This window comes from Acetivibrio ethanolgignens (assembly GCF_001461035.1).
GTDB classification, from domain to species: Bacteria; Bacillota; Clostridia; order Lachnospirales; family Lachnospiraceae; genus Velocimicrobium; species Velocimicrobium ethanolgignens.
On the sequence record NZ_LNAM01000113.1, the window covers coordinates 1 to 50,888 of the forward strand.

The window sequence follows — 50,888 nt, forward strand, 5'->3', positions numbered from 1 at the left end:
TATATCAAAAATCTGGACGGGGGTGTTCATAATTTATTCATTCATGCGTTTGTCGTGGAAAAGTCAACAAAGATAACGCGGAAGCGTCCCAAATTGGGTACACTTCCGCGTTGATTGCCAGATATAAATATCTAATAAATCATCAGCTGCCGGAAAATAGTCTTAAAATCAAAAGAATTTAATCATTTCCATATCCTCTCTCTTTTAATAACATTGCACATGCTATTTTTTCTTCTCCACTTGAATGTCTATATTTTTCCATTAATTTTTGATCATCATACTTATTATTGCGATCCTTATACTTTAAGATACGCTTATTTCTTTTTTCAGCATCTTCAATTATATGTTTGCCACATGCTACAGCAACCTTACCCATACTGTTAAAAAAACTCATTTTTCATCCTCCCATATAACATTTAAAATTTTCAATTTTTATCAGTTTTACCAAGATGCCTTTATTTCTACACTATACAATTCTCTATCCTGTTTATATACTTTTTTAAGGGGGCTACCTCCTAATAACGTATCTATTCCATCTAAAAAAGTAGTCTTTTCTACATATTCGACTTTAAAAAAACAACCCGCTTTCACCACTCTAACTGAATAATTTTTAAAGCCATCATTCTTTAAATACATTTCTATTTTTTCTCTAATATATTCTGCATCTTCTTTTAACAATCGATACCAATATGTATCTTCTCTTTTACCAGCAATAAGCATATATTTACTAAGTGCTTCAGTAAAATCATCCTTAATCTTACCATCAAAATTGCAAATATAATCATTAGGTATTACTACACGTACCGACTCATTCCCATTTTTTGCTTCATATTGACAACTATTTCTGAAATCTTCATAGTAATAATTAATAGCTTCATCAAAACACTTTTTTTTAATATTTTCCTTATTCAAGCCATCTGCAAAACTCATTTTCTCTTCTCCTTATTTAATATTTCTTATATTTTTTTCTAATAATGACGTAACAGAAATAATTTTATTAAGAGTCTCTCCATCTATTCCAGATACATTATTTAACAAATTATCTCTTTCATCAACTAAAGCTGCTCCCATAGCCTTCCAATCCACAGAAAGAATATCTTCAGATAATTCCCCTCCATTCTTTTCATAATCTAAAGCAGATTGTGCTACTATTTTCACAATATTCCAATTTACTACCCGTAATGGAGTAAAATTAATTGCAATTCCAGCAAAAGTACTTGCCAGCCTTAACATTGCCGCCCACTCATCTTCAGATGTTCCTCTATAAATATCATATAAATCTATAGCATTATTAACTACCTTATCTCGTGCATCATACATTTTTTCTTCAACATGATCTAAAACACTATCCATAGCTTTTTCTACTAAAGACGCATTGGGATTAGTAATTTTTATACTAGGTCGTGTTGTATACAATTCCCTTGCATAATCAGGACCAAATATTTCTACATCTTCTTTTATTTCTTTTATTTCGTCTATCAGCTCTCTCATTGCATCAAAAAGTCCCATAATTATCTCCTTTTAAGTTATTATTGTAATTTTAAAGTTTGCGATTTACAACCCAGCGATGTGGTTGATCTCCACTTCGTCTTGGGCATTTTCCAGGTAATGGTCTTCCTGCACCTTCCTTTTTACAGCTTCTTCTTCCACAATAAGTACACATATACTCTATGGTAATTGTTTTCTTTTGCATAATCGTATTTCTCCCTTCATAAAATAATTATTTCTTTTATTATAAAACATTTTGTTTTAAAACGCAATGTTTTATTCAAAAATATGAAATAATAAAAAAGGAGGTAAACGACAATGTACGAACGCATAAGAAATCTTCGAGAAGATTATGACTTGAAACAAAAAGATTTGGCAGAATATTTGAACTGTACTCAAGTTTCTTACTCTTACTATGAAATTGGAAAACGTGATATTCCAAGCTCTGTTTTAATTCAACTAGCTAAATATTACGGATGCAGTGTTGATTATCTCCTTGGACTAACTGATACTAAAATTCCTTATCCCAGAAAAGATTTCCCTACCAACCAAGACACTTAAATAGCCATTATAAACCTTTATAACAAAAAGAGCTTTTGAAAAATAGATGATTTTCTACTTTTCAAAAGCCCTTTTTTAATAAAAACTACTCCAATATTTTCCGTATATTTTCCTGCACAAACTTCTCCAAACGCTCCAAACGCCACTCCGGGAGATTTAATTTACTATCCCTCTCAAACTGAAAATCCTTCAATTCAATCAGTGCCTTTCTGGTATCCGCAGTCAGGCAGTACTTTGCAGTCTTATAAAAATTCTCTCCAATCCGAGGGCCCTTCAGGGAAAGATACTCCTCCAGCTTTGCAAAATCCTCTTCCTCTGCATAAGGCAGTAAAGACACATTATGATCAAATAAGGGTGCCATATCTACAATTTCCTGTTTCTCATTGTCTACAATGAAACCAAAATTATTTTTATGCCGGTCCTCATTGTAGATAACCGCGTCTACAACGAACATCGTTTTTGCCTGCCCCTCCAATCCCAGACCTTTCATATTTTCAAGGACAGTTAGTACATCCGTATTTCCTGGAAATACGGCATCATAAGGTAGAAAACCATAGCTTTCATTCGTAAAACAATCACATACGGTGCAGAGCTTTCCATTATGAGTTCGTATTCCATAAGGAACAAAATGCTTTGTTATTCTACCTACTAGCTGACTGGCATAAAATTCTGAGTATGGCTCCAGTCCTGCGTTTCTTGTCCCAGAGCTTCCACGCTTTAACATCTTAATCGTATCATTTTCCCGAATCCAACACTTGGCAAAGCTACCATCCGTTCCATATTCCGGTGATGTTGTGCTTAACTGTCTGCCATGAAGTCCACCCTCAAAGGCAGTTTTTGCAATCACCTCATTAAAAGGATGCGTATATAAAGATACTTTCTTCCATTCCAGTGTACTTTCTGCCGGCTTTACCCAAAAGGTGTCAATTAAAGAAAGGGCATGAGTAATATCCAGATATCCTTCCAGTGTATCACAGCCACTTTCCTTTAGCAAAAGCTTCATGTTTTCTCTATGCTTTGGAGCACGCCTATTTGCAATAAATAATGGCAGATTTCGTATCCAAGCTGGCAGTTCCCTCATTTTTTTATCAATTACCGCATTGTCCAAATCTCCAATATGAAATTGTGCAATCTCAACATCTTTATTTAATAGTACATACCTTTTTTTCAATCTCTCCGCTCCTCTCCTGCTAAAATTCTCCCATACCGAATCAATATGTATAGTATACAGGAAAAAAAGGGATTTTACAAGGTAGTCCAATTAGCAAACTTGCACAATGGTTATGCAAAGAATTAAACTGTCTTAAAAAAGACCTGTTAAAAGGGCTGAATCTTGAAAACTCAAGGTTTAGCCCTTCCTTTATCAATATGCCAGCTTCTCCAGCTTTTTTCTATCTAAAAGTGTTACACTTCCTCTGGACACTTCCACCAGTCCTTCATCAGCAAAGTACTTTAGCATTCTGGAAACGACCTCTCTTGCAGAGCCTAAATGCCGTGCCATCATTTCCTGAGTCATCTTAAAGGTATCCTTTCCTTCAATCGCCGACTGTTCTAAAAGAAAGATAGCCAGCCGCTTGTCAAAGCTCATAAAAAGAACCTGCTCCATAACCCACATCAAATCTGACATCCGGGAAGAAAGAAGCTCATTGGTATACTCCGATACCGCCAGAGATTCCTTTTGTACCTCAGAATAAATACTGCTTGGTATCAGATACACCTGGGTATCCTTTTCTGCCTCTACAAAAATATCAAAGCTTATGTTTTTCATAATGCAGGAGGCAGAAAAAATGCAGATATCACGCTCAAAAAGGCGGTAAAGAGTAATCTCTTTTCCACCTTCTGATATGATATAGCTGCGAAGCTGCCCACCTCTTACCACAAAGAGGCCTGAACAGTCATTGGAGCCTGCATGCAGCACATCACCTTTTTTATAATTAACCTCCCGGCAAGAAGCAAGCAGCTTATTTTTCTGCTCCTTTGTTAAGCTCTTCCAGAATGGAAGCATATCCTGAAGCCTCATCTGAATTCTCCTCTTCCTTTCCGGCCCTTAACTGACAGATACACTGGGTCATGGTACCCATTGGGCAATAAGTACACCAGGAACGCGGCCGAAACAAAACCATGGTAATAATTCCAAGCAGAGTAGATGTCAGCATCATACTGTAAAATCCAAAGGCAAACTGAGCCTGCCACACCGGTGCTCCTGAATACGTCCATTCCCATGGAACCTTAAAGGTCCAAAACAGGGTAATAATTTTCTTCATACCTCTGACTCCTGAAAATACCAGCCAGGTTGTATGGAGCATATTAAAAAACATGGTCATAAAAAAGATGAAAAAGCCATAACGAAAGGCTTTACTGTACATCCACGCCGGTGTCTCTTTTCTTCTTGACAGCTTAAGCCTTGTACCAAAAAGCTCCAAAAGCTGACCTCTTCCGCAATACTTATTACAGTATACCTTATTACCACCTATAATTGCAATCCCCAGTGGTACTAAAAAGCAAATCAGTCCCAGCCAGGCAAACATTATATTAAAAAATCCCAAAAATAAATACAAAGCAGATGCTATGTACAGATAATCATTCCAATGCTTCTTTTTCTTCATGTATAACCTCCAGAGAGACTGCGGATGCCGGACAGGTTCTGGTACACAGCCCACAGCCCACACACATTTCACTTATTTGGGCATAAATCCCCTTATAAATCGTAATCGCCTGCTTGGGGCATACATTAGAGCACGCCCCACAGGCCACACATCTTTTCTTGTTTATAATAGCACGTTTTTTCATTGAAACCTCTTATTTTCCAAGCATAGCCATAATTTTGTTCTTAGACTGTACACCAACACTCTTTTCTACGATTTCACCCTTATCAAATACCAGAAGGGTTGGGATACTCATAACGCGGAACTTCGCTGCCAGCTCCTGCTGCTCATCTACATTAATCTTTCCAACCTTGTAGCTTCCATCAGACTCATCTGCAATCTCATCCACTACCGGAGACAGCATCTTACATGGCATACACCAGGATGCCCAAAAATCAATTAATACTGGTACCTCAGATTTTAAAACCTCATTTTCAAAATTCTCTAATGTTATTTCCATAGCCATTTTTCATTCCTCCTAAATACTATTTTCTCAAGTTATGTGTCTATTATAAAACGAAATGCTAACAGTTACCGTAACTAAGTCACACTCTATAACTTTTTTTACGATATAATTATGGTTTACATTTTTGAAGAAATCATTTATGATATGTATGATTAAATTATATACTAAAATTCCCATTGGGTAAATAGAAAGGAAGTAATATTATGTCACAAAATCCAGTAGTAACCATTCAGATAAAGGATGGTGGCTCCATTAAGGTTGAGCTTTATCCTGAAATCGCACCAAATACCGTAAACAACTTTATCTCTCTTGTAAAGAAGGGCTTCTATAATGGTCTTATCTTCCACCGCGTTATCAATGGCTTTATGATTCAGGGAGGCTGTCCTGATGGTAATGGTATGGGCGGCCCTGGCTATTCCATCAAGGGTGAGTTCGCGATGAACCGTTTTGAAAACAACTTAAAGCATACGGCCGGTGTTATCTCTATGGCCCGCTCCCAGATGCCAAACTCCGCAGGCTCCCAGTTCTTCATTATGCATAGGGACGCACCACATCTGGACGGTGCTTATGCCGCTTTTGGCAAGGTTATCGAGGGCATGGAGGTTGTAAATGAAATCGCTGAAACTAAGACCGATTACATGGACAGACCATCCTTTGACCAGGTAATGGAAAGCGTAACGGTAGATACCTTTGGTGTAGAATATCCGGAACCAGAAAAGATGTAAGCAAAAGAAAAACAGTCCTACCCTTCGGTAAGACTGTTTTTTAATTTAGAAATATTTCCGGTTTCCCCAGAGATTACTTTTTTTCAAATCGACATATTCATTATAAGCTTTTTCCAAAATCTGCTTTTCGTTGGAAAATTTCAAAAGATGATATGCTTCATGAAACTTATAGTAACCGGAATCTACAAAATATTCCTCACGTTGTGGTTTACTATAATAACTGTCTGCCATCATTAAATACCAGTGAACATCTTTTATTACTGCATCCAGAGGTGTATTGAAGGTATACTGGCTTTTCCCGATGTATTTGATAATTGCTGCAGACACACCGGTTTCTTCCTTTACCTCACGAAGAGCTGTCTCCTTATACTCTTCTCCTTCTTCTACCGTGCCCTTAGGTAGAACCCAGCCCTCGTACTTATTTCTGTAGTTCTTATACAGTAGCAAAATCTTCCCTCTGAAAATAACCACACCGCCACAGCTCGTTGCTTCAATCATCGCAATGCCTCCTGTTAGTGTGTTATAAAACAAAACCTGAAAATAGTATACACTGTAAAGAGACATTTTTCAACTATTTTAAGTAACTATCAAAAATTTTCCTTGCAATCGGCACGGCATACTCACTTCCTGTACCTGCCCCTTCTACAATAATGCTGACAGCAAGCTGCTTCTCCTTTGTTTTAGCATAACCAATAAACCATGAATGGGAAGCCTTTGTTGAATCAAACTCAGCAGAGCCTGTTTTACCGGCGGCAGTATAACTTCCAGTATTTAAGGCAGTAGCCGTTCCCTCTTCTACTACAGCCTCCATCATATTTTGAAGCTTCTTTGCCTCTGCTTTGGTCATTGGTTCACCAATCAGTGCCGGTTGATACTGCTTTACCACATTTCCTGTGTAGCTTTCAATCCGATCTACCATATACGGCTTCATCATTTTTCCATCATTTGCAATCCCAGCTACAATCATTACATTATGCAGAGGAGTAATCTGGGTATCTCCCTGTCCAATCATCGTCTGTGGAATCTCACTTTTGGAAGACGAACTATTTAATACAAAGCTGCTATGGTTATAAGCAAAATCTACTGGAAGCTTTTTGTTGAATAGAAAGCTCTCGCATAAGCTTTTAAAGGCCTTAACATCCAGCCCCATACCAATATTGGCAAAGGATGCATTACAGGATTTTGCAAAGGATTTCTTTAAATCCTCTTCTCCATGCTTTTTATTTCCATAGCAGTTAATCTTCACATCCTCAAAGGTATCACTTCCATCACAGGTATAGCTGTATTTTACACCACCATTTTCACGAATGTACTCAATGGCTACCAGCGTCTTAAAGGTAGATCCCGGTGGATACAGCCCCTGGGTTGCACGATTTAAAAGAGCTGAATTGTTCTCTGAATCCTCTACCAGGTATTCCCAGTTGGAAACTACTTTGTTTGGGTTATAATCTGGCTTGGATACCATGGCCAGAATCTTTCCTGTGTCTGGTTCCATGACAACAATTGCCCCTTTACGGCTTCCCAATGCCTGATAGGCCACCTTCTGTAGGGAAACATCCAGAGTTGTCACCACATTATCGCCAATATTTTTTTCTCCCTTAAGCTCCTTAAAAAAGGCTGTCAGAGGATTCTCATGGGAGGTTAAAAGCCTTATGTTCTGGGAAAGCTCAACACCTGTTTTTCCCTTATCTGCCCGTCCTACTGCATGGCAGAAAATAGCATCATAAGGATAGGAGCGGTACTCCTCTCCTTTACTATTCGTTTTGGTTTCTGCCAGCACGGTACCATCGGAAGCTTGAATTTCACCGCGGATAACACGCTCTGCCAAAAGCTCCTGCCGCTTATTATATGGATTATTTATGACATTCTGGCTGTCTATTACCATAAAATACACAAAATAACCGATAAGCCCGACAAACAGGAAAGCAAACAGATAGGCTACTATCGCTATTTCATGATTTTTATTGTTTCTATCTTTCTTCATTCCGTCTTACCTCATCCTGATTTAACACATACATCCCCTGAATAATACTGAACAAAAGAACCGTACTTAAAACAGAGCTTCCACCATAGCTTACCAGTGGCAGCGTTACGCCTGTTGATGGAATAAACTTGATTGCTCCACCAATCGTTAAAAATACTTGAAAAATATAAATAACAGATAAACCCAGGGCGGTCAGCTTATAAAAGGTCCGCCGCATTTTCATAGCAATATTAACAAACATGATAAAACAGCTTAAACATACCAGTATCATACAGACTGCAAAAATACCTCCCATTTCCTCTGATATAGCAGAAAAAATAAAATCACTTTCCCGCACTGGAATACTCATAGGAAGCCCTTTTCCAAGCCCCATGCCAAACCAGCCCCCTGTGCCGATTGCAAACAGGGAGCTTGCTACCTGGTAGCCTCCTGTATCAATATCGCTCCATGGATCAAGAAATGCCTGCACCCTTACCCGTACATGGGAAAACAGCTGATAAGCAACTACAGAAACTATAGAAAAGGCTCCTACTCCAGCCACTGTATACATAGGCTGGCTTGTCGCAGCATATAAAACACACATATAAGTTACAAAGAAAATAAAGGCTCCTCCCAGGTCTCTTTCCAGTACCAGAACAAGTACATAGGCAGCAGCAAGCACCGTAATTTTAGCAACCTCTTTAAATTCTGTGCTTTTTGCAAGAAGTGCTGCTATAAAAAATACGAAAATTATCTTAACAAATTCCGATGGCTGTAAGGTTACCGGCCCCAGCTTAATCCAGTTGGAGGCTCCATACTTTTCAATACCAACCCCTGGAATAAATACAGATAAAAGGCAGATAAGACCCAATACAGCATACAGCCACCCCAGCCTGTCAATGTAGCGGAATTTTTCAATAAGAAAAGGTACTACCAGACATATAAGCAAGCCAGCTGCCGCCATAAAGAGCTGTCGCTTTGCCAAAGCAGGTTCCAGCCTTGCCAGCATAATAAAGCTGATGGCAAGAAGCATCTGCATATTATTAAATACCAGTCTCGAAAGATTGCGGTATACAAACCGGTACACAAAAGCTGAGGTTGCAAAAAATACAACCTCCAGACCATAATAAATAAGTAGCTGTGTATCCTGGGTATTCAAAAACAATAACAGATGACAGATTAGGTGGATCAGGTACATAAGAACCTGCTGTTTTCTGTAAATCCGTTTCTGCCGTTCTTTATCCCTGCCCCGGAATACCGTAAAGCAGTAAAGGGTATAAATTGCAAATAAAATAATTATAATATATTTAGAAAGCTGAATAATCAGATTTTCCACGTTATCACCTACTTAACAAGAACTATTCAATTCCTTTACGGAAATGTCCCTTTGTTGTCTCTTTTTCTAAAATACCTTCCTGATTAAAACGAAATACATCCAGAAAAGTATTCAGAATTCTTTCTGTCTCTTCCTTCGTCTCCACCGTAAAGTCTAAGCGAAGTCTTTCAGGAGCAAGGCCTTTCACAGCATCCTTTTCCTTAAGAAGGCTTAATGGCGTACCATCATAAATAATATTATAGCAGTCTTTGCATACGTTTCTCAATAAAAGCTTCTTTCCCTTCCGGTCATACAGCTCTTTAAAGTCTTCCCGCCCCTGGCAGCCATAAACGGTATCAATCATGCACTGGGCAGTAATCATAAGGGGTACATGCCCATATACTATAAGTGTCTTCCCCTGACAGCCAGTCTTTGAAAGCTCTTTACAGTTCTGCTCCACCGAAGCAGTAAGCTCTGTGGCACCAAAGTCCTTATAGGCTGCCTCAGCCTCTTTATTCAGTACATACATACCGGAATCCAGTATTATCTTCTTATCCTCTACCCAGAAAAGCTCCTCAGCATTTCTCACTAAAAATCCTTTGCATTTTTCTGCCATAGCAAGACTTTCTGCAACCCGGTTTCGATTTTTCTCCCTTACAACGTAAGGTAGCGTAAAAATCACTTCTTTTTTTGAAAAATCTATGCCTGACTTACTACATTCCTGATATAGCCCTGCCGTCAGGTAAATCCGATCTGCCCGGGAAGCACAGACCACCTTTGCCTGCTCCTTGGTAAGCACAGAGGCATCTATTTTAAAGCCTTCTTCTTTTGAAGGCTCTCCCTCGAATTGTCTTTCTTCATCCATAATCTGTGCTTTCCTCCGCCATTTGGCAGTCAAGGCTTTCATGAGCTTAAAAAGTCCTTCTCTGCGAAGCTCCTTTAGCCTTCCTATCGGAATAAAAATATCACCCTTAATATCCAGCTTTAAATTCTCTAATGCAAAGCCGGAATCCTGCATCTGCATAATAGCCTTTTTTATCTTTTCTGCTGTCATCGGCTGGCTTTTTGCTTCCTCTGCCACATCCCCGTTGACACAAACAGTAACTAGCTCACCATTTTCACGGGTGCAGGAAAAGGTAAGCTGTATCACTTCTCCAGGAGCGGCAAAAAAATGACCCTCTATTTTTACAGGAACATCCTTTTCCATAAAATCGGTTCCGATTTTATGAAGAAGTCTTTGATTCCGGGTACGAAATACAGACATACCCTGGTAAATCCTGCTGCCAGGCAGAATATTTACCATAAGCTCCTCTCCTGCCTGTGCTCCCTCTTTTAATGTAAATTCATAGACAGAAAGCTCCTTGTTATTGCGAAACTCCAGGATATCCTGTCCATACACCTCTTTTTCTAACCGTATTATAGCATTTCGTTTTCCGGCACGGACTGTGGTTCCCACCTGCACACCACTGTGGTTCGGTCGCTTTACCGACATCATATTTTTCCCATGATACTGGCTATAATAGCCGTTGCTAAAGCCTCCACGGTTATATAAATCCATCAGGGCTGTCTTATCCTCTAAAAATTCCTGGCGATGCTTTTTTAAATATCCCTCATATTCCTCTCTTCCAAGAGCTACATACAAATCTGTATATTTTCCATACAGATATGCCGTAAAGGCAGCATATTCCGACCGTTTCATCCTGCCCTCGATTTTAAAAGAATCAATTCCCGAATCAATAAGCTCTGGTATCAGATCCAGGGTACAGATATCCTTTGGACTCATAAAATAGCCTGTTTTTCCATCAGGCAGACGATACTGCATCCTGCAAGGCTGAGCACATCGGCCCCGATTACCACTTCTTCCTCCAATCATACTGCTTAACAGGCACTGGCCGGAATAGCAGTAGCACAAGGCACCGTGAACAAAGGTCTCAATCTCTAAATCTGTTTCTCTCCGGATATCCCTAAGTTCCTCCAAAGAAAGCTCTCTTGCCGGTACAAAGCGTGTAACACCAAGACTCTTAAGACCATTAGCCCCACGGCTCCCCGTCAGACTCATCTGGGTACTTGCATGAATCGGAAGTTCTGGAAAAGCTTTGTGAATGAAAGACATAACTCCTATATCCTGTACAATTACAGCATCCAGACCATGCTCATAAAAAGGAAGGAGGTAATCGTAAAGCTGCTCCTTTAATTCCTCCTCCTTTAACAGTGTATTTACTGTAAGGTATAATTTTTTATCCCGAATATGGACAAAATCCATTGCCTTCTTTAGATTCTCTACCGATAAATTATCGGCAAAGGCTCTGGCACCAAACTGGCTGCCTCCGATATAGACGGCATCACATCCGGCATTTACAGCTGCCTGCATGCTCTCATAGGAGCCTGCCGGTGCCAATATCTCTACTTTTCTCATAATTCTCCTGTCTATCTATTATTTCTGGAATTTTTATTACTTCGTTCCTTAAGCTCCGTTTCCAGCTGTACAATTTTTTTCTGGTTTTCCACCTGTTCAAACTTTAAAGCCTGTAGTTCCTTTTGTGCAGATTCCAAACGGGACTGCATCGTAATCAGCTCATGCTTGATATCAAAAAGCTCTTCACTGTTTTTCTTATTCTCTGCTGTCAGATTCTCCACATGTGTCTTTGCCTTAAAATAGTCATCTGCAATATTCAGCTCTAAAAGCACATTCTTTGTTTCTGTATCAAGACGGCTAAAGCCTTCCTTCAGCTTGAATTCCTCATGCTTTCCATTGATATAGGCAGCTACAGATTTTAAATAGCTTTCGCTCTCATAACCGCTCATCGTATATTTTTTATTGTTAATTACAACCTCAATATCATTCATCTTTTTCATAGCCGCCAACCCTATCTCCTTCTAAATTCCGAAATGTTTATATGCTAAATCGGTAACCATGCGTCCTCTCGGTGTCCTCTGAAGCAGCCCATTCTGAATTAGATATGGTTCATAAACATCCTCTATCGTACCGGCGTCCTCACCAATCGCTGCCGCCAGAGTATCCAATCCAACCGGACCACCTGCAAACTTCTCCATCATCGTAGTCAATATCTCCCGGTCGATATTATCCAGCCCCAGCTTGTCAACCTCCAGAAGATCCAAAGCAAAATCTGCCACTTCCTTGGTGATATGACCATCATATTTTACCTGGGCAAAATCCCTGACTCGTTTTAAAAGCCGGTTAGCCAGTCTTGGTGTACCACGGGAACGCCGTGCCAGCTCCATAGCACCCTCTTTATCTATCTTTACCTTCAAAACCTGTGCAGACCGTAAAATAATCTGCGTAAGCTCCTGATTTGTATAAAACTCCAGACGATGCACCACCCCAAAACGGTCTCTTAACGGAGCCGTCAGCATACCAGCTCTTGTCGTCGCTCCTACCAGTGTAAACTTTGGAAGATCCAGACGAATGGAACGTGCTCCAGCCCCTTTTCCAATCACAATATCTATGGAAAAGTCCTCCATGGCCGGATATAATACCTCCTCCACCTGCCGGTTCAACCGGTGAATTTCATCTACAAAAAGCAAATCCCCATCCTGCAGATTATTTAAAATTGCCGCCATCTCGCCCGGCTTTTCAATTGCCGGTCCCGAGGTCACCTTTAGATTAACCTCCATCTCATTGGCAATAATCCCTGCAAGTGTTGTCTTTCCAAGCCCTGGTGGCCCATATAAAAGGACGTGATCCAAAGACTCTCCTCTTTGCTTCGCCGCTTCAATATAAACCTTCAGATTCTCCTTTGCCTTGGTCTGACCTATGTAATCACATAAAAGCTTAGGTCTTAGGCTGTTTTCTATTTTATAATCCTCATCCATCAATTCCGTTGTAATAATACGGTTTCCCATAGCCTGTCTCCTGCATCCTGTTTTTTAAATAAAAGAAATATACTTTAAGCTCTGCTTCAAAAGCTCCTCTACCGACATTCCTTCTGTAAGCTCTACCTGCCGCACTGCCTTCAGTGCATCGGTGCTGGTATAGCCAAGAGCTGTCAAAGCCTCCACCGCTTCATTTCTAATATGGTTTCCCGCTTCCCTTGCAGCGTTTTCTCCTGAACCTTTTGACAGCCTCTCTTCAAAAGCATCCGAAAGATTTAACTTATCCTTTAACTCCAGCACCAGCTTAGCAGCTGTTTTCTGTCCGATTCCCGGTGCTTTTGCAATCGTTTTTGTGTCTCCTGCCAATATAGCAAACCGCAAATCATCCGGTGTCATAGCTGACAGGATTCCTAAAGCTCCCTTTGGACCAATTCCGCTTACCGTTATTAAAAGCTTGAAAATCTCCAGGTCATCTCTGGTTAAAAAACCATACAGCTTCATCGCATCCTCCCGGACATAGAGATAGGTATGAATTTTTACCTCTTCCCCCGGTGACGGGAGCTCACTCATCACAGATAATGGTACTCCGATTTCATAACCAATGCCATTTTGCTCTACCACAATTCCATCTGAATAAGTTGTGACAAGCTCACCTTTAATATATGCTATCATGTTACCTTTTTCCTTTCAATCCTCATTTTACATCAGGGTACTGAAAAGATTCAGTACCGGCTGATAGATTTTCCATGTGTTAGGCCGTCTTTTCCATTCCTCATAGGTAACCTCATGACTAATTTCCATTGTTTTTAACAAGTCCTCTTTAATAGTCCCGATTATCGTAGCATCTGCCATCCAGACACCATTTTCATAATGCAGATAAAAGCTTCGATAATCCATGTTAATCGTTCCTACAATGCCACAGTCCTCATTAATAATAGTCTTAGCATGAATAAAGCCCGGCGTATATTCAAAAATTCGCACTCCATTTTTTAAAAGCGGACCATAGTTATAGTTAGTCAGCATTTTTACACTTTTCTTATCAGGAATATTCGGAGTAATGATTCTTACATCCACACCGCTCTTTACAGCCTCTGTCAGGGCATTTTTCATCGAATCCTCAATAACCAGATAGGGTGTCGTAATGTACACGAATTTACTGGCCGAATGTATCATCTGCTGGTAAATGCTTTCAATCGGATTCTCTGGGTTATTGGCTGGTCCATCAGAAATCACATGAGCATATACCTTAGATTCCGGAAACTTTTTCGTTGGCATATATCTTTCATAGGTAACATATTCTTTCTGACTGCATACATCCCACATCTGTAAAAAGGTTACGGTAAGCCCCCATACCGCATCTCCCTTTACTCTTACACCATTATCCTTCCAAACACCAAAGCGTTCTACAATATTAGCATATTCATCCGCCAGGTTAAAACCGCCAGTATAACCAATATTTCCGTCAATTACCATAATTTTCTGGTGACTACGGTAATTCATATACAGCTTTTCTGTATATCGGTGAATCGGGTTAAATACCCTTACCTCAAAGCCCTCTGCCTCCAGATTTTGTTTAAAATATTTTTCCGTACGAAGAGCCGCTCCAAAATCATCATATAAAAATTTAACCTCAACGCCTTCTTCTATTTTCCTTTTTAAAATGCTGTGAATCCTATCCCAGATAGCACCTTCAGCTACAATAAAAAAATTAATTAGAATAAAACGCTCTGCTTTTTCAAGATCTCTAAAAATCACCCGAAAAACATCCTCTCCCATCGGATAGTAAGAAATCTCATTATTTTTATACATCGGGAAGCCTGAGTTTATCATATAATGAGCCATACGTCCCTTATCCGGATACTTCACTTCAAACTCCTCTATAATTCCCGGCTCCTGGTTAAGATACTTAAGCCCCGGCTTCATCCTGGTAATAATCTCCCGCTCAATCTTCTTAGTAGAGCCAGGCTTTCCCCAGAGCATATACATAATATGACCCGCCACTGGCAAAAGCATAGCAATACTGACCCAAGCCAGCTTATAAGACGGACTGCGATTGTCATTAACCAGACTTAAAATAACAATAATACTCAGAAGTTCCAGAACAAAGTAAAAGTATACCGTCAGATTCCGGAGCACAAAAGGTGCCAATCCAATAAATAAAAGCTCTAAAAGCACCAGAAGCCCAACTAGAAGGACCTTTAGAAAGCCGCTTAAATAGCTCTTTACTGTACCTATCATCTCATCCTTTAGTTCGGTTCCTTTTTCAGCCAGCTCTGTTGTTTTGCCAACTAATTCGTTCTTTTTTTCCTTAAAATCGCGTTCCCATTGCTCCATCTTCTTTTCCGGCCTATTTTCTTCCATCTTCTGTCCCCTCCTTTGCTTTCTGTTTTTTCTATCAGCCTCTTTTACGTTTTCTAAGCTCTGTTATAATTGCTTCGCTTCTAGTAGATTTCATGGTAGGGAAGGCACGTAAAAGACGTTTTTCAATGATATTCCTAAGTTCTGCTCTCTTTTCATACTTCTGCATAAAACTGTGAAGCCTTGCCTCGATTTCCTCTTTTTTCTCCAAATGGTTTTCCATTCTTGCACGCATGCTTTCACCAATTGCATGAACAGAAAGACTTTCAAACCGCTCCCTGAGTTCCTCTTTTGTCTCATACAAACGAGTACCTTCCAGATACTCCATAAATTCTTCTCTGAAATTGGAAAGCTCTTCCAGCTTTTTATCCAGCTGCAAAGTATAAATAATAGTTACCGTAAGGTCTGTGCCAAACAGAAGAAAAATAAAATAACCTGCGATTTCTCCTGCCCTTCTTGGAATAGATGCAATTACAGAATTCATAAACGGCTGCAATACATCCATCATAAGCAATGACAAAAATCCCCATAGAAGGGATGCCAGTAAGCATATTCTTCCCTGAAAGTGATATTTATAATTGGAATAGTCCCACCACTTTGCATGAAACAGCTTTTCCATCACATAAGAGGTCAGATATTCCAGCACAGTAGCTACCAGCATACCAATAACAAAAATCAGCACCGGCTCATCCGGAATGCCGGATAAAAACAGATACACAGCCGTTGCTCCTGCTCCATAAATCGGTACAATGGGTCCATTTAAGAACCCCCGGTTTACCCAGGTTTTATGCTGAATGGATACTAATGTGCTTTCATAAATCCAGCCACAAAAGCTATATAAAAAGAAATTATAAACTAAAAAATAGAATTCAAAGCCAAAAAACCTGGCCTCCCACATATAGCTCACTCCAACTCTTATATTACTATTTTTATAGTCTACCATAAAATTCAAAATATGACAAATTAAGTTTTTGTAACTACAAAATATGGCATTTGACGGTTTTTGCTCCTTGTCTTATAATAGATATCAGATTTAGAGAAAGGATAAAATTATGCTTACATTTGAGTCCCCATTCACCCCGGAAGCCAAAGCCTTTGGTCCCTCTGGCTCCCCACCGGAGAAGCTTTTATATTTTGATATAGAAACCACTGGTCTGTCAGCAGATACCAGCAGCCTGTACCTGATTGGCTGCCTGTATTACCGTGATAAATCCTGGTACACAATACAATGGTTCGCAGATGATTACCAGTCAGAAGCGACTCTTTTAACCGCTTTTTTTACTTTTATGGAAGCCTTTGACATTCTGATTCATTATAACGGCACTAGTTTCGATATTCCGTATCTTCAGAAAAAATGTCACCAGCACCGGCTCTCCTTTTCCTTTGATAAAATCCAGAGTCTGGACATTTATAAGGAGCTGACACCCTATAAAAAGCTGCTCCCTCTGCCAAATTTGAAACAAAAAACGGTCGAAAAAGCTCTGGGTATCTGCCGGAAGGATAAATATGACGGTGGCCAGCTGATACAGGTTTATGTAGAATATATCCACAAAAAACTAAAACAAGAAGACGGCTGTGAAACTTGTCTTTCCCTTCTGCTTTTACATAATTGTGAGGATTTACAAGGACTTTTACAAATCAGCAGTCTCCTTCTTCCACCTACAATTTCCTCCTGCAGCGGTAATGTTTTATCCGGAAATGAAATTTCTTTTGAACTTTCTCTCCCCTACCGCCTTCATACTTCTTTTTTATGCAAAAAAAATGCTGTCCAGCTAGCCCTGGAAGGAAATTGTGGCAGGCTTACTCTTTTCCCCCTTGTAGGGGAACTGAGATATTTTTATCCAGATTACAAAAATTACTATTATCTTCCTATGGAGGATACTGCTATCCATAAAAGTGTTGCCACTTATGTAGAAAAGGAATACCGCCAAAAAGCAAAAGCCAGTAATTGCTATACCCGAAGAAAGGGCTGCTTTCTTCCAGTTCCTCCAGGCTTTTTCTTTCCGAAAGAAACTCCTTTATTTTATCAGGAATACAAGGAAAAGACAGCTTGGTTTGAAATAACAGAGGATTTTTTAACAGATTCATTCTGTCTCCTGGCTTACCTGAAGGAATCTCTGAAATAAAAATGACAGAGCCTGTAATAAAGCTCTGTCATTTTTTACTCCCATTTTCTTAATTGCCGCTCTGCAAATAACTCTTCTACAATTCTATGGTATTCTGCCAGCTTATCTGTTTTCTTGATTTTCTTCATATAGGCTTCGCTATCTTCAAAGCTGTGCCCCAGATAAAACCATAGCTCCTTCATCTTATACAGTACGGTTCTATCTCCTGACAGCTCTTCTTCATAATCCTTGCAAAGCCGCTTAAGAAACTGATAAAGCACTTCCTTTTCCATCGGCTTTCCTGTCTTTATTTCCTCCAAAAGACCCGGATTTACCAAAATTCCTCTTCCCAGCATAGTACATTCTATTGCCGGAAGGCTCTGAACCAATTTCCTATAATGCTTTGGTGTGAAAATATCTCCATTGTAGCAAAACTCTGCCTGGCTATTTTCAACAATTCTTTCCAATGGCAACAGATGTACCGGTTTCTTATAAAAATCCTTCTGAACCCTTGGATGAAGAATCAACTCCTCCAGAGGATACCTGTTATAAATTTCCAAAAGCGTGTCAAACTCTTTCTCAGCTTCCATTCCCAGCCGGGTCTTGATAGAAATTTTCATCTCTTCCTTTTGATAAATCTCTTCAAAAACCTTTTCTAAAAAAGCATCCAGTTCCCCAGGATATCCTAAAAATCCGGCACCTTTTTTCTTTGTAATTACAGTTCCAGAAGGACAGCCAAGATTAAAATTAATTTCCTGATAGCCAAATTCCTTTAGCTTTTTTGCAGTATCAATAAAATATTCTGCATTTGCTGTTAAAATCTGCGGAACTACATATTTTCCCTGATTATGCTCCGGCAGAATATCCTTTTTTTCCTTTGTAGTAAAGCATTTCTTCGTATTCGGGGAAATAAATGGTGTAACATATTTGTCCATGCCACCAAAGTAATCTGCCCACGCATTCCGAAAAATGTACCCTGTAATTCCCTCCAGGGGCGCTAAATAAAATTTCATATGTATCCTCTCTCACCAAATTAAAAGCAGTTTAGCGGAGCGTTTTTTATTTGATAGGACGAACCCTCCTATCGAATAAAAAGGCCTCCGGTTTCCCGAAGGCCCTATTTCCCGCATCTTATTCAGCAGAAATAATCTCTTTTTTGTTGTAGCTTCCGCAAGCCTTGCAAACTCTATGAGGCATCATTAACTCGCCGCACTTTGAGCATTTTACCAAGTTTGGAGCAGACATTTTCCAGTTAGCTCTTCTCTTGTCTCTTCTTGCTTTGGAAGATTTATTCTTTGGACAGATTGACATGGTCACACCTCCTTATAATTCTTGAAGATATCTTGGATTACTGACATTCTTGGATCACCTACAAAGGTATCACACTCGCAGGTCTCCTTGTTCAGATTCTTCCCACAGACTGTGCAGATACCCTTACAATCCGGAGAACATAAAACCTGCAGTGGAAACCCAATCAAAATCTCATCAAAGATTAGTAAGTCTAAATCCAGGTTATATCCATCAATATAGTTTAATTCATCCAACTCCTTGATTCTGTCAGCATCCGAATCATTAAAATCCAATTCCTTTGATACCGAAATATCAAAAGGCAGGTTAACTTCCTCAAGGCATCTTCCACATGGAACGCTCAAAACTACCCTTGCATTGGATTCCAGCAGCATCCGCTTCTCACTTAACACCGTAAAGTCAAGCTGGACTGCCGACGCCTCTGTCACAGGATACATTTCTGTTCCAACAGGAACGCTTTTAAGCTCCAGAGGAGCTTCCATGTGCTTTTTTTTCTCTTTTGCGGTCATGATTTCTGATAATAAAATCATCATCCTTGCATACCAACCCTTTCAAAAAAAGGACATATAAACACACTCTTTGTATTATAGCTACTTAGAAAGTATTTGTCAACCTCTTTTTTATCAAAACTCTAAACTAGATTAATGCTACTGTCTCTCTTGCAATAGCCAGCTCCTCATTGGTTGGGATAACATACAGCTTAACCTTAGAGTCATCTGCAGAAATTAAAGCTTCCTCTCCACGGATATTGTTTCTTTCCTCATCAAGTTTTGCTCCCAGATAACCAAGGTAGGAAACAATATTCTTTCTGGTTGTCTTATCATTCTCCCCCAGACCAGCAGTAAAGGCAATGGCATCTACACCATTCATAGCTGCAGTATAAGCACCAATGTATTTTGCTACTCTATATACGAAAGCCTCCAGTGCCAGCTTAGCCAGCTCATTTCCTTCTAAAGCAGCCTTATCCAGATCTCTAAAGTCGCTGGAAACGCCACCAGACATACCTAATACACCAGATTTTTTATTTAATACATTCAGCATCTCACTTACAGTCAGGCCTTCTTTATTTGCAATAAACTCAACAATAGCAGGATCTAAGTCACCACTTCTGGTTCCCATAATAAGACCCTCTAATGGAGTCAGACCCATGCTGGTATCTACACACTTACCATTTACAACGGCAGATACGCTGGCACCATTACCCAGATGACATACGATAACCTTAGAGTTGTTTGCATCCAAGCCACTAATCTCTAAAAGCTTTTTGGAAACAAAGCTGTGGCTGGTTCCATGGAAGCCATAGCGACGAATGCTGTATTTCTCATAATATTCATGAGGAATTGCATACATATATGCCTTCTCCGGCATTGTCTGATGGAAAGCAGTATCAAATACAGCAACCTGAGGAGTACCTGGCATAGCAGCCTCGCAGGCATTGATACCGATTAAGTTTGCAGGATTGTGAAGAGGTCCTAAATCAAAGCAATCCTTGATAACCTTCTTTACATCCTCATTTACAACGATAGAATCACTGTAGTACTTTCCGCCATGCAGAACACGATGTCCTACAGCAGAGATTTCTTTAATATCCTTAATAACGCCTGCCTTTTCATCCACCAGAGCATCCAGTACCAGCTTAACAGCCACCTGATGATCCGGCATTGGCTGCTCAATAACCAGCTTGTCCTTGCCAGCTGGAGAATGAGTCAGCTTTGAGCCTTCGATACCAATTCTTTCACATAAACCCTTTGCCAATACACTTTCATCTTCCATATTGATTAACTGATACTTTAAGGAAGAGCTTCCGCAATTAATAACTAATACGTTCATTTTTTACCTCTTTTTTCTCTAATATTTTCGTTTTCTATTATAAAGCTGCCTGAACAGCTGTAATAGCTACAACACCTACAATATCCTCTGCAGAGCAGCCGCGGGATAAGTCGTTAACCGGCTTTGCGATACCCTGGGTAATTGGGCCATAAGCCTCTGCCTTTGCAAGTCTTTGTACCAGCTTATAGCCGATATTTCCAGCATCCAGATCTGGGAATACCAAGACATTAGCCTTACCTGCAACCTCGCTGCCAGGAGCCTTGGAAGCACCTACAGAAGGAACAATAGCAGCATCTAGCTGGCACTCACCTTCAATCTTATACTGAGGATAGTCAGCCTGGGCAATTTTTGTTGCCTCTACTACCTTATCAACATCCGCATGCTTTGCACTGCCCTTGGTAGAGTGGGAAAGCATAGCTACTAATGGTTCCTCTCCAACTAAAGCCTGGAAGCTCTGTGCAGAGGAGCCTGCGATAGCTGCCAGCTCTTCTGGGTTTGGATTCTGGTTAAGACCACAGTCAGCAAATACAAAGGTTCCATTTGCACCCAGCTCACAGTCTGGAACTACCATGATAAAGAAAGCACTTACCAGCTTGGTCCCAGGTGCTGTCTTTAAAATCTGAAGAGATGGTCTTAAAGTATCTGCGGTAGAATGACATGCACCGGATACCATACCATCTGCATCGCCAGCCTTTACCATAATAACACCATAATATGTATAATCAGTCGTCAGGATTCTGCGTGCCTCCTCTGGTGTCATGCCTTTTTTCTTTCTCAATTCAACAAACAAATCTACATAGGCCTCAAGCTTATCAGAGGTCTCCGGGTCTACAATCTTAGCCTTGGAGATATCCAGATCTCCTGCCAGCTTCTTAACATCTGCTTCCTTACCAATCAGAACTAAGTCAGCAATGTCCTCCTTCTGAATCTGGGCTGCTGCCTGAAGAGTACGGATGTCTTCTGCCTCCGGCAGTACGATAGTCTTTCTGTTCTGTCTTGCTTTTTCTTTAATTCCATTAATAAATCCCAAGTTAAACACTCCTTTTATGATTATTTTACATTCAGATTTATTATAGTCCATATTTTTCACCCATACAAGGGGAAATTTTTATTTATAACATTTTTTAAGATTTATAAATACTTTTAAGTGTGGTATACTTTAAAAAATAAGAATCAAAGGAGGAGCCTTCCATGAAAACCGTAGGATTAATTACCGAATACAATCCCTTCCACAACGGCCACCGCTATCATATCGAAAAGGCCAAGGAGCTGACTGGTGCTGACACAGCTGTCGTTATCATGAGCGGCAATTATGTTCAACGGGGAACTCCTGCCATTATAGATAAGTATACCCGTACTTCCATCGCTCTGGAATACGGTGCTGACCTTGTTTTTGAGCTTCCGCTCTCCTACAGTCTGTCCAGTGCAGAGGGGTTTGCCCGCGGTGCGGTAGAAAGCCTCCATACCCTGGGCTTCATCGACTGTCTTTGCTTTGGCAGTGAAAGCACCAGCCTCTTAGAAATGAAGAAGCTGGCTAAGCTTCTTGCAGAGGAGCCACAGGAGGTTTCTTCACTCCTTAAAGAAAATATTAAAAATGGCATGTCCTATCCAAAGGCCAGGATGACAGCCCTTCTTACCTACCTCGGAAATCCCTCCTCCGAAACGGAAGCCTTGCTCTCAAGCCCTAACACATTATTAGGTCTTGAATATCTAAAGGCTCTCTATCAGCTCGAAAGCCCAATAGAACCCTTTGTACTGCAGCGGACCGGTATGGAATACCATGACAGCTTTCACTCCGGCTCCTCTTTTAACTCTGCAACGGCTCTCCGTAGCTGCATCACTGATTCTGTCAATAAAGAAAAGATTTTTTCACAGTTAAAGAAAAATGTACCGGAGGCTGCTCTTTCCCTTATGGAACGTAAATATCAGGTCTCCTTTCCTATTACAGAAGATGACTTTTCAAGCCTTCTTTACTACAAGCTATTAAGCGAAGATTCCCAGAGCCTTGCTAAATATGCAGATATGAGCTCAGAGCTTGCCTTCCGGATGAAGAATCTGTTAGAGGAATATGAAAGCTTCTCCTCCTATGCTGCTAAAATCAAATCCCGTCAGTACACTCTGACACGGATTTATCGTTGCTTTCTGCATATTCTTCTGGATATGTATGACCTGCCGGACACCCTTCCTTACCTGCGTCTTTTAGGTCTTAAGAGAGAATCCAGTCTCCTCTTAAATAAAAAGAACCTCCATACGGCGGTTCCAATTATTACAAAGCCGGCTGATGCTGTTTCACAGCTACCACCCTCCTCTCTTCCTTACTGGGAGCTTACGGTAAAGGCTACCCGGCTTTACAACCATATTGTCAGCAAAAAGTTTGGAACCCGGTTAAAGGATGATTACCGGGCCCCGATTATTATACGATAATATGAAGCTTTTATATAGAATTCTTATTTAGAAAATTTCCTAATATCCTGTGTATCAGCAAAATAAATTCATCGCTTTCGCTCGCAAAAACCGGAATTTTAGGAAAATCGTTTCTAAAGATGTTATGATTCCTGTCTTTTCAACGGTAGGACAACCCAAGGAGACTGTATATCAGGGTGAACACAAGCTTCGCAAACTTTTGTGCCGCTCTTACAGGCTTTTGAGTAAAACCTAACCGCAGTAATCGGATGTCTGAGGTATGTTCTATCCTTCTTTTATAGAACATACCGAGTTGCAATTACTGCGGTTTTATCGGGACTTTATGAAAAAGCCTGTCTAGAGCGGCTAAAAAGTTTTCGGCTTGTTTTCATCTGATATACAGTCCACCTTGGGTGGTTCTCTCGCGAAAGAGACAGGAAACATTTAATTTTTACTTCTTATTGAATAAAATAATGAGGGTCCGGCATACATTGTATTAATTGCTTTTAAGGAAGTCTGTTATGAAGTCTTTTCGCCAGCTTTTTTCACCCTCTTCTCTTGCCTGTCTTTTTCTTTTACTGCTGCTTTTTATATTTCCCGCAGAGGTTTTGACAGGTGCAAAAAGCGGCTTAAAGCTATGGTTTCAGATTGTTCTTCCTACCCTTCTGCCCTTTTTAATTACTACAAATCTTTGCATGGAGCTTCATATTCCAGAGCTGTTTCCATCTTTTTTTTATCCAGTATTTACTGGCCTTCTATCTGGCTATCCTGTAGGTGCAAAGGCCTGTGCCGATATGCTTCGTACCGGCAGGCTTAGTCAGGTACAGGCTCAATTTTATCTATCCTTTTGTAACAATGCAAGTCCCATGTTCGTATTAAACTACCTGCTTTTACAGTCCCTTTCGATAAAAAGCTCCCTTTGGCTTCCTCTCCTGCTTTTTTACGGATCCACCTTTTTTAGTGGTGGTCTGTTTTATTTGTTTCATTGCAATGCACTAAAAAGTAAAAAAATAAATCCAAAAGGACTTATAAATTCTCTGTCAACAGATGCCAAGGCAAATACTAGCTTTTTCCCAGCCTTGGATACTTCCATTATGACTGGATTTATCATCATCACAAAAATCGGAGGCTATATCCTTCTTTTTTCGATTCTGGCTTCCCTGATATCAGCCTTTCTCCCGATAGCTCCAGTGGCAAAGGGTGTACTGATCGGTTTTCTGGAAATTACAACCGGTATCCGTTATCTGACCGAGCTTTCCCTGCCTAAATCCCTGCTTTCTACCCTGACACTGGCCCTTACTACCTTTGGCGGTTTTTCCAGTGCAGCCCAGACCAATAGTGTGATTTCCGGCTCGGGACTGTCTATCTGGACATACCTGAAATATAAAGCCCTGGCAGCAATCATCTGCACAGGGCTATGTATTCTGGTGTATTTTTTCTAGTCAATATCCTCTAAAAAGGTATCTGCATCAAAATTAAACTCTTCCATATTGAAAGCGTCCTCTTCTCCATCACCCAGCTGTATACCATCGGAATCTTGTACTGCTCCAGCTGCTGGATCCATACCAAGCTCTGCACGATTATTCTGAACCACAGTAAGGCTATCCTTAAGCATCTGGGTAAGTCCCTGATAGTGGTTCATTGCTCCCTCATAAGCAGTAGATAAGGCTTGCTCTGCATTGGAAAGAAGATCATTGGTGTAAGAAAGAGCTCCCATGCGAATCTGGTCTGCCTCTGCATTTGCCTCTTCTAAAATTCTCCTGGCCTCCTCTGTCGCCTGTGTGACAACCTGGTTTGCCTGTTCAAAGGCCTGCTGCATAATCTCTGACTCATTCACCAATGCCTCAGAACGCTTTTTCGTCTCTTCAATGATATTCGCAGCCCTTTCCTCTGCATCAGCCATAATGGCTTCTCTATTCTGTAATACCTTCCGGTATCTCTTGATTTCATCTGGTGTACGAAGACGAAGCTCGTCCAATAAATCATACAGCTCATCCTTCGGCACAATTACCTTATTACTGGATAATGGCTGTGGTCTGCAGCCTTCAATAAATTCATAAATATCCTCTATTGACTGCTCTATTCTGCTGGTACCCATACATACAACTCCTATCTCTTATTTGCTTTTTCTTTTAATTTATACGCAACCGCTTCCGGTACAAATTTTGTTACATCTCCATGGTACATTGCAATTTCCTTTACAATGCTGGAGCTTAAATACGCATACTGCGTACTTGTGGTAAGATAAATCGTATCCACTCTCGGATTCAGGGCATGATTCATCTGAGCAATCTGAATCTCATATTCAAAGTCAGTAACCGCCCGAAGTCCTCTTACAATGGCATCTGCACCGATTACTTCTACATATTCTGCCAAAAGACCATCAAAGGAATCAACTACAACGTTGGTAATATCCTTTGTAACCTCACGAATCAATTCCACTCTTTCCTCGGCAGTGAACATGGATTTTTTAGCACTGTTATTTAATACGCCAATATAGAGCTTATCAAACAGCTTTGCAGAACGTTCAATAATATCCAGATGACCGAAGGTAACTGGATCAAAACTTCCAGGGTAAACACCAATTTTCATAATTTCCTCCATTCTATACAAGGCAGTTTCAGCTTAGCCTCACAAAGATATGCTTGTTGGTTTTATACTCTTTTACCTTCTCAATGATAAATCCCAATTCTTCCACATCATCAATTGTTGTTTCTAAAGAAGCCTCAAAAATAATAAGGCTTTCCTCCGTTATTAATTGACTGTTTTTTAAGTAAGCAAGTACCCTTTTTTCAAAATCCTGTCTGTAGGGTGGATCCATAAATACGATGTCAAAGGCCTTTTTCCCTTCTAGGAAGGCAAAAGCTGACATAATATCCATTGGCACCACCTGTGCCTTAGACTCCAGCCTTGTTTTTTTTAAATTTTCCCTGATACACTCTAAAGCCTTTTTATCCTGCTCTACAAAAACGCACTCTCCAGCCCCACGGCTTAATGCCTCAATACCAATAGCACCGCTGCCACTAAAAAGATCCAGAAATCTGCAGTCACACAGCTCACTTTGTAACATATTGAATAAGGTTTCCTTTATACGATCTGTCGTGGGCCTTGTAAAAAGCCCCGGCGGTGTAATTAAGGGGATTCTTCTTGCCGTTCCTGCAATAACTCTCATAGTAACCTCACTCTATCTAAAAATCTTCAATCATCTTCAAGTATATTGCAAACCCACCAATATTTCAATAGAAAAAAGAAAAAAAGAGTGGGGAAATTTACCATTTCCCCACCCAAAGTCTTCGGACCTACTGTCCAACCATTTTCTTTTCCTGTTCAGCAATCATTTTCTTTACCATCATACCGCCAACACTACCGTTCTGACGTGCTGTCAAATCGCCATTGTAGCCCTGTTTTAACGGTACTCCGATTTCAGATGCTACCTCAAACTTAAACTTGTCCATAGCAGCCTTTGCTTCAGGAACCTCAACTCTGTTTTTACTAGCCATAATAAACTCCTCCATTTCTTATCTGGAAACTATCTCTCCTTCTCCAGATAATTGATTTTGTTGTTTGTTACGTCCTTAGTATCTGTGGTCCCACACTTTTTTACACATGAAATGGTTTCCAGAATATTTAAAAATTACATTTTTCAACGTCCTCAAAAAGCACCTGCTTTAACTGCTCCAATGTTGGTGCTTCATAGGTAACAATTCGATTGGCTTGATTTACCATGATTTTTTCAAAAAGATTGCGGATACCTCGGGCATTGCCAAAACACCGAAAATCCTCTCTTTCAAATTCTTCCAATCTTTTTCTTACATAATACACAGCCTTTTTATCCAGCTCAACTCCTGCCTTAACTGCCATTACACTTAAAATGTCAAGAAGTTCTTCTATCGTATAATCTGCAAAATCAATAAATTTATTAAAGCGGGAAACCAGTCCGGTATTTGATGCTAAAAACTCCTTCATTTCTTTACGGTAGCCTGCTACAATCACAACCAGGTCATCGCGGTGGTCCTCCATAACCTTTACCAGCGTATCAATAGCTTCTCCACCAAAATCATTTTGCACACCGCCGGTTAGAGCATATGCCTCATCAATAAAAAGGACACCTCCGATTGCCTTTTCACAGACCTCCTTTACCTTAATGGCTGTCTGTCCTACATAACCAGCTACCAATCCAGAGCGGTCTGTTTCTACCAGAGTACCCTTAGATAAAATTCCCAGCTCCTTATAAATCTTAGCCACCAGACGAGCAACGGTTGTCTTTCCCGTCCCTGGTTCTCCGGTAAATACCATATGGTAAGACATCTCCATCGCTGGCATATGAAAGCTTTCCCTCATTTTCCGCACCTTAATCAGATTAATCAGGGAATTGATTTCCATTTTTACCTCTTTTAAGCCTACCAAAGCATTTAGCTCTGCCAGATATTCCTCCAGCCGGGAAGCTTCTTTCTCCTCGGCCTCTTCCTTTGGAGCAGCTCTTTTTTCTTCCTGTATCGGCTCTTCTGCTTCTGACTTTTCCATCTGATACAGCTGGCTTAAGGCACCAGCAGATATCTCTGCCTTCTGCTGCCGTTCCTCTTCCTTTATTTTTTGCAGTTCACATTCAAAGCGGTCACTGCTTATCTTTCGGAACATATATCTTGGATTGATAAGCTCCTGCACTCTATTCTGATTAAGAAAGGCGGAAACCGTTTCATAATACCTCTGGATAAAGCCATTGCTTTCATTGTTCCTCTTATTGTCCAAATTCGCCATACTCAAAAGAATATTTAAAAAATTGTCGAAAAAGTAGGCTGAAATATCTGATTCCTGCTCTGTATCCCGGACACCGCACAGCTGCAAAAGAATCGGAGGTGAATTCAATGCCGCCTTTAGCTTTTTTGAAATTTCATCATTTTTCTCTTCCCAAAGGTTCAAATCAATCATATTATGCTTCGGAATCTCCTGAATAAATTCCTTTTCCTTTTCCTCCAGGCGGTTGCATTCCATAGCAAAGCTGATTAGCACTGCCTGCAGATATAAATCCAAAAACTCCTGCACAGAATGCTTTAGCACCTGCTGTGGCTGTTTCCAATACCCCTCTTCGTCCAAAAGACTACAATAAGCTGTCAGCCGCTCGTAGTTCTTTCTTGCAAGATCAATCAGCGTATCATTCGAATATGACGCCATCCTTTCTCCTCCTCCCATAAGCTTCTATAAGCTTAAATCTGTTCCATAAGCCAGAAGCTTATTTTTAAGGCCTGTATGTTTTTTTAGCATCAGCCCAATATCCTTTTCACTAACCCTTCCGGCAGCCAAAGCTGCTTCCTTTAAAATTGCCGCATCATTAAATATATCTGCCATCTTAAACTCCAGCATACCGCTCTGGCGGATTCCAAAAAGATCTCCTGGTCCCCGAAGCTTCAAATCCTCACCAGCGATAAAAAATCCATCATTCGACTGATTCATAATTTCCAGCCGTTTTTTTGTTTCCCTATTTTCAGCATTACTCATTAAAATACAGTAAGACTGATCCTTTCCTCTTCCAACACGGCCACGCAGCTGATGCAGCTGTGCCAGTCCAAAGCGTTCTGCATTCTCAATCATCATTACCGTTGCGTTTTTTACATCTACACCAACCTCAACAACGGTCGTAGATACCAAAACCTGTATCTCCCCAGAAGCAAAGCGTTCCATAATTTCGTTTTTTTCCTTCGGTTTCATCTTCCCATGAAGATATTCTACCACAAGATAAGGCGGCAGCATAGTCCTTAAATTTTCTGTATAATCAATTACATTTTCTGCCTCAATATTTTCACTTTCCTCTACCATTGGACAGATAATATAAGCCTGATGCCCCTTTGCAGTCTCTTTTTCAATAAACTTGTAGGCCGTAGGCCTGTAATTTTCATTCACAACACAGTTTTTAATTGGCAACCGATTGGCTGGAAGCTCATCAAGAACAGACAAATCCAAATCACCATAAAGGATAATAGCCAGAGTTCTCGGTATTGGTGTTGCACTCATAACCAGAATGTGCGGCTCCTCTCCCTTTTCAGCCAGCTGCTGCCGCTGCCGTACACCAAATCGGTGCTGTTCATCGGTAATTACCAGCCCCAGCCTTTTATATTCGACCTTTTCCTGAATCAAAGCATGGGTTCCGATTACAATATCAATATTCTGCTCCCTAATTCCTTCATATACCGTCCTTTTCTCTTTTGCCGTCATAGAGCCGCACAGCAGACCTATATGTACTCCAAAGGGTTCTAAGGCATGTTTTACATTTTCAAAATGCTGCTGTGCTAAAACCTCTGTCGGAACCATCAGGGCCCCCTGAAAGCCATTTTTTACTGCCATTAAAAGAGCCAGAATGGCCAGAATCGTTTTTCCAGAACCTACATCTCCCTGAATCAAGCGGTTAGCCACCGTTCCACTCTGAAAATCCTGCTGCAAGTCCTGCCATACCTTTTTCTGAGCATTCGTAAGCTGGTACGGAAGAGAACCAACAAGCCTCCGACATTCTTCTACTGGTTTCATAACAAAGCTGCTTACTTTTTTTTCCTTTTGTGTTTTCAGCTGATTCATCGCCAGGGAAAAAAGGAAAAATTCATCGAAAACGATTCTTCTTCGTGCCGCAAGCATCGTTTGTTCTCCCTTTGGAAAATGAATCTCCTTAAGGGCAGCCTTTCTATCCATCAGATTGTAATCCCGACGAAGCTCGTAAGGAAGATAGTCCCCCGTTAAATCCGTTTCCTTTAGAGCCTGTCCCACTGCCTTTGTGACCGCATGATTGGTAAGCCCCTGCGTCAAGGGGTAAATAGGCTGTAAAAGATTTTTTCTGTTAAAATACTCTTCTTTTGTAAGAATTTTAGGCTGTTCCATCGTAAGGCTGCCATTTTTACGGGAAATCATGCCACGGAACAGATATTTTACTCCCGGCTTCAGGGTATTCTTTAAAAAAGGCATATTAAACCAGGTAAGCATAATATCACCACTCCCGTCCCGAACACGACAGGTAAGAATTGTAAGACCTCTCACACGACGAAGAACCGGTGCAGCCACTAAAGATGCCTCGATTACCGCAGTTTCACCAATTTTCAGCTGGGCTACGGAAAGTATTTCTCCATAGGTCTCATAGCCTCTTGGATAATGCTCTAAAAGCTCCTCTATTGTAAAAATATTTAATTTTGCAAACAGCTTTTCCGTCTTTTCACCAATTCCTTTTACCACATCTATGCGGTCTGTCAGCTCCATTCTTCTATTCCTTTCCTACCAAAAATTCTCTGTTCGAAAAAAAGCTGCTGCAAACTTTCCTTTGCAGCAGCTTTCTCTTACGTTGTCTATTCTACTGATAATACATAGTAATAAATTGGCTGTCCGCCCTGATTTACTTCTACTTCAAGCTCTGGATATTTTTTTTCAATTAGCTCTGCCAGCTCCTCTGCCTGTACCTCATCTACATCTGAGCCATAATACAGACTAACAAGCTCAGAATCCTCTTCCACCAGGCAGTCAATCAGCTCTAAAGTTGTATCCTTCATATCCTGGCCTACCGCTAAAATACCGGAATCACCAATACCCATGAAGTCATTTTCCTTGATGGTCTTTCCATCAATACTGGTATCCCTGACTGCATAAGTCACCTGACCAGACTTAATACCGCCCATAGCATCCAACATTCGCTTTTTATTTTCTTCGATTGGCTTCTCTGCGATAAAGTTGATGATAGCAGCAATACCCTGTGGCACAGTCTTAGAAGGAATCACAATAATATTTTTATCCTTTGTCAGATGCATCGCCTGCTCTGCTGCAAGAATAATATTCTTATTATTTGGGAAAATGAAAATATTATTTGCATTTACTGCTTCAATGGCTGTCAGCATATCATCCGTACTTGGGTTCATGGTCTGACCACCCTCAATAATATAGTCTACACCAAGTCCCTTGAAGATTTCATTGATTCCCTCTCCAATAGATACACTGATAAATCCGGTTTCCTTTCTTGGCTCCTCCCTTTGGGTCTGCCCAGCCTCGGCCTGTTTTGCCGCCGCCTTTTCTGCTTCACGGATTACCTTTTCATTATGCTCTTCCCGCATATTGTCAATCTTCATATTTGTCAAAGAACCATAGGTCAAGGCTCTCTGAATTGCAAGTCCCGGATCGTTCGTGTGTACATGTACTTTTACAACATCATCATCCGATACTACTACAATAGAATCACCGATAGACTCTAAATATGCCTTAAATGCCAGCTCTGTCTCTGCTGTATATTCCTTTTCCAGCATAATGATAAATTCGGTACAATATCCAAATTTGATATCTGCAGTAGATACCTCTCCACTGCTTACAGTTGCACCAATCGTCTTTGCAGGTGCAGCCTCAAAAACTACCTCTTTGCCAAGAAGTGCATCATAAGCTCCCTGAAGTACAGTCAAAAGTCCCTGTCCACCGGAATCTACAACGCCTGCCTCCTTTAATACCGGAAGCATCTCCGGTGTCTTAGAAAGCACTTCCTCCATATATTTTAATACTTCATCACAAAAATAGACCAAATCATCTGTCTGTTCTGCCATTTCTGCTGCCTTCTTTGCTCCACCCTTTGCTACGGTAAGAATGGTTCCCTCTTTCGGCTTCATAACTGCCTTGTATGCAGTCTCTACCGCACGTTCAAAGGCACGGCTCATAATTTCTACATTAATGGTATCATATTCCTTGATTTCTTTGGTAAAGCCCCGAAACAGCTGAGATAAAATGACACCTGAATTTCCTCTTGCACCACGCAGAGAGCCACTGGAAATCGCCTTTGCAAGAACCGGAATAGCAGGTTCTGTAATAGCACTGACTTCCTTTGCAGCCGCCATAATTGTAAGTGTCATATTCGTTCCGGTATCTCCATCGGGCACCGGGAAAACATTCAGCTCATTAATATATTCTTTTTTCGCCTCAATATTCTTTGCTCCTGCCAAAAACATCTTCTGAAGCATCTTACCATCAATTGTTTGTATAACCACTGGTTGTTCCTCCTTAAAAGTAAATCCTTGGCAAAGCCTAATCTACTACTCTAACGCCTTCTACTAAAATATTAATCTTTTCAACCGCTAAACCGGTAAATTCCTCTACCTTGTATTTCACGTTGCTGATTAAATTTTCTGCTACTGCCGAAATACTTACTCCATAGACTACAATAATGTGTAAATCAATCCATATTTTATTTCCCTCTATTACAACATTTACACCATGGCTAATACTTTCCCTTTTTAACAGCTTAACAAGGCCATCCTTCATATTTACAGATGCCATGCCTACTACACCGAAGCACTCCACTGCTGCTGAACCGGCATATTGAGCCAGAACTTCGCCATCAATCAGGATGTCGCCCATATTTGTACTCATATGTCCTTTCATATTAACCAACCTCCACATATATATTTATTGTCATTATTATACCCTTTTTTCCGAAAAAAAGAAATACATAAATCTAATTTGCATATAATATTTTATAGAACCATTAGGAGGGATTTCCTTGAAGCATCTGATTGGATTCATTCTCCTCTGGATTGCCTTTGGTATGCTTATCATGCTCTTCATTCGGAATGGCATTCTCTGCCTATTCATTATTATTTTTTGTCTGTTGCTCGGGTATTATTTATTTTCTTCCTGCTAAAAAAGGGTGTAAAAAGAGTCATTCTGCCTCTTTTTGACACCCTCATGTCTAACCTGCTTTTCCTGATTAAGCACGCTCTACAAGTCCGGATCTTAAGCAAGAAGTACAAACATACATCTTCTTAGCTCCTCCATTTGTCTTAACCTTAACGGACTTTACGTTAGATTTCCACATCTTGTTGTTTCTTCTATGTGAGTGACTTACCTGAATTCCAAAGTGAGCACCTTTTTCACAAATTGCACATTTAGCCATTGAAACGCACCTCCTTAGCCATATATTGTATGGATTCCATACATCAAACAAAAACATTCTATCAAAAACTTTCCAAGAATGCAAGTCTTTTTTCATTTTTTTTCAATTATTCTTTGTCATTCTCTGGGCTTACAATATTTTCTACTGTTTTTGCTACTTCTGGATTCTCCATTGTCGTATCCTTCTTTGTAAATTTATTCACCAAGTCCGGCACCATATCAAGCACCTTGGTCACGGCATCCTGGTTCTTTACATTTACTAGCTTAGTACAGCCGTCTTTAATAACCAACACTGAGCTTGGTGTCATCCTTCCACCCATACCGCCGCCGCTGTTCTGCTTTGCATTCTCTACAAAGGCACCAGCACCGACACCAAAGGATACGTCTACCAAAGGAAGAACAATCGTACCATCATCAAATTTAATCACATCTCCCACCACCGTCTTAGTAGTCAGAAAAGCATCCATTCCTTTAAATAAAGACTCAACATTTGCGTTAAAAGTATTATTATCTGCCATTTATAAATCCTCCTTTATGTTTTTAATATTTTTTATCAGCCGCCGTACATCTTTATCTAGTACTACTGTAATACAAATCCTTAAAAATGTAAATAGACGGATTCTTCCTACGATAAAAAGTTCCCCCATAAATACAGCCTGGGTAAAATCCGGATAAAGCTGGAGCTTATCGCCATAAAAGCCATATAGCACCGCCAAGGCACCAGTAAGCTCACCGGTGGTACACGGATCCCCGCTACCAAACCAGATGGTTCCCTCCACCTTTTTGGGAAGCAGTGCTTTTAGCATAGCTACTGCTTTTTGCAATATAACCTTGATAGCTGCCTTATTTTCCTGCCAGAACTGCTTTACCACTTCTACAGCCTTGACTATGTTCCACTTCTTTTTTTCTGTTTTTATCTTTTGCTTCTTCAGCGGCTTTGGCTCTTCTGCCCGCTTTTCCATCGTAATAACCTCAGCCGGAGGCTCCTCTTTTACCTCTTCAGGCACCACTCCGACTTCCGAAGCTATCTTCTCTGCCTCTTGCTTTACCACTTCCACACTTTCCTCAACAGTTTCCTTCACATCCTCTTCCAGCAAGGAAAATCTGGTTATTGGAATTCCAAAAATGCGGAATACTACCTTTAATTTTTCATTTTCATAAAGAAATGAAGCATGAATTAAATGCCAAAGCCAGCTTACCTGTCCTTTAGCATACATATCCTCTTTCTTTCTTCCATAGACCCGGTAGCGTACCGGTACGAATAACACCAGTAAAAGAAGTAAAAGGATAAACGCCAGGATAATTCCTATTATACTCAGTAAAATCCATAGTATCCGTAATATCGCTCTCACCTATCCAATCCGAAATATTCTTTTACATCAAGAGTTCCTAATGCCTTCAGCATGTCCTCCACCATTTCCTGTACCAAAAGCTCTGCTCCATACTGGCTTTTTGCAAGTCCCAAAACTATCAGCTCCCTGCTTTTATAGTATCGGAACAAAAGCTCATTGCAGCCGATGATATCAAACAGATTGTCTGGATTAGAAGCAGCACAGACACAGTATAAATCCAGAGTAAGCTTTCCCTGTTCTACCTTCCTCTTCCATTTATCCGGCTTCTTTCCAACCTCTTCGTCCATATACAGTCTTTCACACCATTTTATCATACTCTCATCCTTCCATTATATGATAAATCAGCTTCATCGACATTGTCTTTTCTGCGGTATCATGACACTGCTCCAGTGAATTCTGTATATATTCCATAACCTCCTTTGAGGATTCAAAAAATACAGGAAGCTTACTTAAAGTATTAGCCATAATTGCCCGGTTAATCAGCATAGAATTTTTAGAAAACAACTCTTTCAATTCCTCTGTCAGTTTATCAGCCTCTTCCATAGCCAGGGCACTGTCTACGGTTATCTCCTGACTTTCAAAATCAAAATTCATAAAAAGACTGTCTGTTCCCAGAGCCTGAACCATCATAAGCTCCCGTACTCCTTCTTCCTCCAGGTCTGCTGCAAATAATCCGCCCTCCAGGCATCCCTCCTCAGAAAGAAGTCTCTCCTGACAGCCCTCCAATGCCACAAGCTCCTTTTGTGCCTCTTCAAAGCAGTTCTTCTGAGAAGCCGTAAGAAGCCTCTCTATCTCCGGCTTCATCCATCCCTTTCCAGCTTCCATACCCTTTAAAAGAAATACCGCGTAAATATGATTTACAGCCTCCGCAAAAAGCATACAACGATCCATTTCTTGCATCAGGGCATCTCCTGTCTTTTCAAGAAGTGCTTCTGCCTGTCCATGCTCTTCCTTTGTCATAGCCGTAAAATCCAGACTCCCAACTTTTCTGGCTGTATCTGTATATTCGGTATAAAAGGTGCCTTCTTTCTTTGGATGGTACAGCATACTGCTTGTCCGCAGCATATACAGCATCGAATCCAAAGAAGATTTATCAGCTCCTTTATAGATTGACAATCCATCCCGAATCCGTTCAAAGTATTTCCCCTTTGTCATCCGTACCGGCAGCTGGCTAATGACCTCTTTAATCAATTCATTGATTATCATATTGTCCCTGGAGGAAAAAATATACTCCATCGTTTTCTGTATAAAAGCCTCTTCATCCAGCTGCTCTATCTTCTCTGCAAAGCGAAGCTCAATCCGATTCAGAGCATACTGATAAATCTCCAGCTGGTCTACACAGGCCGTCAAAACATCAACTCTATCCTCCAGCTCCTGTCTGGCTTTAGAAAGCTCCTCTGTTATATCCGAGACTGCAACCCTTTTATCAACCAATGCCTCTACAGCTCTGTCTATAGTTTCCATAAAAGCTCCTGCTGCCTGTGTTTCTTTTAAATTGTAATATTCCATCGCTCCAAAAAGAAGCATTTTTTCATAATAGCAGCGAGCCAGCTCTTCCTTTTTCAATCCTTTCATACCCTATCCTTCCTATTCTTCAGAAAATCCCTTTGCTTCGCTTATAATATATAAAGGCCGGTTCTTCGTTTCCTCATAAATTCTGCCTACATATTCTCCGGTTACGCTCTGAAGTATCAAAGAAACTCCATTGAAAAAAAGCATAACGGCAATTAAAGAAGCCCAGCCAGGAACTGTTGTGTTGGTAAACAGCTTCTGACATATGATTACTACCAGATAGACAAAGCTTACAAAAGAAAGCCCCATTCCTACAAAACCAGCAATCCGCAGCGGCTTATAGGAAAATGACATTGTCGCATCTACCGCCAGCTTTACCATTTTTTTTAACGGATACTTCGTTTCCCCTGCAAACCGCTCCTGCCGAACATATTCTACAGCTGTCTGCTTAAATCCGACCCAGCTTACAAGCCCACGGACGTAACGGTTCTTTTCCGTCAGCCCTTTCATCACATCACATACTTTTCTGTCAATCAGACGGAAATCACCGGTATCCACTGGTATGTCTACAGTTGTCATATGATTTAAAAAGCGGTAAAAGGCTTTTGCTGTCACCTTTTTTAACCAGGTCTCACCCTTTCTCTGCAAACGCTTTCCATAAACAACATCATAGCCCTGTTTCCATTTTTCAATCATCTTAAGAATAACCTCCGGCGGGTCCTGGAGGTCCGCATCAATAATCACTACAGCCTGTCCAGCCGCATAATCCATTCCCGCAGACACCGCCGTCTGGTGACCAAAGTTTCTGGAAAAATGAAGCACTTTTACTCTGGCATCCTGTTCTGCCAGGGCATTTAATAGCTCTGGCGTTTTGTCCCGGCTTCCATCATTGATAAAAATCAGTTCATATTCACCACCAGCGCGTTCCATAACCTCTGTTAAACGCCGACAGCTCTCCTCTATCACCAGCTCCTCATTATAAGCCGGCACAATTACTGAATATCGTATCATATCCTACTCTCCCTGCAAAGCATCTTAATTTATAACAGCACCCAGCTTCCAAACCATCGAAGAAAATTATCTACATACCAGGTAGATACCGGGAATCCGGATAACACCGGATAAAACATTACAAATAGAAATGCGGCCAGTCCTGTATAAATGCAGATACCCAGCTCTATCTTCGGCCATTTCTTCCACAACAAAAACATACAATAGCCTATCATCAGCGTAACAAAAGGTACGCTTGGGAAATAATGGTAGATAAAAGTAATTCTTCTGACAAATATCCAAGGAATGTACTGAGCCAAATATGCAGCTACAAGAAATCCTGCTTTTTTATCCTTCTTCTTTACTGCCCGGTACAGCAAATAGAAAAATGCCGGTATTCCAGCCCACCAGACAAGAGGATTGCCAAAAGCACTGATGCCCTCCTTTACGGTCTCTGTCACAGTACCGGAATAATACCAGATTGGGCGGTACATAATTGGCCATTGATACCACCAGGAGGAATAAGGATGGGTTGCGTCTATTTCTGTATGATAGCTAAACATCGTTTCCTGGTTCTTAAGCATCTTTGCAATCAAACCGGTATTCTGGTTATCCACAAACGGAATATAGGATAATGTATAAATCAAAGCTGGAATTGCCACAAAAAATATCAGGCAAAAGGCAAGAGTCTTTATAACATAGGAAAGGCTTCTGTCCTTTTTCCACCGCAGATAGAGCGTAGCAAAAAATATTACTCCAAGTCCAACTCCAGCGTAGGCTCCTGTCCATTTACTTGCTACGCCAAAGCCCATACTGATACCAGAAAGTCCCAGAGGCACTAAGGTCCTTGCAAGAGTTTCCCCATTTTGACTCCGCTTACAGTAGCAGTACATAAAATAGTACATCAGAATAATAAAAAAGGTTACAAATACGTCAATCGTAGCAATCCTGGTCTGCGTAAAATGCATAAAATCAAAGGCAAACAGAATCGTTGTGCATACTGTAAGAAAATATTCCTTTACTATCCGTTTTGCAAACAAATAAATAAACGGAAGCATAGCAATACCAAAGAGCGTCCCTGCAATTCTCCATCCAAAGGGATTCATGCCAAAAGCACGGATTCCACAGGAAATGAACAGCTTGCCAAGAGGTGGATGGGTATTTTCATAGCTGTAAAGACCATGAATATATTCATACGCCGTTCTGGCATGATATACCTCATCAAAATAAGTGCTGTTCAGATAGGTCTTTCTTCCGGTATAAAGCTCTGTTTCGTCAAAAAGCTTTGCTACATCTGTAGAATTCACTTTTTTCGGCGTTATAGCCTTTCCATTCTCATCAATAAAAACAATTTCTCCAATGGAAGCCTTATCATCCAGGAAAACAAGCCTTACATATCTGACATCCCTATTTATTTCAATGCTACCCCAGGAAAAGACCTTTTCAAGTACCAAATCCTCCTCTATCGGACGATAAGGACCATCCTCACTGACAGACGTTTCCATAGAAATCTTCCTGTCATGATAACAGCCCAGGTAATAGTCCATCTTTTGGATATGCGATACCTCTCCTAAATCCAGTACTACCTGTTCGTAACACTCCGATATTTCATAAAAGCTCTCTGGAGCCTGTCTATCTCCCAGGTGAAAAAAAGCAATCACACTGTAAAAAAACATAATTACTCCCAGAGCAATATAATCTCGTTTTTTCATCTTCATTCTCCAACTACTACAATAAGGAGCTGCCAAAAGACAGCCCCTTTTTAATTAATGCTTGTGTACATGCTCATGAGTAAACAAGTGCTCCATGCAGTACTCATAATTTCCGTCACATTTTGAGCAGAAACGGAATTCCAGATTTTCATCATCCAATTCTGTCCTGCCGCAAACAGCACACTTATGCCTTGTAATCCCCTTTGCCTGATGTACTTCTCTTTTATAGGCAGCTCTCCGCTTCACCTGTTTTGGTGACATTCTACGATAATTGCGGCTGCTGAAAAAAAACATAAGGAAGTTACCTGTAGCTACAATCAATGCAATTGCCATCGGATAAGCCCCACTAATTAAGCATGCAATAATATTGTAAGCCAACAGTGCCCCATACAGATAACCCAGCCATTTTATCTTCAGCGGGATAAAGAACATAAAAAGCACCTGTACATTTGGGAAAAGCACTGCTACTGCTAAAAACATCGTCTGATTAATATAACCAAGTCCTGCCGGATAGCTTACACCAAAAGCAAAATAAATAATGGCTGCAGCCACAATATTCAAAAGAAAGCCTGACATATAATACATATTAAACCGGAAAGAACCCCATACATTTTCCAGAGAGCTTCCAATCCAGTAATAGAAATAAAGCTCCAGGCAGTAAAGCAACATACTAATTGGGTTTACAAATCCAATGCCGGCAGAGAGCCCCGGCTGCAGAATATAGGTAAACAGTCTCCATATCTGCCCCTGAAAAATCTTATCAAAGTCAAGACAGAGCCACTGACCGTAAAAATATGGGTTGAGCAATCCAATCACAGTACCAGCAACACTCAGTACAACAACGTACCGCATCAATCCCTGAATAGCATAACGTCCGTATTTGCGTTCTAATTTATCTAAAAATTTCATTTTTGTACCTCACTATCTAAATGTACTTTATATAGATTATATTCTTTTTACCTGTGCTTTGTCAAATCCTATTCTATCGACAGGAATTTCTGTTATTTTCTGGTGTTTGCGGTATTTTCAGTCGAATTCCCGGCACAAGCTTCATATCCATTAAATCATTAAATTTTAATAAATCTTCTAAACTAATCTGAAATTCATTTAAGACTTTCTGAATATCATCCCCTTCTACTGTCAGGTATTCAAGTACCGCCATACCACCTTCCGGAGGGCGTTCCGGCGTAGGCAGTGGCTGCGGTATCGGTTCCGGTGCTGTAACAGGCACAGGAACACAAATTTCATCTCCAACCTGGAGATTATAAACATCTACATATGGATTAGCCCGCAGAATCATAGCCAGTGGTACCCGATGCATCCGGCTGATGCTGTAAAGTGTATCTCCTGCCTTAATTACATGAATCTTTCCTTCACAATAATCAAAATTCATACTATCACAACTTCTGTCTTTTTTACTATCCTATTCTCTTTTTCCCAGAAGGTTCCAGATATTTTTCTTTTTTTTAATATTTTAACTCTTGCTTTCATGAATTAACTAGCATATAATGATGTAGCAAACATTTCGACATTTAATAGGAAGAAATAAGGGAGGATACAGCCTTAGGCTGGAATTTATGCAGAATAACTTTATTACTATGGGTATTGATATCGGCTCCACTACGGTAAAGATAGCAATCCTTGATAAAAATAATCAGGTGGTGTTCTCTGATTATGAACGCCACTATGCCAATATTCAGGAAACACTTGCCTCTATTGTAAAAAAGGCTTATGCACAGCTGGGAGATATCTCGGCAGCTCCGGCTATTACCGGTTCCGGAGGACTTGCTCTTTCCAAGCATTTAAATGTACCTTTCGTTCAGGAGGTCATTGCTGTTGCTGCATCTTTAGAGGATTATGCACCTTTGACGGATGTTGCAATCGAGCTTGGTGGTGAAGATGCTAAAATCATATATTTTACCGGCGGCCTTGAACAACGTATGAATGGTATCTGTGCAGGAGGAACTGGTTCCTTTATTGACCAAATGGCCTCTTTATTAAAAACAGATGCTGCCGGTCTTAATGAATATGCAAAGGATTATAAGGCTGTTTATCCGATTGCGGCCAGATGCGGTGTATTTGCAAAATCTGACATTCAGCCATTAATTAACGAAGGAGCTACTAAACCGGACTTGGCTGCTTCTATTTTCCAGGCAGTAGTCAACCAGACCATCAGTGGTCTTGCCTGTGGAAAGCCAATTCGTGGCAATGTTGCTTTTCTTGGTGGACCGCTTCACTTTTTAACAGAGCTTAAGGAAGCCTTCATCCGTACTCTTCATTTAAGCGAGGATGAAATTATTGCTCCCGAGCATTCCCACCTTTTTGCCGCTATCGGAGCTGCTATGAATGCACAGGAGGATTCTTTAATTTCTATGAAAAGCTTCCTAGATAAGCTGGAAAAAGGTGTAAAGCTGGAATTTGAAGTCAGCCGCATGGAGCCCTTATTTGCTTCTGAGGAAGAATACCTGGAGTTTCAAAAAACGCACAATGCCCACAGTGTAAAAAAAGGAGATTTAGCCTCCTATCGTGGCAACTGCTTCCTGGGTATTGATGCAGGTTCTACAACCACCAAAACAGCTTTGGTTGGGGAAGATGGCTCTCTACTCTACTCTTTTTACAGCAACAATAACGGAAGTCCACTTAAAACGGCGATTCGTTCCTTAAAGGAAATTTACGAACTACTGCCGGAGAGTGCTAAAATTGTCCGTTCCTGCTCTACCGGTTATGGTGAGGCCCTTATTAAAACTGCTCTTTTGCTGGATGAAGGAGAGGTAGAAACGGTTGCCCACTACAATGCTGCTGCCTTCTTTGAGCCAGAGGTAGACTGTATTCTGGATATCGGTGGTCAGGATATGAAATGTATTAAAATAAAGGATAACACCGTAGACAGCGTTCAGTTAAATGAAGCCTGTTCTTCTGGCTGCGGTTCTTTTATCGAAACCTTTGCAAAATCCTTAAACTACAGCGTTACTGAATTTGCAGAGATGGCTCTTTTTGCAGAGAATCCAATTGATCTCGGTTCCCGCTGTACCGTATTTATGAATTCCAAAGTAAAACAGGCCCAAAAGGAGGGTTCAACCGTTGCCGACATTTCTGCTGGTCTTGCATATTCCGTTATAAAGAATGCTCTGTTAAAGGTAATCAAGCTTACTGACCCTAAGGATTTAGGAACTAAAATCGTTGTACAGGGCGGCACCTTTTATAATGATGCTGTTTTACGGAGTTTTGAACGTATTTCCGGCTGTAATGCCGTAAGACCGGATATTGCCGGCATTATGGGTGCCTTTGGTGCTGCATTGATTGCCCGCAACCACTATCATGGCCAGGAAACTGAACTCCTTACAGCAACACAGCTGAATGAGCTTCGTTTTGAAACCTCTATGACCCGCTGCCGTGGATGCACGAATAGCTGCCTTTTAACAGTCAATAAATTTACAGGCGGCCGCCGTTTTATCTTGGGAAATCGTTGCGAAAGGGGGCTTGGAAAGGAAAAAAACGAGGAACATGTACCAAACCTGTTTGAATACAAGAATCAACGTCTTTTTGACCATTACATACCTTTAGATTCCTCCAATGCCCCAAGAGGTAAAGTAGGGCTCCCAAGAGTACTGAATATGTACGAAAATTATCCTTTCTGGTTCACCTTCTTTACAAAGCTGGGCTATGAGGTTATCCTTTCTCCAGCTTCCAAAAGAAATATCTACGAAATGGGTATTGAATCTATTCCAAGCGAATCCGAGTGCTACCCGGCCAAGCTGGCCCATGGACACATTATGTGGCTCATTAACCAGAAGGTACCTTATATTTTTTATCCATGTGTTCCTTATGAGCACCAGGAGGTTTCTGGAGCAAATAATCACTATAATTGTCCAATCGTTACTTCTTATGGAGAAAATATTAAAAATAATGTAGAAGAATTGAAAAGTGAATATTTTAATTATCAGAATCCTTTTCTTTCCTTTGAAAACGAAGAGATTCTGACCAATCGTCTGGTAGCATGGTTTACAGAGCATAACCAGATTCCAGAGGAAGAAATCCGTACAGCAGCTCATGCTGCCTATGAGGAGCTTTGCCTTACCCGAAGGGATATCCAGAAAAAAGGAGAAGAAACCCTGGCTTATCTTAAGGAAACTGGCCGTACAGGTATTGTTTTAGCCGGCCGCCCATACCATATTGACCCGGAAATCAACCATGGTATTCCAGAGCTTTTAAACTCCTACGGAATTGCCGTACTGACAGAGGACAGTATTTCCCATTTAGGCAAGGTAGACCGTCCTACGATTGTCATGGATCAGTGGGCTTACCATTCCCGACTGTATGCAGCAGCCTCCTTCGTCCGTACCCAGAAGAACCTTCAGCTGATTCAGCTGAACTCCTTCGGCTGCGGTCTGGATGCCGTTACTACAGACCAGGTTCACGATATTTTAACGAAATCCGGTAAAATTTATACGGTTTTAAAAATTGATGAGGTTAACAGTCTGGGTGCTGCCCGAATCCGTATCCGCTCTCTTCTCTCTGCAGTAAAGGAGCGGGAGGAAAAAAATATTCTGCCTCATGAAGCAGCTGCTACCCATCACCGGGTTATATTTACAAAGGAAATGAAGCGAAATTATACCATTTTATGTCCCCAGATGTCTCCAATTCATTTTGACATCCTGCAGCCAGCTTTTGCTTCCTGTGGCTACAAGCTGGAGATTTTACCAAGCTTAAAGTCCTCGGTTGACGTTGGACTAAAATATGTAAATAACGATGCCTGCTACCCTTCTCTGATTGTAGTTGGTCAGATTATGGAAGCTCTCCTCTCCGGCCGTTATGATCTTAATAAGGTAGCAATTATTATTACACAAACGGGTGGTGGCTGTCGTGCTACCAACTACATAGGTTTTATCCGCCGTGCACTGGAAAAGGCTGCTATGCCACAGATTCCGGTAATTTCCTTAAGTGCAGGCGTGGAAACAAATCCAGGCTTTAAGATTAGCCCTGCCCTGATTAACCGTGCCTTGCAGGCTCTTGTCTATGGTGATGTATTTATGCGTGTTCTTTATAGAACCCGTCCATATGAAGCTATTCCTGGTTCTGCCAATGAGCTTCACCGCCGCTGGCTGAATAAATGTCGCCAGGATGTAAAAAAAGGAAATCTTAGAATCTTTAAGAAAAATATTGCAGGTATTATAAAGGACTTTGATGAGCTGCCATTATTAAATGTGAAAAAACCACGAGTAGGTATTGTTGGAGAAATTCTGGTTAAATTCCTTCCAATCGCTAACAACCATCTGGTTGACCTTTTAGAAGAGGAGGGTGCCGAGGCTGTCTGCCCGGATTTAATTGATTTCTTTATGTATGCTTGTTACAATAACAATTTTAAAGCTGAATATCTAGGAAAATCTCAAAAATCAGCCAAAATAGGTAACCTGATTATCAAGGTACTGGAATGGTACCGGAAGACAGCCAGAACAGCTTTGGAAGCAAGCAAACGCTTTGAACCGCCGGTTGCCATTGCTAAACTGGCCTCCTATTCAGAACCTTTTGTTTCTTGTGGTAACCAGACAGGGGAAGGATGGTTTTTGACAGCTGAGATGATTGAACTGATTCATTCCGGTGTACCAAATATCATATGTGTTCAGCCATTCGCCTGTCTTCCAAACCATGTAGTAGGAAAAGGGGTCATTAAGAGTCTTCGCCAGGCCTTTCCTGAATCCAATATTGTGGCTGTTGACTACGATCCTGGTGCCAGTGAGGTTAATCAGTTAAACCGCATTAAGCTGATGCTTTCGACCGCTGGCAAGAATCTTTCTGGAAACTGAAAACATCCCCACAGGACTATAGTAAAATCTTCCTGTGGGGATGTTTATGTGTCAAATTACAAAATATTTTATAAATTATTTAATGGTTTCATCGCAGAACTGTGGATACAGTGTTGTTCCCCAAATCGTGATTTTTCTCTTACCTACCAGAGGAACATTCTTTTTATCATAAACAGTTCTCCACCATTCCCATGCTAAGCCGGTACACTCCTGTATAACGATATGCAGATTATGTGCATTCCCAGGAATTTCTATTGTTTCGCTCCAATGGGAAGTTAAATTCCAGCCATTCTTATGCCATGATTTATGCTCCCATACTTCCTTTCCATCTTTATCATAGCTTAATTCATCCCAATCAACATAAAAACGTGCAACATAGCCTCCGGAATGATCCAATGTAAGAAAACTGTTATCGTATGATGTTGATGTTGTCTGAACATACTCTGAGTAACTGGAAATTGCAGCCGGAGCATTATCCCTCATAAAGTGGGTGGAATAAGAAATTGGTACACCTGGATTGGATCTACTATAACGAGCTCCTTCTTGAATGATTTTTTTCAAATCATCAATTTTACCACTAATAACCTGACTGGCTCCTCCTGCATCTCCACCAAAAATAACTGCACTAAAGGATGTATTCTTTAAAATATCCTGATACTCTGTATTATTACTAATATCTGCACCCTTAATTACGGCATCAAAAGCCCCCTGTACCTGTGTACTCTTGCTATCTGTTTCTAATTTAATGTACATAGAACGACCATAAGAAACATTAGAAACATAAACAGGTGGTGTGCTGCTGTTCAGCCCTTTTTTGCGTAATTGCTCTGCTGTAACAGATTCCTTAAAAAATTCATGTGGATAGTTTGGCGTATCAACACTTACTGTGTAATAAATCTGTTTGAAATTTACAATCTGAATCTGCTTTTCTCCGGAGTGTACAGCTTCAAAATTGATGTTTAATGGTACAATCAGCTTTTCAAATGAAGCACCAAATTTAGTCTTTAGCTGTGACTTGCTATATACCATTGTTTCGTTATACTGCAGCTTTGCAGGTATGTTTGCATAATCGGATGCATAAGTCTTATTCCATTTTGCCAGAAGATTATTAATAGCACTGTCTACACTACTTTTGGCAGGAGATTCTACTTTTATATAGCTGTCATTATTTTCCATACCCGGCAAATCAATGCTTAAAGTCAATTCCCCCCTTGGAACAGCTACTATAGTCGGACTGTTATCGACTAGTCCCTTATCAGCCTTTAAAATTGCTCCGGCATATATACTGGAACCATTGAAATCTATAACAGAAATATCTGCACTATTATTGGAAATACTTTTCTTTTCCCTTTGCACCACAATATATTTTCCATTTTGAGTGTTGCCACTTGTCACTGGTACATTGGTTAACGTTTCACCCGTTTGTGTCAGAACATCCTGATTATTATACTCCAGTCCGTAGATGAACTCATCTATATCATTTCCCGTTTCTGCCAGAATCTGAGTCGGTGTCATACTTAGCAAAGATATTGCCAAAAGAGCTGAAGATACTATTCTAAAAAATTTTTTTCCCATAACATAACTCCTTCCCTTCCTGTTATTCAAATACTAAATATACTACAAATCATCGTCACCTATACAATTCTTTTTCAGCCTCCATCTCCTTTCCTTTCAATTTAACAAATTGCATCCCAAAACTCCCCCTTTCTGCGGTTGTATTGACACACGAAAGTAAATTGACTTTCATGATTGTCATATCATTTAAGCATCAAGCATACTACCATCGGATATATTTGGAATCTGCCAGTCAATTGGCTCTAGCCTATGCTCCTGCAAAAAGGCATTTGCCTGACTGAAATGCCGGCATCCAAAAAATCCACGGTACGCCGATAGCGGGCTTGGATGTGGTGCTTTTAAAATCAAATGCTTGGGATTTGTAAGCATTTGTATTTTACCTTGAGCTGGTCTTCCCCACAGCATATACACAATCGGCCGATCCTGGGCATTAACAGCCTGAATTACTGCATCTGTAAACTGTTCCCAACCCTTTCCCTGGTGCGAGGCAGCCTGATGAGCCCGTACCGTTAAAACAGTATTCAACATAAGTACACCCTGATCAGCCCATTTTTTTAAATAACCATTGTCTGGTATATAGCATCCCAGGTCGTCATGAAGCTCTTTATAAATATTTTCCAGAGAAGGTGGTGTCTCTACCTCCGGCTTTACAGAAAAACAAAGGCCGTGTGCCTGTCCCACATTATGATACGGATCCTGTCCCAAAATTACTACCTTTACCTTACTTAAAGGTGTAAAATGAAATGCATTAAATATATCATCTGCATTTGGATAGATTATATAATGGCTGTATTCCTCCTTAACAAACTGAAACAATTCTCTATAGTAGGGCTTACTAAACTCTCCACTGATAGCCTCCAGCCAGTCATTTTCAATCGCTCCCATGAGAATACTCCTCTCTATAATCGTACACTGATTCCTTTTTCTCTCAGATAACTTTTTACTTCCTTTATCTCCAATTCTTTATAATGAAATAAAGAAGCCGCCAGTGCAGCATCGGCTTTTCCTTCTGTCAGAGCCGTATAAAAGTCCTCCATTTTTCCTGCACCACCAGACGCGATTACCGGTATAGAAACAGCTTCTGATACTGCTCTTGTCAAGGCAAGGTCATACCCTTCCTTCGTTCCGTCACAGTCCATACTGGTCAAAAGAATCTCTCCTGCCCCCAGCTCACAGGCCTTTTTTGCCCATTCAATGGCATCTATTCCCATATCAATTCTTCCACCATTCTTATAAACATTCCAGCCGGTTCCATCTTCTCTTTTTTTTGCATCCATGGCAACAACCACACACTGGCTTCCAAATTTTTGTGCTGCCTCAGAAATTAGCTTTGGATTATCAATCGCAGCTGAATTGACAGCTATTTTATCAGCACCCTCTCTGAGAAGCACCTTAAAATCCTCAACTGTCCGTATTCCACCTCCTACGGTAAATGGAATAAACACCGTCTCAGCTACCTTTTTTACCATATCCAGCCGGATGGCTCTGGCATCTGAAGATGCTGTAATATCCAAAAATACCAGCTCATCTGCTCCAGCCACGTCATAGGCTTTTGCTATCTCCACCGGATCTCCTGCATCCTTTAAATCAACAAAGTTTACACCCTTTACCACACGTCCCTCATGGACATCCAAGCAAGGTATAATTCGTTTTGTAAACATTTTTTTCTCCTATAAATGAACAAAATTATCCAGTATCTTAAGTCCCGCTTCACCACTCTTTTCCGGATGAAACTGACAGGCAAAAAGATTTCCCTTTTCAATCGAAGCATGGATGGTAACTCCGTATTCTGTAGTAGCGGCTACATCCTCCATATTCTTTGCCTTTAAATAGTAAGAATGTACAAAGTAGACGTAAGGCTCTTCTTCCATTCCTTTAAAAAGTCTGGCTCCCGGTGTTACTTTTATGGAATTCCAACCCATATGGGGAATTTTAAGTCCTTCTCTCTCTGGAATACGATAAATACCTCCTTCTAATATAGATAACCCCTTTACACCTTCTGCTTCCTTACTAAAGGGGAACAAAAGCTGCAAGCCAAGGCAAATTCCTAAAAAAGGTGTACCAGAACCGGCCACCTCTTTTAGAGTATTAGCTAAGTCAAATTTTTTAAGCTTATCCATTGCGTCTCCAAAGGCTCCAACCCCAGGAAGAATTACCTTATCTGCTCTCCGTATCACAGCCGGTTCCTGAGTAATCACCGGCTGTGCACCAATATATAACAGAGCCTTTTCGACACTTTTTAAATTTCCTGCATCATAATCTACAATAGCAATCATTTGAGCTCTCCTGTTTATTCTACTTCTGCTTTTTTAATTACAAGTCTGCTGTACTCTTCCTGATCTCCAGCTTCCATAATCTGGTAAGCTTCTTCTTCAGATATTTGGTACATTTCCCTGAGCTCGCCTAAAATCTGCCCTTTGACATAATCCATATCACTTTTTATGCCAAGCTCCTTTGCATAAGAAATATATTCTTCATAACGTTTTAATCCCTTTAAAAGAGAATCCAATGCTTCCGGATACATTCTCAGACCATAATAATTATTATAAGAATTTAACTGCTTATTTACATACATAACCGTTATAATCTTATCATAAATTTCCTGATCATCTTCTTTTATCTCTACGCCACGCACTTCATCATAGGCTTCATTATACCTTTGTATTCCAAAATACTCTGTAGCCTTCGCAATACTTCGGTGGTAGGAAAAGCCTTTTCCACCTAAAATAATACCAGCAGCAACCAATCCAAAGAAAACAAAAACGATAGTAGCACCAGCCCGGTTAATTCGGCCTTCATCAACCTCTTCTTCTCTGGCCTGCGTTTCCTTTTTCTTCCGCTTTAGCTCTTCCTTTTCTTTCTTTTTTGCTTCCTTTATCTTTTTAGCCTCATCCTGTTTTTCCTTCTTTTCCTGAGCCTTCAGCTTTTTCTCTTCTTCCAGCTCTTCCTTCGTCTTTTTAGGCTTTTTCTTTTTTTCTTTTGCTTCCTGTTTCTTCTTTGCTTTTTCATCATGCACATTGCCAAAAAGCTTTTGGAAAATAGACACCTTGCCCTTATTCTCTTTTGCTGGCTCCTGTTCTTCCTTCAAATCGGCCAGACTATTATCTAAATCCACAGCTTCCGAACCCATATCCAAGGTAAGGTCTGATAATTTCTCCTGAGAAGCATCTGTTTCAGTTAAATCCTCCAGATCACCCATGTCATTTAGCATTGCATCCAAAGAAAAAATATCGTCTGCATTATTATCCTGAGACTCTGCTTCTCCGTCCTCTCCCTCAGGCACTGCGGCAAAATCAGTATCTGACAGCAGACTTAATAAATCATCAATATCACTGTTTTCATTTTCTAGACTATCTGTCTCGTTTACCTCTTCTTGGGTTAAAGAATTCATTAATGCATCTAAATCTTCCATATTTTCGGATTCCATTCCTTCTGTTACATTTTCTTTTTCATTCTTTTCTTCAGTCTCTGGTATTCTGCTTTCAAGGCTTCCAAGATCATCTAAATTATCCAGAAGATTTTCTACAATATTATCCAAAGAACCCTCAGCTTTTGGAGTTTTCTCTTCATCAGCTTCTGCTTCATTCTCCATTTCCGATATCTTTGGTACTATTACCTCTGCTTCTGGCTCTGTGGCCTCTATTTCTGCCTCCATAGCCTCCAAGCTTTCCTCTTCTGTACTTTCGAAATTCCAGTCATCATTCTTTTCTTCCTGAAAGTCATCAAAATTAATATCGCCAAAGGACATCCCTTCTTCATCAAAAGAGATGTCATCCCAGCTAAAATCTTCTGTCTCCTCCAATCCTTCATCCAATAGCTCCGGATTATCAAAGACTTCTTCAATTTCGGTACTTGTACTTTTCTGTTCACCTTTTTTAGCATAATTATCATAATTAACAGGATGATTATTGACTTCCTTTAATAAATCATCCAAATAGTACTCATCTTTTTTCTGACTCATTCCAAGTACCTCCTTCCTTTAAAAAAATGCCCCAAGAAACAGGGGCGTTTTTTATTTTTCTATGCTTGCTCTTCTAAAAGCTTATCAATGGCTTCAACCAATTTTCCAATTTCAGGCTTGGAAAGCTGTGCATCAGCACCCAAGGATTCTCCTTTTTTACGCATCTCTTCATTAACCAGCGAAGAGAAAATTACCACTGGAATTGCCATTAACGTTTCATCACTTTTAATCAGCTTAGTCAATCTATGACCATCCATCTGCGGCATTTCAATATCAGTAATAACACAAGCAACTTTTTCATTAATCTTTCCTGCTTCTTTGTAATCCTGTAGCTTGTCCCATGCCTCTGCTCCATTATTACACATGGTAAGATTATTATATCCCGCCTTAAACAGACAATCAGAAATCAGCTTACTTAATAGTGCAGAATCCTCAGCAATCAGGATAGGGGAATTATTTCTCGCTCTTGCTCCCATACGGTCAATATCTGAGGTCTTCAATCCAGTCTCAGGACTAATATCAGAAACAATCTTCTCAAAGTCAAGAATAACAATCAGCTTGTCATTTAACCGGATAATACCTGTTGCAACGCCTTCATCATTCGTATTAATTGTGCTGTCCGGTCTTACTATATCAGCCCAGGAAACACGGTTAATTCCTACAACTCCATGTACATGAAACGCCGTATTCAGCTTATTAAAGTTGGTTACAATATACATATCCTGGCTGGTGTCTGGTGACGGCATCAAATTCAGATACTTTTCCAAATTAATGATTGAAATAATCTCATCACGAGGCATAAAAATGCCCTCTACACAGGGATGAGCATTTGGAATAGGAGTTGGCACCTTATATGGCAATATTTCCTTAATCTTAGCCACATTAATTCCATAATAATTATTTCCAACCTTAAATTCTAATATCTCTAGTTCATTTGTTCCGCTTTCCAATAAAATTCCAGTATCCATATCATTATATCCTCCTATCGAATAGTAGCATAAATACATCTACCACCATTATATTACACCTGAATCCGTGAAGTTCAATGCAAGTCAACCTATTAAAAGCCAGTATTTTCTAATGT

52 protein-coding genes are annotated in these 50,888 nt (G+C 40.4%); 6 read left to right on the plus strand and 46 right to left on the minus strand.

The genetic code is table 11. The annotated features are described in order from the left end of the window. Positions 1 to 178: 178 nt before the first annotated feature. Genes ASU35_RS06380 through ASU35_RS19680 form a run of 4 tightly spaced genes read right to left on the minus strand, consistent with a single transcriptional unit; the run spans position 179 to position 1,693 of the window. Positions 179 to 394 carry a hypothetical protein gene (locus ASU35_RS06380; protein WP_058352215.1) on the minus strand — a complete coding sequence of 72 codons (216 nt, stop codon included), beginning with the start codon at positions 392 to 394 and terminating at the stop codon, positions 179 to 181. A gap of 47 nt (positions 395 to 441) precedes the next feature. Next, positions 442 to 930 (minus strand): hypothetical protein, encoded by a 489-nt coding sequence (locus tag ASU35_RS06385; protein ID WP_058352216.1) that lies wholly within the window; start codon positions 928 to 930, stop codon positions 442 to 444. Between the two features lie 12 nt (positions 931 to 942). Next, a complete protein-coding gene (locus ASU35_RS06390; RefSeq protein ID WP_058352217.1) occupies positions 943 to 1,509 on the minus strand; it encodes a hypothetical protein in 567 nt (188 codons plus the stop codon). A 31-nt stretch (positions 1,510 to 1,540) separates the two neighbouring features. Beyond that, on the minus strand, positions 1,541 to 1,693 hold the full coding sequence (locus ASU35_RS19680; RefSeq protein WP_172794607.1) for a hypothetical protein: 153 nt from the start codon (positions 1,691 to 1,693) through the stop codon (positions 1,541 to 1,543). A gap of 113 nt (positions 1,694 to 1,806) precedes the next feature. Here ASU35_RS19680 and ASU35_RS06395 point away from each other — a divergent pair, with 113 nt between their 5' ends. Beyond that, positions 1,807 to 2,049, plus strand: a complete 243-nt coding sequence (locus tag ASU35_RS06395; RefSeq protein WP_058352218.1) for a helix-turn-helix domain-containing protein — start codon at positions 1,807 to 1,809, stop codon at positions 2,047 to 2,049. 85 nt (positions 2,050 to 2,134) lie between these two features. Here ASU35_RS06395 and ASU35_RS06400 read toward each other — a convergent pair whose 3' ends face one another. The 5 genes from ASU35_RS06400 to trxA form a co-directional block, all read right to left on the minus strand. Beyond that, positions 2,135 to 3,220 (minus strand): HipA domain-containing protein, encoded by a 1,086-nt coding sequence (locus ASU35_RS06400; protein ID WP_058352219.1) that lies wholly within the window; start codon positions 3,218 to 3,220, stop codon positions 2,135 to 2,137. 192 nt (positions 3,221 to 3,412) lie between these two features. Then, positions 3,413 to 4,069 carry a Crp/Fnr family transcriptional regulator gene (locus ASU35_RS06405; protein ID WP_058352220.1) on the minus strand — a complete coding sequence of 219 codons (657 nt, stop codon included), beginning with the start codon at positions 4,067 to 4,069 and terminating at the stop codon, positions 3,413 to 3,415. Next, a complete protein-coding gene (locus ASU35_RS06410; protein ID WP_083504166.1) occupies positions 4,011 to 4,655 on the minus strand; it encodes a 4Fe-4S binding protein in 645 nt (214 codons plus the stop codon). Before ASU35_RS06410 ends, ASU35_RS06405 begins: the two co-directional genes overlap by 59 nt. Beyond that, positions 4,630 to 4,839: a 4Fe-4S binding protein gene (locus ASU35_RS06415; protein ID WP_058352221.1), complete on the minus strand. Its 210-nt coding sequence runs from the start codon at positions 4,837 to 4,839 to the stop codon at positions 4,630 to 4,632. The genes ASU35_RS06410 and ASU35_RS06415 overlap by 26 nt, the downstream gene beginning before the upstream one ends. 9 nt (positions 4,840 to 4,848) lie before the next feature. Beyond that, positions 4,849 to 5,160, minus strand: a complete 312-nt coding sequence (gene trxA, locus ASU35_RS06420) for a thioredoxin (protein ID WP_058352222.1) — start codon at positions 5,158 to 5,160, stop codon at positions 4,849 to 4,851. A 203-nt stretch (positions 5,161 to 5,363) separates the two neighbouring features. On the opposite strand from trxA, the gene ASU35_RS06425 reads away from it, so the two are divergent. Next, on the plus strand, positions 5,364 to 5,885 hold the full coding sequence (locus ASU35_RS06425; protein WP_058352223.1) for a peptidylprolyl isomerase: 522 nt from the start codon (positions 5,364 to 5,366) through the stop codon (positions 5,883 to 5,885). A 45-nt stretch (positions 5,886 to 5,930) separates the two neighbouring features. On the opposite strand, the gene ASU35_RS06430 is transcribed toward ASU35_RS06425, so the two are convergent. From ASU35_RS06430 to ASU35_RS06470, 9 genes are all read right to left on the minus strand, one after another. Beyond that, on the minus strand, positions 5,931 to 6,383 hold the full coding sequence (locus ASU35_RS06430) for an NUDIX hydrolase (RefSeq protein WP_058352224.1): 453 nt from the start codon (positions 6,381 to 6,383) through the stop codon (positions 5,931 to 5,933). Positions 6,384 to 6,456: 73 nt separating this feature from the next. Further along, complete coding sequence (locus tag ASU35_RS06435) at positions 6,457 to 7,869, minus strand: peptidoglycan D,D-transpeptidase FtsI family protein (RefSeq protein WP_058352225.1); 1,413 nt, start codon at positions 7,867 to 7,869, stop codon at positions 6,457 to 6,459. Continuing rightward, on the minus strand, positions 7,856 to 9,184 hold the full coding sequence (locus ASU35_RS06440; RefSeq protein WP_058352226.1) for an FtsW/RodA/SpoVE family cell cycle protein: 1,329 nt from the start codon (positions 9,182 to 9,184) through the stop codon (positions 7,856 to 7,858). The genes ASU35_RS06435 and ASU35_RS06440 overlap by 14 nt, the downstream gene beginning before the upstream one ends. Before the next feature lie 22 nt (positions 9,185 to 9,206). Continuing rightward, complete coding sequence (locus ASU35_RS06445; protein ID WP_058352227.1) at positions 9,207 to 11,579, minus strand: peptidase U32 family protein; 2,373 nt, start codon at positions 11,577 to 11,579, stop codon at positions 9,207 to 9,209. Positions 11,580 to 11,590: 11 nt separating this feature from the next. Further along, positions 11,591 to 12,019, minus strand: a complete 429-nt coding sequence (locus tag ASU35_RS06450) for a cell division protein ZapA (RefSeq protein ID WP_058352262.1) — start codon at positions 12,017 to 12,019, stop codon at positions 11,591 to 11,593. Positions 12,020 to 12,040: 21 nt separating this feature from the next. Beyond that, entirely contained in the window at positions 12,041 to 13,027 is a 987-nt protein-coding gene (gene ruvB / locus ASU35_RS06455) for a Holliday junction branch migration DNA helicase RuvB (RefSeq protein WP_058352228.1), read from the minus strand. 24 nt (positions 13,028 to 13,051) lie between these two features. Further along, positions 13,052 to 13,669, minus strand: a complete 618-nt coding sequence (ruvA, locus tag ASU35_RS06460; protein ID WP_058352229.1) for a Holliday junction branch migration protein RuvA — start codon at positions 13,667 to 13,669, stop codon at positions 13,052 to 13,054. A 27-nt stretch (positions 13,670 to 13,696) separates the two neighbouring features. Beyond that, entirely contained in the window at positions 13,697 to 15,358 is a 1,662-nt protein-coding gene (gene cls / locus ASU35_RS06465; protein WP_058352230.1) for a cardiolipin synthase, read from the minus strand. Between the two features lie 34 nt (positions 15,359 to 15,392). Then, a complete protein-coding gene (locus tag ASU35_RS06470) occupies positions 15,393 to 16,253 on the minus strand; it encodes a putative ABC transporter permease (protein ID WP_058352231.1) in 861 nt (286 codons plus the stop codon). 154 nt (positions 16,254 to 16,407) lie between these two features. Here ASU35_RS06470 and ASU35_RS06475 point away from each other — a divergent pair, with 154 nt between their 5' ends. After that, positions 16,408 to 17,481 carry a ribonuclease H-like domain-containing protein gene (locus ASU35_RS06475; RefSeq protein WP_058352232.1) on the plus strand — a complete coding sequence of 358 codons (1,074 nt, stop codon included), beginning with the start codon at positions 16,408 to 16,410 and terminating at the stop codon, positions 17,479 to 17,481. Positions 17,482 to 17,516: 35 nt separating this feature from the next. Here the strand turns inward: ASU35_RS06475 and ASU35_RS06480 are convergent, their stop codons facing one another. The 5 genes from ASU35_RS06480 to pta all read right to left on the minus strand — a co-directional run bounded on the left by ASU35_RS06480 (position 17,517) and on the right by pta (position 21,628). After that, positions 17,517 to 18,473 (minus strand): tRNA dihydrouridine synthase, encoded by a 957-nt coding sequence (locus ASU35_RS06480; RefSeq protein WP_058352233.1) that lies wholly within the window; start codon positions 18,471 to 18,473, stop codon positions 17,517 to 17,519. A gap of 118 nt (positions 18,474 to 18,591) precedes the next feature. After that, on the minus strand, positions 18,592 to 18,771 hold the full coding sequence (gene rpmF, locus ASU35_RS06485) for a 50S ribosomal protein L32 (protein WP_058352234.1): 180 nt from the start codon (positions 18,769 to 18,771) through the stop codon (positions 18,592 to 18,594). Positions 18,772 to 18,773: 2 nt separating this feature from the next. Further along, the gene (locus tag ASU35_RS06490; RefSeq protein WP_083504168.1) at positions 18,774 to 19,301 is read right to left on the minus strand and encodes a YceD family protein; all 528 of its coding nucleotides are present in this window, start codon (positions 19,299 to 19,301) and stop codon (positions 18,774 to 18,776) included. Between the two features lie 103 nt (positions 19,302 to 19,404). Then, entirely contained in the window at positions 19,405 to 20,598 is a 1,194-nt protein-coding gene (locus ASU35_RS06495; protein WP_058352236.1) for an acetate/propionate family kinase, read from the minus strand. A gap of 37 nt (positions 20,599 to 20,635) precedes the next feature. Next, a complete protein-coding gene (gene pta, locus ASU35_RS06500; protein WP_058352237.1) occupies positions 20,636 to 21,628 on the minus strand; it encodes a phosphate acetyltransferase in 993 nt (330 codons plus the stop codon). A gap of 161 nt (positions 21,629 to 21,789) precedes the next feature. Here pta and ASU35_RS06505 point away from each other — a divergent pair, with 161 nt between their 5' ends. Both ASU35_RS06505 and ASU35_RS06510 read left to right on the plus strand, forming a co-directional pair. Further along, positions 21,790 to 23,022 (plus strand): nucleotidyltransferase, encoded by a 1,233-nt coding sequence (locus ASU35_RS06505; protein ID WP_058352238.1) that lies wholly within the window; start codon positions 21,790 to 21,792, stop codon positions 23,020 to 23,022. Between the two features lie 500 nt (positions 23,023 to 23,522). After that, a complete protein-coding gene (locus tag ASU35_RS06510) occupies positions 23,523 to 24,443 on the plus strand; it encodes a hypothetical protein (protein WP_058352239.1) in 921 nt (306 codons plus the stop codon). Here the strand turns inward: ASU35_RS06510 and ASU35_RS06515 are convergent. From ASU35_RS06515 to ASU35_RS06595, 17 genes are all read right to left on the minus strand, one after another. After that, positions 24,440 to 25,099, minus strand: coding sequence for a hypothetical protein (locus tag ASU35_RS06515; RefSeq protein WP_058352240.1), 660 nt, complete (start codon positions 25,097 to 25,099; stop codon positions 24,440 to 24,442). The two genes, ASU35_RS06510 and ASU35_RS06515, sit on opposite strands and share 4 nt — an antisense overlap. An 11-nt stretch (positions 25,100 to 25,110) precedes the next feature. Then, positions 25,111 to 25,593 (minus strand): pantetheine-phosphate adenylyltransferase, encoded by a 483-nt coding sequence (gene coaD, locus ASU35_RS06520; RefSeq protein ID WP_058352241.1) that lies wholly within the window; start codon positions 25,591 to 25,593, stop codon positions 25,111 to 25,113. A gap of 28 nt (positions 25,594 to 25,621) precedes the next feature. Beyond that, positions 25,622 to 26,173: a 16S rRNA (guanine(966)-N(2))-methyltransferase RsmD gene (rsmD, locus tag ASU35_RS06525; RefSeq protein ID WP_058352242.1), complete on the minus strand. Its 552-nt coding sequence runs from the start codon at positions 26,171 to 26,173 to the stop codon at positions 25,622 to 25,624. A gap of 127 nt (positions 26,174 to 26,300) precedes the next feature. Then, complete coding sequence (locus tag ASU35_RS06530) at positions 26,301 to 26,501, minus strand: alpha/beta-type small acid-soluble spore protein (protein ID WP_058352263.1); 201 nt, start codon at positions 26,499 to 26,501, stop codon at positions 26,301 to 26,303. A 127-nt stretch (positions 26,502 to 26,628) separates the two neighbouring features. Then, on the minus strand, positions 26,629 to 28,173 hold the full coding sequence (locus ASU35_RS06535) for an AAA family ATPase (RefSeq protein ID WP_058352243.1): 1,545 nt from the start codon (positions 28,171 to 28,173) through the stop codon (positions 26,629 to 26,631). 24 nt (positions 28,174 to 28,197) lie between these two features. Then, positions 28,198 to 30,237, minus strand: coding sequence for an ATP-dependent DNA helicase RecG (recG, locus tag ASU35_RS06540; RefSeq protein ID WP_058352244.1), 2,040 nt, complete (start codon positions 30,235 to 30,237; stop codon positions 28,198 to 28,200). A gap of 86 nt (positions 30,238 to 30,323) precedes the next feature. Continuing rightward, positions 30,324 to 31,994 (minus strand): DAK2 domain-containing protein, encoded by a 1,671-nt coding sequence (locus ASU35_RS06545; RefSeq protein ID WP_058352245.1) that lies wholly within the window; start codon positions 31,992 to 31,994, stop codon positions 30,324 to 30,326. Between the two features lie 37 nt (positions 31,995 to 32,031). Beyond that, the gene (locus ASU35_RS06550) at positions 32,032 to 32,388 is read right to left on the minus strand and encodes an Asp23/Gls24 family envelope stress response protein (protein ID WP_058352246.1); all 357 of its coding nucleotides are present in this window, start codon (positions 32,386 to 32,388) and stop codon (positions 32,032 to 32,034) included. Positions 32,389 to 32,713: 325 nt separating this feature from the next. Then, positions 32,714 to 32,899 (minus strand): 50S ribosomal protein L28, encoded by a 186-nt coding sequence (gene rpmB / locus ASU35_RS06555; protein WP_058352247.1) that lies wholly within the window; start codon positions 32,897 to 32,899, stop codon positions 32,714 to 32,716. A 106-nt stretch (positions 32,900 to 33,005) separates the two neighbouring features. Further along, entirely contained in the window at positions 33,006 to 33,416 is a 411-nt protein-coding gene (locus ASU35_RS06560) for a GerW family sporulation protein (RefSeq protein WP_058352248.1), read from the minus strand. Further along, on the minus strand, positions 33,417 to 34,250 hold the full coding sequence (locus ASU35_RS06565) for a DUF2953 domain-containing protein (protein WP_058352249.1): 834 nt from the start codon (positions 34,248 to 34,250) through the stop codon (positions 33,417 to 33,419). Continuing rightward, on the minus strand, positions 34,247 to 34,564 hold the full coding sequence (locus ASU35_RS06570; RefSeq protein ID WP_058352250.1) for a hypothetical protein: 318 nt from the start codon (positions 34,562 to 34,564) through the stop codon (positions 34,247 to 34,249). The genes ASU35_RS06565 and ASU35_RS06570 overlap by 4 nt, the downstream gene beginning before the upstream one ends. 4 nt (positions 34,565 to 34,568) lie before the next feature. Further along, positions 34,569 to 35,825, minus strand: a complete 1,257-nt coding sequence (locus ASU35_RS06575) for a hypothetical protein (RefSeq protein ID WP_058352251.1) — start codon at positions 35,823 to 35,825, stop codon at positions 34,569 to 34,571. 12 nt (positions 35,826 to 35,837) lie between these two features. After that, a complete protein-coding gene (locus tag ASU35_RS06580; protein ID WP_058352252.1) occupies positions 35,838 to 36,773 on the minus strand; it encodes a glycosyltransferase family 2 protein in 936 nt (311 codons plus the stop codon). Positions 36,774 to 36,802: 29 nt separating this feature from the next. Then, positions 36,803 to 38,464 carry a phospholipid carrier-dependent glycosyltransferase gene (locus tag ASU35_RS06585; protein WP_058352253.1) on the minus strand — a complete coding sequence of 554 codons (1,662 nt, stop codon included), beginning with the start codon at positions 38,462 to 38,464 and terminating at the stop codon, positions 36,803 to 36,805. 54 nt (positions 38,465 to 38,518) lie between these two features. After that, complete coding sequence (locus ASU35_RS06590; protein ID WP_058352254.1) at positions 38,519 to 39,373, minus strand: rhomboid family protein; 855 nt, start codon at positions 39,371 to 39,373, stop codon at positions 38,519 to 38,521. Between the two features lie 73 nt (positions 39,374 to 39,446). Then, a complete protein-coding gene (locus tag ASU35_RS06595; protein WP_058352255.1) occupies positions 39,447 to 39,857 on the minus strand; it encodes a LysM peptidoglycan-binding domain-containing protein in 411 nt (136 codons plus the stop codon). A gap of 184 nt (positions 39,858 to 40,041) precedes the next feature. Here ASU35_RS06595 and ASU35_RS06600 point away from each other — a divergent pair, with 184 nt between their 5' ends. Continuing rightward, on the plus strand, positions 40,042 to 44,268 hold the full coding sequence (locus ASU35_RS06600) for a 2-hydroxyacyl-CoA dehydratase (protein WP_058352256.1): 4,227 nt from the start codon (positions 40,042 to 40,044) through the stop codon (positions 44,266 to 44,268). 75 nt (positions 44,269 to 44,343) lie between these two features. Here ASU35_RS06600 and ASU35_RS06605 read toward each other — a convergent pair whose 3' ends face one another. The 6 genes from ASU35_RS06605 to ASU35_RS06630 all read right to left on the minus strand — a co-directional run bounded on the left by ASU35_RS06605 (position 44,344) and on the right by ASU35_RS06630 (position 50,772). Then, the gene (locus tag ASU35_RS06605) at positions 44,344 to 45,783 is read right to left on the minus strand and encodes a thiol-activated cytolysin family protein (RefSeq protein ID WP_058352264.1); all 1,440 of its coding nucleotides are present in this window, start codon (positions 45,781 to 45,783) and stop codon (positions 44,344 to 44,346) included. A gap of 246 nt (positions 45,784 to 46,029) precedes the next feature. Continuing rightward, the gene (locus ASU35_RS06610) at positions 46,030 to 46,728 is read right to left on the minus strand and encodes a uracil-DNA glycosylase (RefSeq protein WP_058352257.1); all 699 of its coding nucleotides are present in this window, start codon (positions 46,726 to 46,728) and stop codon (positions 46,030 to 46,032) included. A gap of 14 nt (positions 46,729 to 46,742) precedes the next feature. Then, on the minus strand, positions 46,743 to 47,504 hold the full coding sequence (hisF, locus tag ASU35_RS06615; RefSeq protein ID WP_058352258.1) for an imidazole glycerol phosphate synthase subunit HisF: 762 nt from the start codon (positions 47,502 to 47,504) through the stop codon (positions 46,743 to 46,745). Between the two features lie 9 nt (positions 47,505 to 47,513). Beyond that, positions 47,514 to 48,119 (minus strand): imidazole glycerol phosphate synthase subunit HisH, encoded by a 606-nt coding sequence (hisH, locus tag ASU35_RS06620; RefSeq protein WP_058352259.1) that lies wholly within the window; start codon positions 48,117 to 48,119, stop codon positions 47,514 to 47,516. Between the two features lie 14 nt (positions 48,120 to 48,133). Further along, positions 48,134 to 49,804, minus strand: coding sequence for a hypothetical protein (locus ASU35_RS06625; protein WP_058352260.1), 1,671 nt, complete (start codon positions 49,802 to 49,804; stop codon positions 48,134 to 48,136). Between the two features lie 59 nt (positions 49,805 to 49,863). Then, complete coding sequence (locus tag ASU35_RS06630) at positions 49,864 to 50,772, minus strand: chemotaxis protein (protein ID WP_058352261.1); 909 nt, start codon at positions 50,770 to 50,772, stop codon at positions 49,864 to 49,866. Between the last annotated feature and the right edge of the window lie 116 nt (positions 50,773 to 50,888).

What these genes read in the sequence shown, in the direction of transcription:
- ruvB (WP_058352228.1), bottom strand. Translation starts at nt 13,027, where the DNA reads ATGGGAAACCGTATTATTACAACGGAATTGATGGATGAGGATTATAAA.
- hisF (WP_058352258.1), bottom strand. Translation starts at nt 47,504, where the DNA reads ATGTTTACAAAACGAATTATACCTTGCTTGGATGTCCATGAGGGACGT.
- ASU35_RS06380 (WP_058352215.1), bottom strand. Translation starts at nt 394, where the DNA reads ATGAGTTTTTTTAACAGTATGGGTAAGGTTGCTGTAGCATGTGGCAAA.
- ASU35_RS06610 (WP_058352257.1), bottom strand. Translation starts at nt 46,728, where the DNA reads ATGGGAGCGATTGAAAATGACTGGCTGGAGGCTATCAGTGGAGAGTTT.
- ASU35_RS06450 (WP_058352262.1), bottom strand. Translation starts at nt 12,019, where the DNA reads ATGAAAAAGATGAATGATATTGAGGTTGTAATTAACAATAAAAAATAT.
- ASU35_RS06595 (WP_058352255.1), bottom strand. Translation starts at nt 39,857, where the DNA reads ATGAATTTTGATTATTGTGAAGGAAAGATTCATGTAATTAAGGCAGGA.
- ASU35_RS06625 (WP_058352260.1), bottom strand. Translation starts at nt 49,804, where the DNA reads ATGAGTCAGAAAAAAGATGAGTACTATTTGGATGATTTATTAAAGGAA.
- ASU35_RS06390 (WP_058352217.1), bottom strand. Translation starts at nt 1,509, where the DNA reads ATGGGACTTTTTGATGCAATGAGAGAGCTGATAGACGAAATAAAAGAA.
- ASU35_RS19680 (WP_172794607.1), bottom strand. Translation starts at nt 1,693, where the DNA reads ATGCAAAAGAAAACAATTACCATAGAGTATATGTGTACTTATTGTGGA.
- recG (WP_058352244.1), bottom strand. Translation starts at nt 30,237, where the DNA reads ATGGAGCTGACAGACCGCATAGATGTGGTAAAAGGAATTGGTGAAAAG.
- ASU35_RS06490 (WP_083504168.1), bottom strand. Translation starts at nt 19,301, where the DNA reads ATGATGATTTTATTATCAGAAATCATGACCGCAAAAGAGAAAAAAAAG.
- ASU35_RS06560 (WP_058352248.1), bottom strand. Translation starts at nt 33,416, where the DNA reads ATGGCAGATAATAATACTTTTAACGCAAATGTTGAGTCTTTATTTAAA.
- hisH (WP_058352259.1), bottom strand. Translation starts at nt 48,119, where the DNA reads ATGATTGCTATTGTAGATTATGATGCAGGAAATTTAAAAAGTGTCGAA.
- ASU35_RS06445 (WP_058352227.1), bottom strand. Translation starts at nt 11,579, where the DNA reads ATGAGAAAAGTAGAGATATTGGCACCGGCAGGCTCCTATGAGAGCATG.
- ASU35_RS06535 (WP_058352243.1), bottom strand. Translation starts at nt 28,173, where the DNA reads ATGGCGTCATATTCGAATGATACGCTGATTGATCTTGCAAGAAAGAAC.
- ASU35_RS06580 (WP_058352252.1), bottom strand. Translation starts at nt 36,773, where the DNA reads ATGATACGATATTCAGTAATTGTGCCGGCTTATAATGAGGAGCTGGTG.
- ASU35_RS06585 (WP_058352253.1), bottom strand. Translation starts at nt 38,464, where the DNA reads ATGAAAAAACGAGATTATATTGCTCTGGGAGTAATTATGTTTTTTTAC.
- rpmF (WP_058352234.1), bottom strand. Translation starts at nt 18,771, where the DNA reads ATGTCAATCTGTCCAAAGAATAAATCTTCCAAAGCAAGAAGAGACAAG.
- ASU35_RS06475 (WP_058352232.1), top strand. Translation starts at nt 16,408, where the DNA reads ATGCTTACATTTGAGTCCCCATTCACCCCGGAAGCCAAAGCCTTTGGT.
- ASU35_RS06435 (WP_058352225.1), bottom strand. Translation starts at nt 7,869, where the DNA reads ATGAAGAAAGATAGAAACAATAAAAATCATGAAATAGCGATAGTAGCC.
- ASU35_RS06470 (WP_058352231.1), bottom strand. Translation starts at nt 16,253, where the DNA reads ATGTGGGAGGCCAGGTTTTTTGGCTTTGAATTCTATTTTTTAGTTTAT.
- ASU35_RS06630 (WP_058352261.1), bottom strand. Translation starts at nt 50,772, where the DNA reads ATGGATACTGGAATTTTATTGGAAAGCGGAACAAATGAACTAGAGATA.
- ASU35_RS06510 (WP_058352239.1), top strand. Translation starts at nt 23,523, where the DNA reads ATGAAGTCTTTTCGCCAGCTTTTTTCACCCTCTTCTCTTGCCTGTCTT.
- ASU35_RS06385 (WP_058352216.1), bottom strand. Translation starts at nt 930, where the DNA reads ATGAGTTTTGCAGATGGCTTGAATAAGGAAAATATTAAAAAAAAGTGT.
- ASU35_RS06410 (WP_083504166.1), bottom strand. Translation starts at nt 4,655, where the DNA reads ATGAAGAAAAAGAAGCATTGGAATGATTATCTGTACATAGCATCTGCT.
- rsmD (WP_058352242.1), bottom strand. Translation starts at nt 26,173, where the DNA reads ATGAGAGTTATTGCAGGAACGGCAAGAAGAATCCCCTTAATTACACCG.
- ASU35_RS06505 (WP_058352238.1), top strand. Translation starts at nt 21,790, where the DNA reads ATGAAAACCGTAGGATTAATTACCGAATACAATCCCTTCCACAACGGC.
- ASU35_RS06570 (WP_058352250.1), bottom strand. Translation starts at nt 34,564, where the DNA reads ATGATAAAATGGTGTGAAAGACTGTATATGGACGAAGAGGTTGGAAAG.
- rpmB (WP_058352247.1), bottom strand. Translation starts at nt 32,899, where the DNA reads ATGGCTAAATGTGCAATTTGTGAAAAAGGTGCTCACTTTGGAATTCAG.
- ASU35_RS06575 (WP_058352251.1), bottom strand. Translation starts at nt 35,825, where the DNA reads ATGAAAGGATTGAAAAAGGAAGAGCTGGCTCGCTGCTATTATGAAAAA.
- ASU35_RS06530 (WP_058352263.1), bottom strand. Translation starts at nt 26,501, where the DNA reads ATGGCTAGTAAAAACAGAGTTGAGGTTCCTGAAGCAAAGGCTGCTATG.
- trxA (WP_058352222.1), bottom strand. Translation starts at nt 5,160, where the DNA reads ATGGCTATGGAAATAACATTAGAGAATTTTGAAAATGAGGTTTTAAAA.
- ASU35_RS06405 (WP_058352220.1), bottom strand. Translation starts at nt 4,069, where the DNA reads ATGAGGCTTCAGGATATGCTTCCATTCTGGAAGAGCTTAACAAAGGAG.
- ASU35_RS06550 (WP_058352246.1), bottom strand. Translation starts at nt 32,388, where the DNA reads ATGAAAGGACATATGAGTACAAATATGGGCGACATCCTGATTGATGGC.
- ruvA (WP_058352229.1), bottom strand. Translation starts at nt 13,669, where the DNA reads ATGATAGCATATATTAAAGGTGAGCTTGTCACAACTTATTCAGATGGA.
- cls (WP_058352230.1), bottom strand. Translation starts at nt 15,358, where the DNA reads ATGGAAGAAAATAGGCCGGAAAAGAAGATGGAGCAATGGGAACGCGAT.
- ASU35_RS06515 (WP_058352240.1), bottom strand. Translation starts at nt 25,099, where the DNA reads ATGGGTACCAGCAGAATAGAGCAGTCAATAGAGGATATTTATGAATTT.
- ASU35_RS06425 (WP_058352223.1), top strand. Translation starts at nt 5,364, where the DNA reads ATGTCACAAAATCCAGTAGTAACCATTCAGATAAAGGATGGTGGCTCC.
- ASU35_RS06415 (WP_058352221.1), bottom strand. Translation starts at nt 4,839, where the DNA reads ATGAAAAAACGTGCTATTATAAACAAGAAAAGATGTGTGGCCTGTGGG.
- ASU35_RS06605 (WP_058352264.1), bottom strand. Translation starts at nt 45,783, where the DNA reads ATGACACCGACTCAGATTCTGGCAGAAACGGGAAATGATATAGATGAG.
- ASU35_RS06600 (WP_058352256.1), top strand. Translation starts at nt 40,042, where the DNA reads ATGCAGAATAACTTTATTACTATGGGTATTGATATCGGCTCCACTACG.
- ASU35_RS06590 (WP_058352254.1), bottom strand. Translation starts at nt 39,373, where the DNA reads ATGAAATTTTTAGATAAATTAGAACGCAAATACGGACGTTATGCTATT.
- ASU35_RS06395 (WP_058352218.1), top strand. Translation starts at nt 1,807, where the DNA reads ATGTACGAACGCATAAGAAATCTTCGAGAAGATTATGACTTGAAACAA.
- coaD (WP_058352241.1), bottom strand. Translation starts at nt 25,593, where the DNA reads ATGAAAATTGGTGTTTACCCTGGAAGTTTTGATCCAGTTACCTTCGGT.
- ASU35_RS06480 (WP_058352233.1), bottom strand. Translation starts at nt 18,473, where the DNA reads ATGAAATTTTATTTAGCGCCCCTGGAGGGAATTACAGGGTACATTTTT.
- ASU35_RS06430 (WP_058352224.1), bottom strand. Translation starts at nt 6,383, where the DNA reads ATGATTGAAGCAACGAGCTGTGGCGGTGTGGTTATTTTCAGAGGGAAG.
- ASU35_RS06495 (WP_058352236.1), bottom strand. Translation starts at nt 20,598, where the DNA reads ATGAACGTATTAGTTATTAATTGCGGAAGCTCTTCCTTAAAGTATCAG.